This window comes from Mumia flava (assembly GCF_002797495.1).
In the GTDB taxonomy this organism is placed as follows: Bacteria; Actinomycetota; Actinomycetes; order Propionibacteriales; family Nocardioidaceae; genus Mumia; species Mumia flava.
Genome location: NZ_PGEZ01000001.1, coordinates 1924560 through 1982108, shown reverse-complemented (window position 1 = coordinate 1982108; position 57549 = coordinate 1924560). Strand labels below are relative to the sequence as shown.

53 protein-coding genes, 3 tRNA genes and 1 pseudogene (2 of these 57 running past the window's edge) are annotated in these 57549 nt (G+C 71.9%); 27 read left to right on the top strand and 30 right to left on the bottom strand.

What is annotated here, in order from left to right; genetic code table 11:
• The 5 genes from dnaA to CLV56_RS09315 form a co-directional block, all read left to right on the top strand.
• Positions 1-507 carry the 3' end of a chromosomal replication initiator protein DnaA gene (gene dnaA / locus CLV56_RS09340; protein ID WP_039363255.1) on the top strand. It extends 1026 nt beyond the left edge of the window, so the window shows 507 of its 1533 coding nt (coding positions 1027-1533); the start codon falls outside the window, past its left edge; its stop codon occupies positions 505-507.
• Positions 508-950: 443 nt separating this feature from the next.
• The gene (gene dnaN / locus CLV56_RS09330) at positions 951-2096 is read left to right on the top strand and encodes a DNA polymerase III subunit beta (protein WP_039363248.1); all 1146 of its coding nucleotides are present in this window, start codon (positions 951-953) and stop codon (positions 2094-2096) included.
• 39 nt (positions 2097-2135) lie between these two features.
• Positions 2136-3011 carry a phosphogluconate dehydrogenase (NAD(+)-dependent, decarboxylating) gene (gene gnd, locus CLV56_RS09325; protein ID WP_039363246.1) on the top strand — a complete coding sequence of 292 codons (876 nt, stop codon included), beginning with the start codon at positions 2136-2138 and terminating at the stop codon, positions 3009-3011.
• Between the two features lie 4 nt (positions 3012-3015).
• Positions 3016-4152, top strand: coding sequence for a DNA replication/repair protein RecF (gene recF / locus CLV56_RS09320; protein WP_039363244.1), 1137 nt, complete (start codon positions 3016-3018; stop codon positions 4150-4152).
• A complete protein-coding gene (locus CLV56_RS09315) occupies positions 4145-4762 on the top strand; it encodes a DciA family protein (protein ID WP_039363241.1) in 618 nt (205 codons plus the stop codon). The genes recF and CLV56_RS09315 overlap by 8 nt, the downstream gene beginning before the upstream one ends.
• A gap of 49 nt (positions 4763-4811) precedes the next feature.
• Here the strand turns inward: CLV56_RS09315 and CLV56_RS09310 are convergent, their stop codons facing one another.
• Positions 4812-5663: a phosphatase PAP2 family protein gene (locus CLV56_RS09310; RefSeq protein ID WP_157805121.1), complete on the bottom strand. Its 852-nt coding sequence runs from the start codon at positions 5661-5663 to the stop codon at positions 4812-4814.
• A gap of 317 nt (positions 5664-5980) precedes the next feature.
• Between CLV56_RS09310 and gyrB the strand changes: the two genes are divergently transcribed.
• Complete coding sequence (gene gyrB, locus CLV56_RS09305; RefSeq protein WP_281254211.1) at positions 5981-8044, top strand: DNA topoisomerase (ATP-hydrolyzing) subunit B; 2064 nt, start codon at positions 5981-5983, stop codon at positions 8042-8044.
• A gap of 146 nt (positions 8045-8190) precedes the next feature.
• On the top strand, positions 8191-10701 hold the full coding sequence (gyrA, locus tag CLV56_RS09300; protein WP_245857882.1) for a DNA gyrase subunit A: 2511 nt from the start codon (positions 8191-8193) through the stop codon (positions 10699-10701).
• Between the two features lie 148 nt (positions 10702-10849).
• On the opposite strand, the gene CLV56_RS09295 is transcribed toward gyrA, so the two are convergent.
• Positions 10850-11305, bottom strand: coding sequence for a hypothetical protein (locus CLV56_RS09295; RefSeq protein WP_157805120.1), 456 nt, complete (start codon positions 11303-11305; stop codon positions 10850-10852).
• A gap of 175 nt (positions 11306-11480) precedes the next feature.
• Between CLV56_RS09295 and CLV56_RS09290 the strand changes: the two genes are divergently transcribed.
• The 4 genes from CLV56_RS09290 (at position 11481) to CLV56_RS09280 (ending at position 12551) form a co-directional block, all read left to right on the top strand.
• Complete coding sequence (locus CLV56_RS09290; RefSeq protein ID WP_100415108.1) at positions 11481-12029, top strand: DUF3566 domain-containing protein; 549 nt, start codon at positions 11481-11483, stop codon at positions 12027-12029.
• A gap of 90 nt (positions 12030-12119) precedes the next feature.
• A tRNA-Ile gene (locus CLV56_RS09285) sits at positions 12120-12194 on the top strand.
• A gap of 136 nt (positions 12195-12330) precedes the next feature.
• The gene (locus CLV56_RS20850; RefSeq protein WP_170224780.1) at positions 12331-12444 is read left to right on the top strand and encodes a DLW-39 family protein; all 114 of its coding nucleotides are present in this window, start codon (positions 12331-12333) and stop codon (positions 12442-12444) included.
• Positions 12445-12478: 34 nt separating this feature from the next.
• Positions 12479-12551, top strand: a tRNA-Ala gene (locus CLV56_RS09280).
• Between the two features lie 29 nt (positions 12552-12580).
• Here the strand turns inward: CLV56_RS09280 and CLV56_RS09275 are convergent.
• Entirely contained in the window at positions 12581-13480 is a 900-nt protein-coding gene (locus CLV56_RS09275) for a hypothetical protein (protein WP_039363232.1), read from the bottom strand.
• Complete coding sequence (locus tag CLV56_RS09270) at positions 13477-14061, bottom strand: hypothetical protein (protein WP_170224779.1); 585 nt, start codon at positions 14059-14061, stop codon at positions 13477-13479. The genes CLV56_RS09275 and CLV56_RS09270 overlap by 4 nt, the downstream gene beginning before the upstream one ends.
• A gap of 141 nt (positions 14062-14202) precedes the next feature.
• Here CLV56_RS09270 and CLV56_RS09260 point away from each other — a divergent pair, with 141 nt between their 5' ends.
• Both CLV56_RS09260 and CLV56_RS09255 read left to right on the top strand, forming a co-directional pair.
• Positions 14203-15918: an FAD-dependent oxidoreductase gene (locus CLV56_RS09260; RefSeq protein ID WP_039363227.1), complete on the top strand. Its 1716-nt coding sequence runs from the start codon at positions 14203-14205 to the stop codon at positions 15916-15918.
• Positions 15919-15955: 37 nt separating this feature from the next.
• On the top strand, positions 15956-16231 hold the full coding sequence (locus tag CLV56_RS09255; protein WP_039363224.1) for a metal-sensitive transcriptional regulator: 276 nt from the start codon (positions 15956-15958) through the stop codon (positions 16229-16231).
• A gap of 214 nt (positions 16232-16445) precedes the next feature.
• Here the strand turns inward: CLV56_RS09255 and CLV56_RS09250 are convergent, their stop codons facing one another.
• From CLV56_RS09250 to CLV56_RS09220, 7 genes are all read right to left on the bottom strand, one after another.
• Positions 16446-17213, bottom strand: a complete 768-nt coding sequence (locus CLV56_RS09250) for an SGNH/GDSL hydrolase family protein (RefSeq protein WP_039363221.1) — start codon at positions 17211-17213, stop codon at positions 16446-16448.
• Between the two features lie 5 nt (positions 17214-17218).
• A complete protein-coding gene (locus tag CLV56_RS09245; RefSeq protein ID WP_039363219.1) occupies positions 17219-18031 on the bottom strand; it encodes an alpha/beta hydrolase in 813 nt (270 codons plus the stop codon).
• A gap of 47 nt (positions 18032-18078) precedes the next feature.
• On the bottom strand, positions 18079-18768 hold the full coding sequence (locus CLV56_RS09240; RefSeq protein ID WP_039363217.1) for an HAD family hydrolase: 690 nt from the start codon (positions 18766-18768) through the stop codon (positions 18079-18081).
• On the bottom strand, positions 18765-19544 hold the full coding sequence (locus CLV56_RS09235; protein ID WP_100414731.1) for a glutamine amidotransferase: 780 nt from the start codon (positions 19542-19544) through the stop codon (positions 18765-18767). Before CLV56_RS09235 ends, CLV56_RS09240 begins: the two co-directional genes overlap by 4 nt.
• A 37-nt stretch (positions 19545-19581) precedes the next feature.
• Positions 19582-22242 carry an ABC transporter ATP-binding protein/permease gene (locus CLV56_RS09230; protein ID WP_100414730.1) on the bottom strand — a complete coding sequence of 887 codons (2661 nt, stop codon included), beginning with the start codon at positions 22240-22242 and terminating at the stop codon, positions 19582-19584.
• Between the two features lie 10 nt (positions 22243-22252).
• Complete coding sequence (locus CLV56_RS09225; protein ID WP_039363214.1) at positions 22253-23344, bottom strand: ABC transporter permease; 1092 nt, start codon at positions 23342-23344, stop codon at positions 22253-22255.
• A gap of 143 nt (positions 23345-23487) precedes the next feature.
• On the bottom strand, positions 23488-25080 hold the full coding sequence (locus CLV56_RS09220; protein WP_039363211.1) for an ABC transporter substrate-binding protein: 1593 nt from the start codon (positions 25078-25080) through the stop codon (positions 23488-23490).
• Positions 25081-25291: 211 nt separating this feature from the next.
• On the opposite strand from CLV56_RS09220, the gene CLV56_RS09215 reads away from it, so the two are divergent.
• The 8 genes from CLV56_RS09215 to CLV56_RS09180 all read left to right on the top strand — a co-directional run bounded on the left by CLV56_RS09215 (position 25292) and on the right by CLV56_RS09180 (position 31127).
• A complete protein-coding gene (locus CLV56_RS09215; RefSeq protein WP_100414728.1) occupies positions 25292-25951 on the top strand; it encodes a hypothetical protein in 660 nt (219 codons plus the stop codon).
• Entirely contained in the window at positions 25948-26577 is a 630-nt protein-coding gene (locus tag CLV56_RS09210) for a hypothetical protein (RefSeq protein WP_039363205.1), read from the top strand. Before CLV56_RS09215 ends, CLV56_RS09210 begins: the two co-directional genes overlap by 4 nt.
• Complete coding sequence (locus CLV56_RS09205; RefSeq protein ID WP_039363203.1) at positions 26570-26863, top strand: hypothetical protein; 294 nt, start codon at positions 26570-26572, stop codon at positions 26861-26863. Before CLV56_RS09210 ends, CLV56_RS09205 begins: the two co-directional genes overlap by 8 nt.
• Complete coding sequence (locus CLV56_RS09200; protein ID WP_039363199.1) at positions 26860-28203, top strand: hypothetical protein; 1344 nt, start codon at positions 26860-26862, stop codon at positions 28201-28203. The genes CLV56_RS09205 and CLV56_RS09200 overlap by 4 nt, the downstream gene beginning before the upstream one ends.
• Positions 28196-28555: a hypothetical protein gene (locus tag CLV56_RS09195; protein WP_039363196.1), complete on the top strand. Its 360-nt coding sequence runs from the start codon at positions 28196-28198 to the stop codon at positions 28553-28555. The genes CLV56_RS09200 and CLV56_RS09195 overlap by 8 nt, the downstream gene beginning before the upstream one ends.
• Positions 28556-28650: 95 nt before the next feature.
• Entirely contained in the window at positions 28651-29943 is a 1293-nt protein-coding gene (gene glyA / locus CLV56_RS09190) for a serine hydroxymethyltransferase (protein ID WP_039363194.1), read from the top strand.
• Positions 29940-30770, top strand: coding sequence for an SURF1 family protein (locus tag CLV56_RS09185; protein WP_100414727.1), 831 nt, complete (start codon positions 29940-29942; stop codon positions 30768-30770). The genes glyA and CLV56_RS09185 overlap by 4 nt, the downstream gene beginning before the upstream one ends.
• Positions 30771-30779: 9 nt before the next feature.
• Positions 30780-31127, top strand: a complete 348-nt coding sequence (locus CLV56_RS09180; protein WP_039363186.1) for a DUF3817 domain-containing protein — start codon at positions 30780-30782, stop codon at positions 31125-31127.
• 132 nt (positions 31128-31259) lie between these two features.
• Here the strand turns inward: CLV56_RS09180 and CLV56_RS09175 are convergent, their stop codons facing one another.
• Complete coding sequence (locus CLV56_RS09175) at positions 31260-32036, bottom strand: enoyl-CoA hydratase/isomerase family protein (RefSeq protein ID WP_039363185.1); 777 nt, start codon at positions 32034-32036, stop codon at positions 31260-31262.
• Positions 32033-32620 carry a hypothetical protein gene (locus CLV56_RS09170; protein WP_039363183.1) on the bottom strand — a complete coding sequence of 196 codons (588 nt, stop codon included), beginning with the start codon at positions 32618-32620 and terminating at the stop codon, positions 32033-32035. The genes CLV56_RS09175 and CLV56_RS09170 overlap by 4 nt, the downstream gene beginning before the upstream one ends.
• Positions 32621-32771: 151 nt before the next feature.
• On the opposite strand from CLV56_RS09170, the gene CLV56_RS09165 reads away from it, so the two are divergent.
• Both CLV56_RS09165 and CLV56_RS09160 read left to right on the top strand, forming a co-directional pair.
• Positions 32772-33293, top strand: coding sequence for a peptidylprolyl isomerase (locus CLV56_RS09165; RefSeq protein ID WP_281254210.1), 522 nt, complete (start codon positions 32772-32774; stop codon positions 33291-33293).
• Between the two features lie 7 nt (positions 33294-33300).
• Complete coding sequence (locus tag CLV56_RS09160) at positions 33301-34200, top strand: rhomboid family intramembrane serine protease (RefSeq protein WP_039363181.1); 900 nt, start codon at positions 33301-33303, stop codon at positions 34198-34200.
• Between the two features lie 114 nt (positions 34201-34314).
• On the opposite strand, the gene CLV56_RS09155 is transcribed toward CLV56_RS09160, so the two are convergent.
• The gene (locus CLV56_RS09155) at positions 34315-34629 is read right to left on the bottom strand and encodes a cell division protein CrgA (protein ID WP_100414725.1); all 315 of its coding nucleotides are present in this window, start codon (positions 34627-34629) and stop codon (positions 34315-34317) included.
• Between the two features lie 108 nt (positions 34630-34737).
• Between CLV56_RS09155 and CLV56_RS09150 the strand changes: the two genes are divergently transcribed.
• Positions 34738-35475, top strand: a complete 738-nt coding sequence (locus CLV56_RS09150; protein ID WP_039363178.1) for a DUF881 domain-containing protein — start codon at positions 34738-34740, stop codon at positions 35473-35475.
• A gap of 11 nt (positions 35476-35486) precedes the next feature.
• Here CLV56_RS09150 and pknB read toward each other — a convergent pair whose 3' ends face one another.
• The 6 genes from pknB to CLV56_RS09120 form a co-directional block, all read right to left on the bottom strand.
• Entirely contained in the window at positions 35487-37301 is a 1815-nt protein-coding gene (gene pknB / locus CLV56_RS09145) for a Stk1 family PASTA domain-containing Ser/Thr kinase (RefSeq protein ID WP_100414724.1), read from the bottom strand.
• A 67-nt stretch (positions 37302-37368) separates the two neighbouring features.
• The gene (locus CLV56_RS09140) at positions 37369-38841 is read right to left on the bottom strand and encodes a peptidoglycan D,D-transpeptidase FtsI family protein (protein WP_039363176.1); all 1473 of its coding nucleotides are present in this window, start codon (positions 38839-38841) and stop codon (positions 37369-37371) included.
• Positions 38838-40226 (bottom strand): FtsW/RodA/SpoVE family cell cycle protein, encoded by a 1389-nt coding sequence (locus tag CLV56_RS09135; RefSeq protein ID WP_039363168.1) that lies wholly within the window; start codon positions 40224-40226, stop codon positions 38838-38840. Before CLV56_RS09135 ends, CLV56_RS09140 begins: the two co-directional genes overlap by 4 nt.
• On the bottom strand, positions 40223-41539 hold the full coding sequence (locus CLV56_RS09130; RefSeq protein WP_100414723.1) for a PP2C family protein-serine/threonine phosphatase: 1317 nt from the start codon (positions 41537-41539) through the stop codon (positions 40223-40225). The genes CLV56_RS09135 and CLV56_RS09130 overlap by 4 nt, the downstream gene beginning before the upstream one ends.
• A gap of 6 nt (positions 41540-41545) precedes the next feature.
• Positions 41546-42025 carry an FHA domain-containing protein FhaB/FipA gene (locus CLV56_RS09125; RefSeq protein WP_039363156.1) on the bottom strand — a complete coding sequence of 160 codons (480 nt, stop codon included), beginning with the start codon at positions 42023-42025 and terminating at the stop codon, positions 41546-41548.
• Positions 42022-42966 carry an FHA domain-containing protein gene (locus CLV56_RS09120; RefSeq protein WP_157805119.1) on the bottom strand — a complete coding sequence of 315 codons (945 nt, stop codon included), beginning with the start codon at positions 42964-42966 and terminating at the stop codon, positions 42022-42024. The genes CLV56_RS09125 and CLV56_RS09120 overlap by 4 nt, the downstream gene beginning before the upstream one ends.
• A 392-nt stretch (positions 42967-43358) precedes the next feature.
• Here CLV56_RS09120 and CLV56_RS09115 point away from each other — a divergent pair.
• Positions 43359-43441: transfer RNA gene (locus tag CLV56_RS09115), tRNA-Leu, on the top strand.
• A gap of 73 nt (positions 43442-43514) precedes the next feature.
• Here CLV56_RS09115 and arfB read toward each other — a convergent pair.
• From arfB to CLV56_RS09085, 7 genes and pseudogenes are all read right to left on the bottom strand, one after another.
• Entirely contained in the window at positions 43515-43952 is a 438-nt protein-coding gene (gene arfB / locus CLV56_RS09110; RefSeq protein ID WP_039363154.1) for an alternative ribosome rescue aminoacyl-tRNA hydrolase ArfB, read from the bottom strand.
• 54 nt (positions 43953-44006) lie between these two features.
• On the bottom strand, positions 44007-44435 hold the full coding sequence (locus CLV56_RS09105) for a pyridoxamine 5'-phosphate oxidase family protein (protein ID WP_157805118.1): 429 nt from the start codon (positions 44433-44435) through the stop codon (positions 44007-44009).
• A 108-nt stretch (positions 44436-44543) separates the two neighbouring features.
• Positions 44544-47894 (bottom strand): adenylate/guanylate cyclase domain-containing protein, encoded by a 3351-nt coding sequence (locus CLV56_RS09100; RefSeq protein ID WP_245857722.1) that lies wholly within the window; start codon positions 47892-47894, stop codon positions 44544-44546.
• 45 nt (positions 47895-47939) lie between these two features.
• A pseudogene (locus CLV56_RS21435) lies at positions 47940-48089 on the bottom strand (zinc-ribbon domain-containing protein); the annotation flags it as partial.
• A gap of 70 nt (positions 48090-48159) precedes the next feature.
• Positions 48160-48561: a VOC family protein gene (locus CLV56_RS09095; RefSeq protein ID WP_039343710.1), complete on the bottom strand. Its 402-nt coding sequence runs from the start codon at positions 48559-48561 to the stop codon at positions 48160-48162.
• Positions 48558-52106, bottom strand: a complete 3549-nt coding sequence (locus tag CLV56_RS09090) for an adenylate/guanylate cyclase domain-containing protein (protein ID WP_039343708.1) — start codon at positions 52104-52106, stop codon at positions 48558-48560. Before CLV56_RS09090 ends, CLV56_RS09095 begins: the two co-directional genes overlap by 4 nt.
• Positions 52107-52169: 63 nt before the next feature.
• Complete coding sequence (locus CLV56_RS09085) at positions 52170-53804, bottom strand: MFS transporter (RefSeq protein ID WP_039343704.1); 1635 nt, start codon at positions 53802-53804, stop codon at positions 52170-52172.
• A 96-nt stretch (positions 53805-53900) separates the two neighbouring features.
• Between CLV56_RS09085 and CLV56_RS09080 the strand changes: the two genes are divergently transcribed.
• Together CLV56_RS09080 and CLV56_RS09070 are read left to right on the top strand one after the other, a co-directional pair.
• Entirely contained in the window at positions 53901-54572 is a 672-nt protein-coding gene (locus CLV56_RS09080; RefSeq protein ID WP_170224778.1) for a Crp/Fnr family transcriptional regulator, read from the top strand.
• A 380-nt stretch (positions 54573-54952) separates the two neighbouring features.
• Positions 54953-55651 carry a DUF4396 domain-containing protein gene (locus CLV56_RS09070; protein ID WP_039343697.1) on the top strand — a complete coding sequence of 233 codons (699 nt, stop codon included), beginning with the start codon at positions 54953-54955 and terminating at the stop codon, positions 55649-55651.
• Between the two features lie 9 nt (positions 55652-55660).
• On the opposite strand, the gene CLV56_RS09065 is transcribed toward CLV56_RS09070, so the two are convergent.
• The 3 genes in view from CLV56_RS09065 to CLV56_RS09055 are tightly spaced (at most 3 nt apart) and all read right to left on the bottom strand, a layout consistent with a single transcriptional unit that may run on beyond the window.
• On the bottom strand, positions 55661-56275 hold the full coding sequence (locus CLV56_RS09065; RefSeq protein WP_039343695.1) for a DivIVA domain-containing protein: 615 nt from the start codon (positions 56273-56275) through the stop codon (positions 55661-55663).
• Positions 56272-57435, bottom strand: a complete 1164-nt coding sequence (locus CLV56_RS09060) for a globin domain-containing protein (RefSeq protein ID WP_039343692.1) — start codon at positions 57433-57435, stop codon at positions 56272-56274. The genes CLV56_RS09065 and CLV56_RS09060 overlap by 4 nt, the downstream gene beginning before the upstream one ends.
• 3 nt (positions 57436-57438) lie before the next feature.
• Positions 57439-57549, bottom strand: partial view of a group I truncated hemoglobin gene (locus CLV56_RS09055; protein WP_039343690.1) — the 3' end only. The gene runs 279 nt beyond the window's last position; the window shows 111 of its 390 coding nt (coding positions 280-390); its start codon lies beyond the right edge, outside the window; its stop codon occupies positions 57439-57441.

The following is a 57549-nucleotide window of genomic DNA, read 5'->3' as shown; positions in this document are numbered from 1 at the left end:
AGCAAGAAGGCGGAGATCGAGAAGCTGGTCGTGCCGCCCGAGGTCCTCGAATTCATCGCCAGCCGGATCCAGACGAACATCCGCGAGCTCGAGGGCGCTCTGATCCGAGCGACGGCGTTCGCGAGCCTCAACCACCAGCCCGTCGACCTCTCGCTCGCCGAGATCGTCCTGAAGGACCTCATCCCCGAGGGGGGCGAGCCGGAGATCACCGCCGGCCTCATCATCGCGCAGACCGCGAACTACCTCGAGTACTCCATCGAGGAGATCTGCGGGGCCAGCCGCTCGCGCGGCCTCGTCCAGGCGCGCCAGATCGCGATGTACCTGTGCCGTGAGCTCACCGACCTCTCGCTGCCGAAGATCGGCCAGCACTTCGGCGGTCGCGACCACACGACCGTCATGTACGCCGAGCGGAAGATCCGCACGCTGATGGGCGAGCGTCGGACGGTCTTCAACCATGTCACCGAGCTCACCAACCGGATCAAGCAGCAGGCGCGCCAGGCCGGCTGAGGTCTCGAGCCACCCGCAACCGCGGATTCTTGTGTTCCCACACTTGGGGAAACTCCTGGGGAAAACACGGGATCCGGGTGGACGACCCACCCGGTCACCGGTGGACGGGTTGGGGAGGACGCCCGCTCCGTCCACCGCCGTCCCCCACCGAGCGCCGTCCGTCCCCCAGCTCGTCCACGAGGGCAAAGAGTGCCTGACCAGCGCCGACGAAGGTTCTCCACAGTTTCGACAGTGGCGAAGACGATGATGAGAACAACAAGATCTCTCCCGTACGACGAAGTCCTCCACAGCTCCGACCTGGGGATGAAGGACCAGATGTCCCTGAGTGGTCGGGTGCCGGTCGGGCGTGGCAGGATTCCCAACAACGTGTCGTTCCGCCCGCACAGCGTCGTGGCGACCCGACCCGCTCGGCCTGTCCAGACCCAGACCCGGAGGCTCTCCGCGTGAAGTTCCGCATCGATCGCGACGCGCTGGCGGACGCCGTCGCATGGACGGCGCGCAGCCTGCCCGTCCGACCCCCGAGCGTCCCGGTGCTGGCCGGTCTCATGGTCGAGAGCACCGACGGCGGGATCGCCCTGTCGGGGTTCGACTACGAGACCTCGGCCAGGACGACCGTCGACGCCGACGTCGCCGACGAAGGTCGCGTCCTCGTGTCGGGTCGGCTGCTGGCCGACATCTGCAAGTCCCTCCCGTCCCGGCCGGTCGACGTCGTCCTGGACGGCCCGAAGGTGTCGGTCACCTGCGGGAGTGCGCGCTTCAGCCTCCAGACGATGCCCGTCGCCGACTACCCCGCCCTCCCGGCCGTCCCGAACGCCGCGGGGACGGTCAGTGCCGACGAGTTCGCGACCGCCGTCGGCCAGGCGGTCGCGGCCGCGGGACGTGACGACGTGCTCGCCCTGCTGACCGGAGTCCGGATCGAGTTCGAGGGCTCGACCATCGCCCTGCTCGCCACGGACCGGTTCCGCGCGAGCCTGCGCGAGCTCCCGTGGTTCCCGAACGACCCCGCGCTCTCGACCTCCGCGGTCGTCCCCGCCAAGGCCCTCTCCGACATCGCGAAGTCGTTCACCGCGGGCGGCGACCTGACGATCGCCGTCTCGGGTCAGGACGACGGGCAGAGCCTGATCGGGTTCGAGGGCTCGACCGCCGCCGGCACCCGGCGTACGACGACGCGGCTGCTCGAGGGCGAGTTCCCCAAGGTGCGCCAGCTGTTCTCCGCGGCCTCGGAGACCGTCGCGTACGTCGGCACCGCCGACCTCGTCGATGCCGTTCGCCGTGTCTCGCTCGTCGCGGAGCGCAACACGCCTGTGCGGATGACGTTCTCCGAGGGCCAGGTGCTGCTGGAGGCGGGCAGCGGCGACGACGCGCAGGCCCAGGAGACCCTCGAGGCGACCGTGGAGGGCGAGGGCCTGGCGATCGGCTTCAACCCGACCTTCCTCCTCGAAGGACTGCAGGTTCTCGGGAAGCCGATGGTCCACATGTCGTTCACCCAGCCCAGCCGGCCGGCGTCCCTGGCCGGGGTCCAGGAGGCGGGTGAGCAGCCCGGCTCGACGTTCCGCTACCTGATCATGCCGGTGCGACTGCCCAGCTGAGTGCTCGCGCCGCAGGACCCGACCCACGAAGGAGCACCGATGCACATCGGACTGATCGGACTCGGCAAGATGGGCGGCAACATGCGCGAGCGGATGCGTCGCGCGGGGATCACCGTCGTCGGCTTCGACCGGGACGCGTCGCTGTGCGACGTGACGTCCCTCGGCGCGCTGGTCGAGGCGCTGCCGGCGCCACGCGTGGTGTGGGTGATGGTGCCCTCCGGCGACCCGACCCACGAGACCATCGCCCAGCTGCGTGGCCTGATGGATGCCGGCGACGTGGTCGTCGACGGCGGCAACTCCCGCTGGACCGACGACAAGCGGCACGCGGACGAGCTGGCCGAGCGCGGGATCGGTTTCGTCGACTGCGGCGTGAGCGGGGGCGTGTGGGGCCTGCAGGAGGGCTACGCGCTGATGGTGGGCGGATCCGCCGACCACATCGAGCTGGTCCAGCCGGCCTTCGACGCGCTGCGGCCGAGCCCGGAGTCGGGGTTCGTCCGCGCCGGCGGCGTCGGGGCGGGCCACTTCGCGAAGATGGTCCACAACGGCATCGAGTACGGCATGATGCAGTCCTACGCCGAGGGGTACGAGCTCCTGGAGAAGGCGGACCTGGTGGAGAACGTCCCGGAGGTGTTCGACTCCTGGCGCGAGGGCACCGTGATCCGGTCGTGGCTCCTGGACCTGTTCGCCGCCGCGCTCGCGGACGACCCGGACCTGGCCCGCCTGCGCGGGTACGCCGACGACTCCGGCGAGGGACGCTGGACGCTCGAGGCCGCGATCGAGCACGCGGTCCCGATGAACGCGATCGCCGCATCGCTGTTCGCCCGCTTCGCCTCGCGTCAGGACGACTCGCCGGCGATGAAGGCGATCGCGGCGATGCGCAACCAGTTCGGCGGTCACGCGGTCCACACGCAGTAGTCCCGTGCACGTCACCCGCCTGTCGCTGCACGACTTCCGGTCGTACCCCGAGCTCGAGCTCGACCTCGCGCCGGGCGTCGGGACGTTCGTGGGGTCGAACGGCCAGGGCAAGACGAACCTCGTCGAGGCGATCGACTACCTCGCGACGCTCGGGTCGCACCGCGTCTCGTCGGACGCGCCGCTGGTCCGGGTCGGCGCCGACCGTGCGGTCGTGCGCGCGAGGGTCGTCCGGGACACCCGCGAGGCGGTGCTCGAGATCGAGATCACGCCCGGTCGGGCCAACCGTGCCCGGGTGAACCGCGCGCCGCTCCCCCGTACCCGCGACCTGCTCGGCTGGGTGCGCTCGGTCGTCTTCTCTCCCGAGGACCTGGCGCTGGTGAAGGGCGACCCCGGTGAGCGGCGCCGCTTCCTCGATGCCCTGCTGGTGCTGCGCAGCCCGCGGATGGCGGGCGTGCGCGCGGACTACGAGCGAGCGCTGCGCCAGCGCAACTCCCTGCTCAAGTCCGCACGTGCCGCCGGGCGCAACGCCGCTCTGGGGACCCTCGACGTGTGGGACGAGCAGCTCGCCGCGTTCGGCGGCGAGATCCTCGCCGCACGGATGAGGCTCGTCGACGAGCTCCAGCCCTACCTCGCGGACTCCTACGCCGCCGTCGCGGCGTCGGCCGCCGCCGATCGCGCGCAGGCCGTCGCGGCGTACCGTCCGTCGTTCGACGCACCGCCCACCCGTGACCGCGCCGAGCTCACGCAGGCCCTGGCCGAGCAGATGCGGGTCCGCCGCGGGGAGGAGATCGACCGCGGGGTGAGCCTGGTCGGGCCGCACCGCGACGAGCTGGTGCTGTCGCTCGGCGAGATGCCTGCGAAGGGGTACGCCAGCCACGGGGAGTCGTGGTCGTTCGCGCTCGCGCTGAGGCTCGGGTCGTACGACCTGGTGCGGGCCGACGGCGACGACCCGATCCTCGTGCTGGACGACGTGTTCGCCGAGCTCGACCGCGACCGGCGTGCGCACCTGGCCGAGCGCGTCGTCGGTGCCGAGCAGGTGCTGGTGACGGCTGCGGTGGCCGACGACGTCCCCGAGCAGCTGCGGGGTCGGCGGTACGTCGTCGGCGACGGGTCGGTGAAGGTCGAGGGCGACGATGGGTGAGCCGACGCCGGACGGTCCGCCCGATCAGGACCGGCCCGGCACGGCGGGTGAGCAGGGTGCGGCGGGTGAGCAAGGTGAGACGTCCGGCGACGGCCTCGACCTCGCGCGGAGCATCGCCCGCCGGTATCGCACCGTGGGCCCCGAGTCGACGGGCCGCGGTGCGGCGGCGGGCGGATCGTCGGCCGGCGGGGCAGGAGCGTCGCGGCGGCGCCGCCGCAGGTCCGCACCGCAGTCGAGCGGTGCCGGGCCCGACGACCGCGACCCGCAGCTGCTCGCGGCGACGCTCGGCCGCCTGGTCGACGAGCGCGGCTGGGAGACCGAGGTCGCCGTGCACGGGGTGTTCGGGCGGTGGACCCAGATCGTCGGTGCGGAGATCGCCGCGCACTGCCGGCCGGTGCGCTACGCCGACGCCGAGCTGTGGGTGGTGGCGGACTCGACGGCGTGGGCGACCCAGCTGAGGATGCTCGCGCCCCGTCTCGTCGCGCGGCTCAACGAGCAGCTCGGTGACGGCACCGTGGTGCGGATCAACGTCCGCGGTCCGCAGGCTCCGAGCTGGACGAAGGGCGGGCGGAGCGTGCGTGGACGCGGTCCGCGTGACACCTACGGCTGACGGTGCGCGAGGCGGGCCGGTGTCGCCAGGGCACCGCCGACGTCCCCGCTCAGCGCGCGAAGACGGCCGACAGCCGCTCGAAGACCGTGACGGCGACCGCCGAGGCCAGCCCGGTCAGCGCGAGGACCGCCGCCGCGGGGGCGAAGCCGGACCAGCCGCCGTCCGGGCGGACGCCGACGAGGACCAGCACGACGCCGGCGAGGGCCGCGCCGGTAACCGACCAGACGAGGGTCCCGAGGAAGGAACCGCCGGCGCTCCCCCCTCGCCGGACCGCGAGCGCCGCGACGGCGAAGGCGCCCCAGGCCAGGCAGACCGCGAGCGCCGCCACCACGTCGGCGGGGCGGTGCCAGCCGGCGACGATCGTCGAGACTCCCGTGAGCACGATCCCGGCCGAGCCGGCCGCGGCGACCATCCAGCGAAGTCCCCGGGGGCTGACCAGGAGGGCCGCGAGGACCATCGACGCGGCCGCGGTCGTGTGCCCGCTCGGCAGGCTGTTGACGTACCAGCCGTACCCGTAGTCGGGGCGGTCGAGGACCGCGTGCTTGAGGATCTGCGTGGTGACGTTCGCGGCCACCACGAGACCGACGGCGGCCAGGGCCGCGGCGAACCTCCGCCGGAGCAGCGCCATCGCCACCAGCACCGCCATCACGAGCACCATCGATGCGAGGGAGACGTACCCGAGGACCCCGAGCAGCGTCTCGAGCGTCTCGGCGCGGGCGTAGACCGCCTCCATCGCGGCCTCGTCGACCTGCTGACCGCGAGGCGTCTGGAGCATCCACACGACGTCCGCCACCAGGATCCCCACCGAGGTCACCAGCAGTGCGAGGGCAGCTGCGAACGTCCGTCCGCCGGAGCGCTCGTGCCCGGCGGACGGGGCTCGTGCCACCGTCGGAGACGCCATGCCTCCACTCTGCCGCATCTCGACAACCGGCGGGCGCCGCGCCCGCAGCCTGACACCTGCCTCACAGGCGGTCTGCGCGCCCGGAACCGCATACGGGGCATCAACGGGCGGCTGTCGGGGCGTCTCAGGTGGCATCTGAGGCCTCTGACGCACGTCTGAGGGCCGGACGGCCCTGTGTTCCGCGCCGTTGGAGGGGGCTCAGCGGCCCCCTAGCGGGTATACTCGACACCGACGTCCCGGCCGTACGCCGACACTCGGCTGCCTTGCATCGGTCGGGACGTGTCATGAGTGCACCGCGATGAGGAGGCCACCGGATCGTGAGCGAGTCGATCCCCACCCCCGAGACCGACCAGTCCGCACCGGCAGCCTCCTACGACGCCGGGGACATCCAGGTCCTCGAGGGTCTCGAGGCCGTGCGCAAGCGCCCGGGCATGTACATCGGATCGACCGGCGAGCGCGGCCTCCACCACCTCGTCTACGAGGTCGTGGACAACTCGGTCGACGAGGCCTTGGCCGGCTACTGCGACACGATCGAGGTCACGATGCTCGCCGACGGCGGCATCCGGGTCGTGGACAACGGGCGCGGCATCCCGGTGAAGGACCACCCGACCGAGAAGATCCCGACCGTGACGCTGGTGCTGACCTCGCTGCACGCCGGCGGCAAGTTCGGCGGCGGCGGTTACAAGGTGTCCGGCGGGCTCCACGGTGTCGGTGTCTCGGTCGTGAACGCCCTGTCGACGAAGCTGCACGTCGAGGTCGCCCGCGACGGGTACGTCTGGCGGCAGTCGTTCACCTACGGCGCACCCGACGGACCGCTGGAGCGCGGCGAGCCGACCGACCGGACGGGCACGACCACGACGTTCTACGCCAGCGACGAGATCTTCGAGACGACGACGTACTCGTTCGAGACCCTCGCGAACCGTTTCCGCGAGATGGCCTTCCTCAACAAGGGTCTGTCCATCGCGATCCGCGACGAGCGCCCGTCCGCCGGCGAGGTCGCCGACGCCGTGCAGAGCACCGAGACCGCAGAGTCGGCCGCGACCGAGGACAGCGTCTCGGGCGGGTCGGCCGAGGGCGCGATGGAGCGGCGCTTCCGCTACGACGACGGCCTGATCGACTACGTGCACCACATCAACACGGGCAGCCGGTCGCCGATGACCCGTGACGTGATCGCGTTCGAGGCGGAGAACGAGGAGTCCGGGCTCAGCCTGGAGCTCGCGATGCAGTGGAACACCTCGTTCTCCGAGTCCGTGCACACGTTCGCGAACACGATCAACACCCACGAGGGCGGCACCCACGAGGAGGGCTTCCGCGCTGCGCTGACCTACACGGTGAACAAGTTCGCCGAGGACCAGGGCCTGATCAAGAAGCGCGAGGACCGGCTCTCCGGCGACGACATCCGCGAGGGTCTCACCGCGATCATCTCGATCAAGCTCGCGGAGCCGCAGTTCGAGGGCCAGACGAAGACGAAGCTCGGCAACACCGAGGCGCGCTCGTACGTCCAGACGGTGGTCAACGACCACCTCGGCGCGTGGTTCGAGCAGAACCCGGCCGAGGGCAAGGCGATCGTGCGCAAGGGCATCGACGCCGCCGCCGTACGGATGGCCGCGCGCAAGGCGCGCGACCTGGCCCGCAACCGCAAGAGCCTGCTCGGCGGTGCCGGTCTGCCCGGCAAGCTCGCCGACTGCTCGTCGCGCAACCCCGAGGAGTGCGAGCTCTTCGTGGTCGAGGGCAACTCCGCCGGAGGCTCGGCGAAGGGTGGCCGTGACCCGCGGATCCAGGCGATCCTCCCGCTGCGCGGCAAGATCCTGAACGTCGAGAAGGCCCGGATCGACAAGATCCTCCAGAACGCCGAGGTGCAGGCGATCATCTCCGCGCTCGGCACCGGGGTCACCGACGACTTCGACATCGCCAAGCTGCGCTATCACAAGATCGTGCTGATGGCCGACGCCGACGTCGACGGCCAGCACATCTCGACCCTGCTGCTGACCCTGCTGTTCCGGTTCATGAAGCCGCTGATCGACGGCGGGTACGTCTACCTCGCCCAGCCACCGCTCTACCGCATCAAGTGGACGAACTCCTCCCACGAGCTGGCGTACTCCGACCGCGAGCGCGACGGGCTGCTCGAGTCCGGCCGCGCTGCCGGCAAGCGTCTCCCGAAGGAGGCGCCGGTCCAGCGGTACAAGGGTCTGGGCGAGATGAACGACCACGAGCTGTGGGAGACCACGATGGACCCGGAGCAGCGGATCCTGCGCCAGGTCACGCTCGACGACGCGGCGAACGCCGACGAGATCTTCACCGTGCTGATGGGCGAGGACGTCGAGCAGCGGCGTGCGTTCATCCAGCGCAACGCCAAGGACGTCCGCTTCCTGGACATCTGACCCAGCCTCGACCTCGGGCGGAGCCCGGCACCTGATCCCAGGCCTCCCGTGACGCGTCAGCCGACCACCCCGTACGAAGGAACCACCACGTGACCGAGACACCCGCACCGCAGGGCCGCATCGAGCGGGTCGAGCTGCAGACGGAGATGCAGCGGTCGTACATCGACTACGCGATGAGCGTCATCGTCGCCCGCGCGCTGCCGGACGTCCGTGACGGGCTCAAGCCCGTGCACCGCCGCGTCCTCTACGCGATGTACGACGGCGGCTACCGCCCCGACCGCGGCTACAGCAAGTGCTCGCGTGTCGTCGGCGACGTGATGGGCCAGTACCACCCGCACGGCGACACCGCGATCTACGACACCCTCGTCCGTCTGGCGCAGCCGTGGGTGCTGCGCTACCCGATGGTCGACGGGCAGGGCAACTTCGGGTCGCCCGGCAACGACGACGCAGCGGCGATGCGCTACACCGAGTGCCGGATGGCGCCGATCGCGATGGAGATGGTCCGCGACATCGAGAAGGAGACCGTCGACTTCACCCCGAACTACGACGGTCGCTCGCTCGAGCCGACGGTCCTTCCGGCACGGATCCCGAACCTGCTGGTGAACGGCTCGGCCGGGATCGCGGTCGGGATGGCGACGAACATCCCGCCGCACAACCTCCGCGAGGTGGCCGCCGGCGCGATCTGGGCGCTGGAGCACCCCGACGCGACCCGCGAGGACCTGCTCGAGGCGTTGATGGAGCGGATCAAGGGTCCCGACTTCCCGACCCACGGCCTGATCGTCGGGACGAAGGGCATCGAGGACGTCTACCGCACCGGTCGCGGCTCGGTCACGATGCGTGCCGTCGTCGACATCGAGGAGGACGGCAAGGGCAAGATCTCCTTGGTCGTCAAGGAGCTCCCGTACCAGGTCAACCCGGACAACCTCCTCCAGAAGATCGCCGATCTGGTGAACTCCGGCCGGGTCCAGGGGATCGCGGACGTCCGTGACGAGTCGAGCTCGCGGGTGGGTCGCCGCCTCGTCGTGGAGCTGCGCCGCGACGCCGTCGCTCGGGTCGTCCTGAACAACCTCTACAAGCACACCGAGCTCCAGACCAACTTCTCCGCGAACATGCTCGCGCTCGTCGACGACGTGCCGCGCACCCTGACGCTCGACCAGTTCGTGACGCACTGGGTCGACCACCAGGTCGAGGTCGTCCGCCGGCGCACCGAGTACCTCCTGCGCAAGGCCGAGGAGCGTGCGCACATCCTGCGCGGCCTGGTCAAGGCGCTCGACATGCTCGACGAGGTCATCGCGCTGATCCGGGCGAGCCAGACCACCGAGGACGCGAGCGACGGCCTGATCCGGCTGCTCGAGATCGACGAGGCGCAGGCCCGGGCGATCCTCGACATGCAGCTGAGGCGGCTGGCCGCCCTGGAGCGCCAGAAGATCATCGACGAGCTGGCCGAGCTCGAGGAGACGATCGCCGACTACCGCGACATCCTCGCCAACATCGCGCGGCAGCGCTCGATCGTGGCCGACGAGCTCGGTGAGATCGTCGAGAAGTACGGCGACGAGCGCCGCAGCCGGATCATCCCGGCGGACGGCGACCTGTCGATGGAGGACCTGATCCCCGACGAGGACGTCGTGGTGACGATCACGCGCGGCGGGTACGTCAAGCGCACGCGGACCGACCTGTACCGCGTGCAGAAGCGCGGCGGCCGGGGCGTCCGGGGCGCGACGCTGCGCGGCGACGACGTCGTCGACCACCTGTTCGCCACCACGACGCACCAGTGGATCCTGTTCTTCACCACCGCAGGCCGCGTCTACCGCGCGAAGGCGTACCAGCTCCCCGAGGCGGGTCGCGACGCCAAGGGCGGTCACGTCGCCGGGCTGCTGCAGTTCCAGCCCGACGAGCAGATCGCCCAGGTGCTCGCGATCCGTGACTACGAGCAGTCCCCGTACCTCGTGCTCGCCACCCGCAACGGCCTGGTCAAGAAGACTCCGCTGATCGAGTACAACAGCGCCCGGCAGGCCGGCGTGATCGCTCTGAACTTCCGCGATCCCGACGACGCGCTGGTGGGTGCGGAGCTGGTGAGCTCCGACGACGACCTGATCCTGTTCTCCCGCAAGGGGCAGTCGATCCGGTTCACCGCCGACGACGAGCAGCTGCGCCCGATGGGCCGGGCGACGTCCGGTGTGACCGGGATGAAGTTCCGTGACGGCGACGAGCTGCTGTCGATGCGGGTGATCCCACCGGGCACCGAGGAGGAGGCGGACTACGTCTTCACCGCGACGGACGGCGGGTACGCGAAGAAGACTCCGGTCGCCCAGTACCGCGTGCAGGGGCGTGGCGGCCTCGGGATCAAGGCCATGAAGCTCCACGACGACCGAGGTAGCCTGGTCGGCGCCGTGGTCGTCGACGACGACGACGAGATCATCGCGATCAAGGCGAGCGGCCAGGTGACGCGGTCTCGCGTGGCGGACGTCTCCGAGACCGGACGTGACACCATGGGCGTGAAGTTCGTCGGTGTGCGGGGGGACGACGAGGTGGTCGCACTCACGCGGAATGAGGAGAACTCGACACTGTTGGATACTGTCGAGGAGTCCGACGCCGAGGAGAACCCTGAGGCGACAGCGTCGCGCAGCGACGATTCCGACGCCGAGGAGGCGAGATGACGGACCGCAAGCCGAACGCGCCTGCGCCGCAGCGGCCACGCCAGAACGCACCCGAGTCCAGCTCGACCAACGGGGGCCAGCGCCCGTCGCGGCCGACCCCGGGGAGCCTGACCCCGACGCCACCGTCGCCTCCGACGACGAACGGACGTCACCAGGAGACCCGCAACGGCGCGCCGCAGGCACCGTCCCGCCCGCGTCCGGGTGAGCCGGTCTCCCCCGGACCGTCGAAGTCGGCTGCTCCGCGGTCGGACGCACCCCGGCCCGCGGCACCGGCCCCGGACGCTCCGGCGAAGGAGGCGCCCGAGGCCCCCAAGCCGGAGGCCCCGAAGTCGGCACGGCCCGCGCCTGCACCGTCGGAGGCGTCGCGGCCCGCGCCGCCGACGCCCGCACAGCCGACGCCCGCACAGCCGACGCCCGCCCAGCCCACGCCGGCCCAGCCCACGCCGGCCCAGCCCACGCCGGCCCAGCCCACGCCGGCCCAGCCCGAGGCAGCCAAGCCCGCACCACCGAGCCCGCCGAGGACGAAGCCGGACTCCCCGGCTCCGGGCCCGGCCTCCTCCGGCGCGCCGACATCGCAGCCGTCCGGGACAGCACGCAAGGACACGGGGTCCACCAAGCCCGACCCCTCGGCCCGACCGGCCGCGGGTGCCGCTGCCGGTCCGCGCGCGGAAGCGGCGGTCGCACCGACGGCCCCGACCACCGGCGCACCGGCCCAGCCGACGACCCGCCCCACGGCACCCACGGGTTCCCCGGACGCACCGCGACGCAAGGGTGTGCCGATGCCGGCGGCGACGGCGGGATCGATCGCCGCTGCCGCTGAGCGCTCGCAGGACGGTCTCGACGGACCCGGCGACGCGACCCGCGTCCAGCCTGCGGTGGCGGAGCCGGTGCCGGCCCCGGCGCGCCGACCGAAGCCGTACGACGAGCCGGCGACGTCGACGCAGCCGGCTGCGGCCTCCCCCAGCCGGAAGGCCCGCCTGCGGATCCACCGGGTCGACCCGTGGTCGGTGATGAAGATGTCGTTCGCCCTGGCGATCGCCCTCGGCATCGTGACCGTCGTCGCGGTGACGATCGTCTGGGCCGTGCTCGGCGCCGCCGGCGTGTGGGAGGCGATCAACCAGAGCGTCGCCACCGTCCTGAACGACAACGCCGACGCCTTCGACATCTCCGAGTACGTCGGGTTCGGCCGGATCATCGGGCTGACGATCGTGATCGCAGCGATCGACGTCGTCCTGATCACGGCCCTCGCAACCGTCGGCGCGTTCCTCTACAACCTGGCCGCGCACCTGCTCGGCGGGTTCGAGGTGACGCTCGCCGAGGACGACTGACCTGTGTCCGGTGAGCCCGGGCGGACCCGATTTGGGGCCGCTCGGGGTCACCGGGTAAAGTCTCCGTCGGCTCACCTGAGCAGGTGAGAGGGGCCTATAGCTCAGCTTGGTTAGAGCGCTTCCCTGATAAGGAAGAGGTCACAGGTTCAAGTCCTGTTAGGCCCACCGTTTCGTCGTGGCCGGGCACCCTACGGGTGCGGCCGGCCCGCTGGTACCGTGTCTGCGGGTGGCGGTCGTCGCCCGGCGCTGCCGCGCCGGGAGGGATCGCCGATCCCCCAGCACCCATCGTGAGGAGACCCGGATGAAGAAGATCATCGTCGCGCTCGTGGCTGCCGCGGGCGTGTTCTTCGTTGTGAAGAAGAAGAAGTCCGGCAAGACCGAGGAGCCGTGGTCGGAGGCCACCGACCAGGTCTGAGACCGGTTCCCGCGGTCTCCGGATCGCGGTGCCAGGGGCTGTGGCGCAATTGGTAGCGCACCTGCTTTGCAAGCAGGGGGTTAGGGGTTCGAGTCCCCTCAGCTCCACCCGTCGTGCTGGGTCGCCCCGCACCGGTTCAGCAGCCTGCGGGCGCTGACGCGTCGGCTCCGGCGGGTCGGACGTCGAGCCGGACCTCGTCGGAGACACCGACCAGATAGGTGCTCCCGCGCTCACGCGTCCACGAGGTCGGCAGCAGCACGTACTGGTCGCCGGCGACGATCAGCAGGGCGAGGCCCGCGTACGTCAGCCGGTAGCCCTCGTCCTCGGACGGAACCTCCGCCGTGTCCGCCTCGCACAGCCGGACGCCTTCGCCCGCCGGGATTCCCAGGTCGCGGGTGCTGTGCACGAGGACGGTCGGTCCGGTCGGGAGACCATCCACGAGGTCGGCGGCGCGCTGCCGGCCGACCGCGGCGGAGTAGTCGGCCACGGCCCAGAAGAGCGCGAGCGCGACGACGACGAACACCGCGACCGTCTCGAACGCCCGTGCCCGCCGTTGTGCCGGAGTCACCCGTGCCGCTCGCGCGCGCAGGACCGCTGCGAGCAGGAGGACGCCGGCGACCAGCGACAACGGGGCCACGACGAGACCGTCCACGGGAGCGCGCCCGAACAGACCGAGGATCCCTTCGAGGGTGAGCAACGCACCGAGGACCAGAGCGACCGCCGGTGTCGCGCGCGCGGTGAGGACACGACGGAGGGCATCGGGGGCGACCGCGACGACCCAGCTCGCTCCCACCGTCAGCAGGGCCACCACGGCGACCGGTACGAACAGGCCGTCCTGGGCGCCGAGGAGGTAGTCGGTCGTGCTCAGGTGGAGAACCGTCGTGTCGAGCCCGAAGTAGCCGAAGAGCGCCGCCGCGCGCGACCAGCCGAAGAAGAAGAGCAGCGCCGTCAGCAGGGTGACGGGGGCGACGACCTGCCCGACGATCCGCGCGAGCCGCGAGACGGTGACCGTGGTGTCCGTCTCGGCGTCGGTCACCGCGCCTCCACCGGCGCGCTGTCGCTCGGATGACCGAGGCCCTCGGTGATCTCTCCACCGTCGCCCTCGTCGACGCTCTGCTCCGCGGGTGCCTCACCGTCGTCCGTGCCGCCGTCGTCCGTGCCGCCGTCGTCGGTGCCGTCGCCGTCGTCGGTGCCGTCCCCGTCGTCCGTGCCGTCACCCTCGTCCGTGCCGCAGGAGTCGTCGGTCACGACCTGGAGGGTGGAGCCACGCTCGATCTCGGTCCCGCCGGGCGGGTCGAAGCCCTGGTAGCAGGGCCCGTCGCCCCACACGATCTCGACGCACTCGGTGCCGTCCCCGCAGGCGTCGACGACGACCCCGCGGATCGCGTCCTCGAGGCCGGCGAGCGGTTGTCCGGGGTCGGGCACGCTCGGGACGTCGATCGGGGACCCGGTGGCTCCCCCACCGCCTCCCCCACCGCCTCCTCCTCCGCCGCTCCCGCCGCCCGACCCGCCGCCGTTCCCGGACCCGCCGTCCCCGTCGTCGGTGCCGCCGTCCTCGCCGCCGCATCCCGCGAGCAGCACGACTGCCAGCAGCGCGGCCCCCAGCCTCTGTCGCATCGCGAGCACCTCCCCGGTGTGCGGGGGATATCGCGAAGGTAGTCCCGCCGAGGACTCACCGCGCGCCCGGTTGCACGCGCGGGACGGCGGGTCTCAGCCCGACGGGCTTGAAAGCGATACCCCGGGGGGTAATATCGACGCATGAGCGACTCCCCGGAGCATCGGATCGTGGTCGTCGGTGGCGTCGCCGGCGGCATGAGCTGCGCCGCCCGTGCCCGCCGGCTCGACGAGCGTGCCGAGATCACGGTGCTCGAGCGCGGCGAGCACGTCTCGTTCGCGAACTGCGGCCTGCCGTACCACGTCGGCGGTGAGATCGACGACGCGGCGGCCCTGCTGGTCCAGACTCCGCAGAGCCTGCGCGCCGCCCTCGACCTGGATGTCCGGACGGGGCACGACGTCGTGGCGCTCGACGCACGGGCGAAGACGGTCACGGTCCGGACCGCGAGCGGCACGCACGAGCTCCCGTACGACACCCTCGTCCTCTCCCCTGGTGCCCGTGCGGTGCGGCCGGCGATCCGCGGGTTGGACTCACCGCGCGTCCGCACCCTGCGGACGGTCGACGACGCGATCACGCTGCGCGAGCGCGTGGACGACGGCGCGCGTCGTGCGGTCGTGCTCGGTGCCGGGTTCATCGGGGTGGAGGCCGCCGAGGCGCTGGCCGGGCGTGGGCTCGAGGTCGAGCTGGTCGACGTCGCTCCTCACGTGCTTCCCGCGCTCGACCCGGAGCTGGCGCACCTCGTCGCCGCCGAGCTCGGCCGGATCGGCGTCCGGACCCGTCCTGGCACCGCGGCCACCGAGATCGTGCCGCGCGAGGGCGGCGACGAGGTCCTGCTCGCTGACGGGACCGTGCTGGAGGCGGACCTGATCGTGCTCTCCGCGGGCGTGCGGCCGGACACCGAGACCTTCGAGGCCGCGGGGGTCGTGTGCGAGCGCGGCGCCGTGGTGACCGACGAGCACGGACGGACGAACCTGCCCGACGTGTGGGCCGTCGGCGACGCCGTCGCGAGCACCGACGCCGTCACCGGCCTGCGCCGTCCCGTCGCGCTGGCCGGCCCGGCGAACCGTGCCGGCCGCCTCGTCGCCGACGCGATCGTGCGCGGTCCGGACGCGAGCCGACCGATCCCCGCTCCACTCGGCACGACCGTCGTGCGTGTCGGCGACCTGACCGCGGCGACGACCGGCGCGAGCCGGCGCGCCGTCGCCGAGGCCGGGATCGCCGTGCACACCCTGCACCTCCATCCGCTCCACCACGCCGGATACTTCCCCGGTGCCGAGCCCCTCCACCTGGTCGTGCACGTCCGTGCGGGCGACGGGCTGCTCCTCGGGGCCCAGGCCGTCGGTTCGTCCGGGGTCGACAAGCGCATCGACGTGCTCGCGACCGCGTTGCGCAACCACGCGACCGTCGCCGACCTCATCGACCTCGACCTCGCGTACGCCCCGCCGTACGGGCAGGCCAAGGACCCGGTGAACCTCGCCGGGCTGGTCGGCTCGAACGTTCTCGACGGGACCCTGCGGCTCTGGTACGCCGACGAGCTCGAGGACACGCTGCGGACCTCGCTGGTCCTGGACGTGCGCAGCGAGGCGGAGTTCGCCTCCGGCCACCTGCCCGGGTCGGTGAACGTCCCCCACACCGACCTGCGCGAGCGCATCTCCGAGGTGCGTTCGGCGGCGGGTGGACGCCCGGTCCGCACCCTGTGCGGATCCGGGGTCCGCTCGCACCTGGCCCATCGGATCCTGGCGCAGGCGGGACTCGACTCGGCCTCGCTGTCCGGCGGCATGCTGACCCTGCGAGCGACGCTCGCTGCGACGGCCGACCAGATCCTCACCACCGACGACCCGCTCGCCCGAGCGTCGTGACGCCGACGCCCTGCCCGCCACCGACCGAGGAGACCCCATGGCCACCGATGCCGAGACCCAGCGCAAGATCCTGAACCGGCTCAAGCGGGCCCGCGGCCAGCTGGACGCGGTGATCACCGCTGTCGAGACCGGCGGTCGGTGCCGCGACGTGGTCACCCAGCTCGCCGCCGTCTCGAGTGCGCTGGACCGCGCCGGGTTCGCGATCGTCTCCACGGCACTGAAGGACTGCATCGCCGACCCCGAGCAGGCCGCGACCGACGAGGACGGGCTCACCACCGACGAGCTCGAGAAGCTCTTCCTCATGCTGGCCTGACCGCGCGACCCCCCGACCCGTTCGACCCGAGCCGAAGGAGCACCCCATGTGCCAGCCCGCCACCTGCCGGACCTGTGGCAAGACCACCTGGACCGGATGTGGACGCCACGTCGACGACGTGATGCGCAACGTCCCTGCTGACCGCCGCTGCGCGGGGCACGACTCCGAGCAACGACCCGGCCTCCTCGGACGACTGCTCGGCCGCTGACCGACCTCAGGTCTCGACCGACGTCAGGTGCGGTCGCTTGGCGACCCGGCCGTCCCCGGACGACCGGCCGCTCAGACGTCGCCCCAGCCACGGGCCGACGTGCGTGCCGAACCACGCAGCCTCACCGAGCGCACGCTCGGCGATCCTGCGGGCCGGTGGTGGCGGGAGCGGGTGACGCCAGCGGTCGTCGGCACCGGGGACACCCACCAGGTCGGCCATCGCGTCGGCCAGCAGCAGGTGACCCTCCGGGTTGAGGTGCAGGCGGTCGTCCGCCCACACCCGGGGGTCGCCGGCGGCGGGGACGGCGGCGGCGTCGAGCAGCAGCGCCCCACGTCGGCTCGCGATCTCCCGGATCCGGTCGGAGAGGTCGTCGACCCGACCTCTCAGCAGTCGACCGACCGGCGAGACGCTCGACAGATCGGGGAAGGTCATCAGGAGGACGTCCGCACCGGCGTCGCGCAACCGCGCCGCGACCGCGTCGATGTCGGCGGCGACCGTGCCCCCGTCGAAGCGCGGCCGGATAAGGTCGTTCATCCCGACCAGGACGCTGGCGAGATCCGGCTCGAGAGCGCAGGCGGGACCGACCTGGTGGGTCCGGACCTGACGGGTCACCGTGCCGCGGACCGCCAGGTTCGCGTACCGCAGCCCGGGCCAGGCCCGTGCCATCCGGACCGCGAGACGATCAGCCCACCCGCTCGGAGTGCCGTCGCGGTACGGCTCGTCGCCGACGCCCTCGGTCGTGCTGTCGCCCAGGGCGACGAAGCGCGCGTACACCGGGCCTACACGTGCTCGAGAGCGAACGCGGTGGTGGTCGCCAGCACGTCCGCTCGGTTCGTCTCGTTGAAGATCTCGTGCCGCGCCCCGGGGTAGATCCGCTCGGTGAGGTCGGTTCCTCGGATCGCCTCGATCCCTGCTCGCGTCGCGTCGATCGGCACCAGCTCGTCCTCCGACCCGTGCATCCACAGCGTCGGCAGGTCGCCGAGGTCGCCCGCCTCGGTGATCAGCTCCAGCTCGGACCTCAGCGCGAGCAGCGTCTCCCGCCGGAACGTCCCGTGCCACACCAGCGGATCGTTGCTGTACGCCTCACCGACCGCCGGGTCGCGCGAGAGCGTCGCGACGTCGATCGGGATCTCCGGGATCTCCGGCAGGTCGGCCAGGGCGAGGGCGGCCCACGACCCGAGCACCGGACCCGAGAGGATCAACGCGGACAGGCCGTCACCGTAGCGCTGCGCGTAGCGAGCGGCGATCATCCCACCCATCGAGTGTCCGATCAGCACGACCGGCAGGCCCGGATGGTCCGCACGGGCGTCCGCGACGACGTCGTGCAGATCGTCGACCACGGGCTCGAAGTCGGCGATCGAGACACGTTCCCCGCCGGAGCGCCCGTGCCCGACGTGATCCGGTCCGACCACCAGCGCCCCGTCGTCGCCGAGGCGGCGCGCCACCTCCTCGTACCGGCCGAGGTGCTCGCCGTAGCCGTGCACGAGCACGGCGATCCAGGTCGCCTGCGGGTTCGGCCAGTGGTGCACGGCGAGATCGTCGTGACGACCCGGGCGGGTGCTGACGTGCGCGGTGCTGGGGAGGGGTGTCATGAGTCGGATGCTCGCAGCGGCGGCGCGTCGCGGCAACCGTCACGCCGTCAGGGGCGACGGGCGAGCGCTCCGACGGCGCTCGTGGTGAGCCCGTCCGCGAGGGAGGCGACGTCGTCGACGACCTCGACCGCTCCGGCGTCCCGGAGCTCGTCCGTCCCGACCCCGCCCGACCGCACGGCCACGAAGGTGACGCCTGCGCGCACCGCGGCGTGACCGTCCCACATGGCGTCGCCCACGAGCACGGCCCGCTCGGCGGGGATCCCGGCGCGCTCGAGCGCGACCTCGACGATCCCCGGTTCCGGCTTGGCCTCGTCGACGTCGTCGGCGCTCGTCACCGCATCGACCAGGTCGTCGCAGTCGAGCACGCTCCGCGCCCGCTCGAGCTCGTCGGGCGGCGCCGAGGTGGCGAGCACCACGGCCAGTCCGATCTCCTGGCACCGGGACAGCAGATCCCGTGCTCCCGTGAACGCGCGCAGCTCCCCGGCCCGCGCCGCGTACTCCGCCGCGTGCGCCTCCTTGACCGCGCGGCGTGCGTCCTCGTCGGCGTCCGGCACGAGGGTGTCGAGAAGTCGCTCCCCGTCCATCCCGATCGCCCGGTGGGTGCGCCAGTCGTCCACCGCCATGCCGTGCTGCGCGAAGGCGGTGTGCCAGGCGGAGACGTGCAGGTAGTTGGAGTCGATCAGCGTCCCGTCGACGTCGAACAGGACGGCGGCTCGTGCGCGGCTGGGTGCGGTCATCCCCCGAGCCTGCGCGACGACGCGGGCTCCTGCAACAGCGCCGACCGCGCCCGGGCGACCTGGACGAACCGCGGCAGCACGTCGGTGGGGTGCATCACGACGCTGGACCGTGCCACCGCCAGCAGGGCGTCGACCTCCGACGGGTCGAAGTACCCGGCGTGGCGGTACGTCTCGATCCGCAGGCACAGCCCGTCCACGTCGAGCTCGGGGTGGAACTGCGTGGCGTAGACGTGCCGGCCGACCCGGAACGCCTGCACGGGGCACGCAGCCGAACCGGCGAGCCGGACGGCGTGCGGCGGCAGCGACGTGATCGCCTCCTTGTGTCCGACGAACGCGTCGAACCGCCGCGGCAGCACGCCGAAGACCCCGTCGGCGCAGCCGTCCTCCGTCAGCGTGATCGGGACCGACCCGATCGGCTCGGCGTACGTGCGGTCGACCACGGCGCCCTGGTGCGTCCCCAGGGCTCCGATCCCGTAGCACGCACCGAGGAACGGGAAGTCGGCGGCGACCACGCGATCGAGGAGGAGGGCGAGATCCTCTTCGGCGCGCCGCTGCGCGGGGCTCTTCTGGTGCTCCGGGTCGCTCGCGTTGTACGGCCCGCCGCCGAGGACGATCCCGGCGAAGGCCTCGAGGTCGAACGGCGGCAGCGGGTCGCGATCGAGCCGGTGACGATGCAGGTCCGACGGCTCGAGACCGCTGAACCGCAGGAACGCTGCGTACTCGTCGTCCGCGGCGGCGTCGTCCGCCCGGATGCTGAGCAGCAGGAACGGCTTCACCCTGAGACCCTACGCGCGGTCACGCTCGTGCGCGGCCTCAGTCCACGTCGGACAGCAGCGAGCCACGCTCCGCACGCCGGCGGCGCTGCTCGGCCGGGTCCGGCACCGGGGCAGCGGCGATCAGCTGCCGGGTGTAGTCCTCGCGCGGGTTCCGCAGGACGTCGGCTCGGCTGCCCTCCTCGACGATCCGACCGCCGCGCATCACCGCGACCCGGTTCGCGACGGCATCCACGACGGCGAGGTCGTGGGTGATGAACAGGCAGGCGAACCCGAGCTCGCGCTGGAGCTCGCCGAACAGGTCGAGGACGGTCGCCTGGACCGACACGTCGAGCGCCGAGGTCGGCTCGTCGGCGATCAGGAGGTCGGGATCGAGCGCGAGGGCCCGCGCCAGACTCACCCGCTGGCGCTGTCCCCCCGAGAGCTCGTGCGGGTAGCGCCGCGCGAAGGCCGGCGGGAGCTCGACCCGCTCGAGCAGCGCGGCGACCTTCGCCCGGCGCTGCGTGTCGGAGAGCCCGCTCTGGACGCGCAGCGGCTCGGCCACGCAGTCGCTGATCGTCATGTGGGGGTTGAGCGACGCGGCCGGGTCCTGGAAGACGAACCCGAAACGTCCCCGCAGGTCCCGCAGCGCGCGGTCGGACATCCCGCCGATGTCGGTGCCGGCGACGGTGACCGTGCCGGCGGTGGGCTTCTGGAGGCCCACCGCCACCCGGCCCAGGGTCGACTTGCCGGACCCCGACTCGCCGACCAGCCCGAGCACCTCGCCGCGTCGGATCTGCAGGTCGACGTCGTCGACCGCGCGGAAGTCCGGTCGTCCCAGGCCGCCTCGGAACTCCACCACGAGACCGCTGGTGGTCAGCACCGGCGGCGCGTCCTCGGCGACGTCGGGTCCCCCGGTGCCGTGGCCGAGGTGCGGCACGGCGCCGAGCAGCCGGCGCGTGTACGGGTGCCTCGGTGCGGCGAAGAGCCGGTCGGTCGGAGCCTGCTCGATGATGCGGCCGCGATACATCACGACCGCACGGTCGGCCATGTCGGCGACGACGCCCATGTTGTGGGTGATCAGCACGATCGCCGTGCCCAGCCGCTCACGCAGGTCGAGGAGGAGCTCGATGATCGCCGCCTGGACGGTGACGTCGAGGGCGGTCGTGGGCTCGTCGGCGATGATCACGTCGGGCTCCAGCGCGATCGCCATCGCGATCATCACGCGTTGCTTCTGACCGCCCGACAGCTGGTGCGGGTAGTAGTCGACGCGGTCCTCGGGATCGGGGAGCCCGACCAGCTCGAGCAGCTCGACCGCGCGCGCCTGCGCGTCCGTGCGGGACAGCTGCGTGTGAGCGCGCAGCGTCTCCACGATCTGCCAGCCGATCGTACGGACGGGGTCGAGCGCCGTGCCCGGCTCCTGGAAGATCATGGCGATCCGCCGCCCCCGGATGGTCCGGAGCCGTCGCGGCGGGAGCCCGAGGAGCTCGGTCACCTCGCCCTCCTCGCTGCGGATCGTCGCGGACCCCGAGACCTCGGCGGTCGCAGGCAGCAGGCCCAGGACGGCCCGCGAGCTCACGGACTTGCCGGACCCGGACTCGCCCACGACCGCGACGACCTCGCCGGGCGCCACGTCGAAGCTGATCCGGTCCACGGCGCGCACCGGCTCGGCGTCGGTGCGGAAGCTCACGGCCAGGTCGGTCAGGCTGAGCGCCGCGACCCGCCGTACGTCCGGGTCGATCCGCGCCGCGTCGTCGAGCTCCGCCTCGTCCAGCCCGGACGACGTGACGGCCTGCGCGTACTCGCGCTCGACCTCCTCCTCGTCGGCCGTCGTGACAGAACCGGTCCGCGTGCGCAGCATCGGGTTGAGGACGTCGTTGAGGCTCTCGCCGACCAGCGTCACGCCGATCACCATGAGCACGATCGCCAGACCCGGGAACACACCGGTCCACCAGATGCCGTTCGTGGCGTCCGGCATGGCCTTGTTCAGGTCGTAGCCCCACTCCGCGGCCGACGAGGGCTCGATCCCGAAGCCCAGGAACCCGAGGCCGGCGAGCGTGAGGATCGCCTCGGAGGCGTTCAGGGTCGCGATCACGGGAACCGTCTGGCGGACGTTCGACAGGACGTGCCCGAACAGGATCCGCGGGGTCCGGGTCCCGATCACCCGCGCAGCGTCGACGTACGGCTCGGCCTTCACGGCGAGCGTCGCGTTGCGTACGACCCGGAAGTACTGCGGGATGAACACGACCGTGATCGAGATCGCCGCCGCGAGGATGCCGCCCACGACCCCCGACGATCCCCCGGCGAGGACGATCGACACGACGATCGCGAGCAGCAGCGACGGGAACGCGTACAGCGCGTCGGTGACGAGCACGAGCGCACGGTCGAGCGTGCCGCCGAGATAGCCCGACAGCAGCCCGAGCGGCACCCCGACCGACAGCGACAGCGTCACCGCCAGCACGATCACCGACACCGCCGTACGGGCGCCGTAGATCACGCGGGAGAAGACGTCCTGGCCGCCGACGGTCGTCCCCCACCAGTTCTGTGCCGACGGGGGTTGCTGCGTGCCGAACCGGACGCCGTCGACGCCGGTCTGGTTGAAGCCGTACGGAGCGATCCACGGCGCGAACACGGCGAGGACGACGAACAGGACGACGAGGGTGATTCCGACCAGGAGCATGGCCCGCTGGAGGCCGCGGGTCGAGACGATCAGGGAGCGCACGGGATCCTCCTCAGAACCGGACCCGGGGGTCCACGAAGGCGACGATCACGTCGATGACGAGGCTCGCGAGCGCGACGACGAGCGCGATCACCGTCACGATGCCCTGCACGGCGATGAAGTCGCGCTTGATCAGGTACTGGGCGAGCGTGTAGCCGATGCCCTGCCACTCGAAGGTGGTCTCGGTGAGGACGGCACCGCTGAGGAGCAGGGCCACCTGGAGACCCATCACCGTGACCACGGGGACGAGCGCGTTGCGGAAGGCGTGCTTGCGCTCCACCCGGCGCTCGGTCACGCCGCGGGCGCGGGCGGCGGTGACGTAGTCGGCGCGCTGCGTCTGGATCAGGTTCACCCGGACCAGCCGCAGGAACACGCCGCTGGTGAGCAGCCCGAGCGCGAGCGCCGGCAGGATCGCGTGCAGGAGGACGTCGCCGACGTACGCGGGGTCTCCCCAGAGGATCGCGTCGATGATCATGATGTGCGTCTGGGGGTCGACGTCCTGCAGCGCCAGCTCGGTCGACGTGCTCGCGCGACCGGCGACCGGGAGCCCCAGCGGGACGAACGCGAGCTTGAGCAGCAGTCCGAGGAAGAAGACGGGTGTGGCGTAGACGAGGATCGAGAACAGCCGCAGCGCGGCGTCCGGCCAGCGGTCGCGGTTGCGCGCCGCCATCCGCCCCAGCGGCACGCCGACGCCGAACGCGATGATCAACGCCCAGAACGCGAGCTCGAGCGTCGCGGCCCCGTTCACGACGAGCACGTCGGAGATCTCGCGGCCGTCGGTCATCGCGGTGCCGAAGTCGCCGTGGAGGATGCCGGTCAGGTAGTCCCAGTACTGCTGCAGCAGCGGGGCGTCGAGCCCGGCCTGCGCCTTGCGCTCCGCGATCTGCTCGGGCGAGAGCCGCCCGCCCTGGGCGGCGGTGATCGGGTCGCCGATCACCCGCATCAGGAGGAAGACGAACGTCACGAGGATGAACATCATCGGGATCACGAGGAGGACCCGGACCAGGAAGTAGCGGGCCAGCGGACTGAGCCCTCCGCGTCTGCGGGTCTGCGGCTCGGGGCTCTGGGGCCGGTCCGGCACCGAGAACGTCTCGGCGGTCGCCATGAGGCACCGCTCCCTTCTTACGACTGATGTGCGGACGACGATCCCGTACGGGGCTCGTGCGCTGGCAGGCCCGGGCGGGCCGCGACCGGTGCCGCGGCCCGCCCGGGCTCATCGGGTCCCGTCGAGCCCGACGGGACCGCTGATCACTTGGACAGCGAGGTGAGGCGGAACTTGAACGCGGCGTCGAGCGTGTTCTCCACCCCCTGCACCTCGTCGGTCGCGACCGCGACCTGAGCGCCCGACAGCAGCGGGAGGATCGGCAGCTGCTCGGCCACCATCTGCTGTGCCTGGCCCATCAGGTCCTCGCGCGTCGCCGGGTCGGACTCCGTCCGCTCGGCGTCGAGCAGCTTCGTCATCGCGGGGTCCTCGTAGTGCGACTGGAGGAAGTTGTTCGGCGCGAAGAACGGCGTGAGGTAGTTGTCGGCGTCGGGGAAGTCCGGGAACCAGCCGAGCTGGTACGCCGGGTAGGCGTCGGCGACGCGCTCCTCGGAGTAGGTGGTCCACTCGGTCGACTGGAGGTTGACCGTGAACAGCCCGGACTCCTCGAGCTGACGCTTGACCTCGTTGTACTCCTGGTCCGAGCTGGAGCCGTAGTGGTCGGGGTTGTACTGCAGGTTCAGCTCGACCGGTGTCGAGACGCCGGCGTCGGAGAGGTACTTCGCCGCCGCGTCCGCGTCCGGTGCGGAGCCGTACAGCTCCTCGAACGGGGTCGTCGCGCCCGGCAGACCCTCGGGGATGACCGAGTACGCCGGGACGTAGGTGCCCTTGTAGACCTGCTCGGAGATCGCCTGGCGGTCCACCAGCGACGCCGCCGCCTGGCGCACGGCCAGCTTCTGGGCGTCGTCCGCGCCCGGCATCGTCTTCAGGTTGAACACGATGTAGCGCAGCTCGCCGCCGGCCCCGGTGTGCACCGTGACGCCGTCGGTGTCCTCGAGGCTCTCGATGTCGGTGGGCGACAGCGAGCGCCACGCGACGTCGATGTTCTGCTTCTCGATGTCGAGCTTGAGGTTGTTCGCGTCCGCGTAGTACTTGATCGTGACCTGCGGGATCTGGGCGGCGTTGTACGCGCCGTCGTAGTCGTCGTTGGCCTCGAACTCGGCGAGCTGGTTCTTCTCGTACGAGCCGATCGTGTACGGGCCGGAGAAGCCCTGGGCCTCGACGGCCTCCTCGTCGGACAGCACCGCGTCCGCCGGGTAGACCGACTCGTCGACGATCGGGCCGGCCGAGGTGACGAGGACCTGCGGGAAGGTCTGGTCGTTCGGGGTCTTGAGGGTGAAGACGACGGTCGTGTCGTCGGTCGCCTCGACGCTCGCCATGTTGGTGAGCAGCGACGCAGGCCCGTTCGGGTCGTCGATGTCGACGATCCGCTGGAAGGAGAACGCGACCGACTCGGCCGTCAGCGGGTTGCCGTTGGCGAAGGTCAGCCCGTCCTTCAGCGTGCAGGTGTAGGTCGTCGGGGTGTCGAAGTCGCACGACTCGGCTGCGTCGGGCTGCGGTGAGTCGGCGCCCTCCGGGAAGTTCAGGAGGTACTGGTAGACCTGGGTCTGCACCATCAGCGAGCCGTTGTCGTACGCTCCCGCCGGGTCGATGGAGACCACCTTGTCGGTCGTGCCGAGGACGAGGGAGTCGGATCCTGAGTCCGGGTCCGATCCGTCGTTGCCTGCCCCGCACGCGCCCACACCGAGGGTGAGAGCAGCAGCGCCGGCGATTGCGGCCGCTGCGCGATACTTCTTCACGTCGTAACTCCTCGCGTCAAGTCGGGCCGCGCCGCGATAATTCACGGGCATTCGCGGCCAGATCGGTAGGGATTTCGGAAAGGGAAACCGGACGGCACGCTACTCCTGGAGCGGTTCGATCCCTAGGGTGCGGGCGCGGTCTTCACCCGACTGTTACCGAGAGCGAGCCGTGGGTGACCCGGTGGGCCTCGCAGGATCTAGAGTGCGCGGGGTGGAGAGTGCAGCAGGTGGTCCGAGCGACCCGGCGGACCCGCGACCCGAGGTCGAGGTCCGTCCGGACGTCGCCGTATGGCTGACCGGGCCCGGTGGCGGGTGGAGCGCCGAGGAGCGCGCCTCGTGGGTCTCGGAGGCGCAGTACGCGGTGGCGAGCGACTTCGAGCTGGAGGCGGAGCCGAACGGCGTGGCCCTGCGCGAGTACCTCCTCGCCCTGCTGACCTCCTTCTCGCAGTGGGACACGCACGCCGACCTGACGTTCTTGCGGCTCCGGACGATCGCGGACGCACCGGTCCCGGTCGGCCTCGAGCTGTACGCCGCGCAGGACGCGGCCGACATCGCGCACGACCTCGGCATCGCCCCGCCCTCGAACGACCCCGCAGCATGGCTCGTCGACCTGCACGGCGCCGTCAGCCCGGACGAGAGCGCCGGTGAGGTGTCGCGGGAGAGAGTCACCGACGCCCCCGGGTGGGAACGCATCGTCTCCTGGGTCGCCGAGCCCGAGGTGACCTCACGGGTCCGCTACGTCCGGCGCTTCGCCGGGTCCGACGTCGTCGCGGTGCTGCGGTGCGGCGGGCTCGATCCCGCGGCGACGATCGAGGCGCTGCCGGACCTGGACGACCTCGCGGCCGCCGTGGTCGTCGGAGGCGAGTCGTGAGCGCGCGGCCGGTCAGCGGCTACCGGGTCGCGCTTCCGCCGCCCTGGACGCGCATCCCGTTGCGCCGCGGCACCGAGGACGCGGTCCGCGCGATCGTCGACGACGTCGCCGAGCACCACACGCCGAAGGAGATCCCGCCGGACCAGGTCGGACCCAAGAAGCGCGAGCTGGTCGCGGCGATGATGACGCAGGCGCGCGAGTCCGCCGACAAGGGCGGCGTCGACCTGTACATCCCGCTCGACGCGATCCACGGCTACGCGGTCGAAGCGTCGTTCGTCGTGAGCGAGGTCACACCGAGCGCGTTGATGGAGGCCGACGAGGTCCCGCAGGTGATGGCCTCGTTGCTGCGGGATCCAGGCACCGAGCCGGTCACGGTCGCCGACACCGTGTGGGTGCGACGGCTCGTGGAGGTGCCCCCGCCGGACGCGGACTCGGCGCCGTCGAAGCGGGTGGAGTACGTGACGGCCTTGCCGGGAGCTCCGCGATACTGGATCCTGTCGTCGTTCGCGACGGTCGGTGATCCGATCACCGGAGCCGACGGCGAGGGCGACCTTCGCATCGAGCTGTTCGACGCGATCATGTCGACGTGGCGCTGGGAGTACGACGAGGAGGGGTCCGGTGGCTGACCTGAAGGTCGACTACTACAGGCTGGAGGACAGCGAGCGGGTGATGAGCCAGCTCAAGAGCGAGTTCGACGGCATCGAGGACGACGTCAGCGACAGCACGAGCGTGTGGAGCCATCCGAAGGTCCGCGATGCGATGGGTGACTTCGCCGGCAACATGGACTACAACCGCAAGAAGCTCTCGCAGAAGCTCCAGGACTGCGGGGAGAAGGTCAGCAACACCCTCGAGACCTTCCGCGGCGCCGACGCCGAGCTCGCCAAGCAGCTCGACGAGGAGCGTGAGGGATGAGCGCGCGCCACGGCGACTGGCACCTGCTCGGCTACGACGAGGACCCGGTCCCGGGGTCGTGGACCGACATCCAGGACGCCGGCACGCACTACACCCGGGTCGCGAACAAGATCGAGAGCCAGGTCCGGCGGCTGCGCAACCTTGCCGACGACGACGAGATCCTCAAGGGCGAGTACGCCGACGGGCTGCGGGAGTCGTGCCGCGACACCGCGGACGACCTCGAGCGTGCCCAGGGGCGGTTCGAGACCGTCGGCAGCCAGCTCGGACAGTGGTGGGAGCCCGTCCAGACCGCGAGGACCGAGACGTGGGGTGCGCTCCAGGACGCGGAGGAGGCCCAGAGGTCGCTCGACCAGAACCCGGAGCCGATGCCGCGCCCGTACGGCGGGCCGGAGCTGACCCCGGACCAGCAGGACGCACGGGACCGCCAGCAGCGCCACCACGACAACGCGGTCGGGGCGATGGAGGCCGCCCGCGGACGGGCCCGCCGCGCGCTGGAGCCGTACGACGAGAAGGCCGAGTCCGTCGCGAAGGCGATCCGCGACGCCTCCGACGACGACATGAAGGACAGCCGCTGGGACCGGTTCAAGAACTGGATCGACGACAACGCCGGGTGGCTGAAGACCGTCGCGGACATCATCGGCTGGGTCGTGACGGTGGTCGCGGTGGTGGCGCTGTTCTGCACGCCGGCCGGGTGGGTGCTGGCGCTGGTGGCGGCGATCGCACTGGTCGGGGTGGGGATCAGATTCATGCTCGCGGCGAGCGGCAACGGGTCGTGGGCCGACTTCGCGATCGACCTCGTCGGTGTGCTCACGCTCGGCACCGGCAAGATCGCTGCGAGCCTGGCCAAGGTCGGCCGGACGGCGACGTTGCGGGCGATCGCCCCGCGTGCGGCCAACCTGGCGCGCGGCCGCGCGGTCACGGCGGCGCGTGAGGCGTTCACCAACGCCCGGTGGTTCCGCAAGCCCGGGGTCTGGCTGACCAGGTCCAACCCGATCTCGCGCTGGATGGCGGGACGCACCGCGTACACCACGACCAAGCACGCGTGGCTGACCAAGGAGCTCCCGGACGTCACGCGCGTGGAGACGCTGCTGGCGGGCCTGGACGACGGGGCGGCGGCGATGCGCAAGGAGCTCGCGGCCCTGCGGACCCAGTTCCCCGACCTGGTGTCGCCGATGTACTCCCGCTCGGCGACGGCCGCGCTGCGCGCGGCGCAGGTCGGGACGGGCGTCGACGCGCTCGACAAGTCGCTCGGCGGCATCCCCGGCGTCTGGGACGGTGTCGGCCCGTACGGCGACCTGAAGGACACCACGAAGTACGCCCCGGGCGGCCACCTTGGCTGAGCCCCGCGCGCCGATCGGCGACGCGCCCCGCTGGGTCACGGTGCACGTCCTCGTGCTCGCCGCGACCATGGCCGTCGCGATCGCCGCGGGGCTGCTGCTCGGCGAGGACGCGTCCGCGTGGGTCCGCGGCTTCCTGGCCGTCGCCGGCGTCGCGAACCTCCTGAGCCTGGCCCGGCAGTACGGCCGCCGCCGGGACCGCGTCGACGGCGGAGAGCTCACCTACGTGCGGCTTGCCACCGTCTTCATGACGCTCCTGCCGACCGCAGGCTACTTCCTGACCTGGCCCGTCGGGATCGCGCTGCTCGCCTGGACGTTCCTCGGCCGTCGGCACCGGGCCCGCGCCGACGGCTGAGCGGCCGGCGGGTCGGTTCGCCCGGTTCGTTACCCTGGGAGCGGCGCGCGCGTGCCGTCGCGCACCTCGTCGGCCTGTCCCCAGGAGCTCATGCGATGACCAGCACCCAGCACTCCGCGCTCAACCAGTCGCTCGCGTCGTTCGACCCCGAGGTCGCGGCCGCCATCGACGCGGAGCTCGGCCGCCAGCGCGACACCCTCGAGATGATCGCGTCGGAGAACTTCGCCCCGCTCGGTGTGCTGCAGGCGCAGGGCTCGGTGATGACCAACAAGTACGCCGAGGGCTACCCGGGCAAGCGCTACTACGGCGGCTGCGAGTTCGTCGACGTGACCGAGACCCTCGCGATCGACCGGTTGAAGGCGCTGTTCGACGCGGAGTACGCCAACGTGCAGCCGCACTCGGGCGCGCAGGCGAACGCCGCCGCGATGCACGCGCTGATCAAGCCCGGCGACACGATCCTCGGCCTGGACCTCGCGCACGGTGGTCACCTCACGCACGGCATGCGACTGAACTTCTCCGGCAAGCTGTACGACGTCGTGGCCTACCACGTCCGCGAGGGCGACAACCTCGTCGACATGGAGGAGGTCCGGCGGCTCGCGAACGAGCACCGCCCGGCGCTGATCATCGCCGGCTGGTCCGCGTACCCCCGCCAGCTCGACTTCGCCGAGTTCCGGGCGATCGCCGACGAGGTCGGCGCGAAGCTCATGGTCGACATGGCCCACTTCGCCGGGCTGGTCGCCGCCGGTCTGCACCCGAGCCCGCTCCCGCACGCGCACGTCGTCACGTCGACGACCCACAAGACGCTCGGCGGCCCCCGCGGCGGAGTCGTGATGACGAACGATCCCGAGATCGGCAAGAAGATCCGCTCGGCGGTCTTCCCCGGACAGCAGGGCGGTCCGCTCGAGCACGTGATCGCAGCGAAGGCCGTCGCGTTCAAGATGGCGGCGCAGCCGGAGTTCGCCGACCGCCAGCAGCGCACGGTCGAGGGCGCGAAGCTCCTCGCCGAGCGGCTCACGGCCGACGACATGACCCAGGTGGGCGTCAACGTCCTCACCGGCGGCACCGACGTCCATCTCGTGCTCGTCGACCTGCGCGAGTCTTCGCTCGACGGCCAGCAGGCCGAGGACCGCCTCCACGAGGTCGGCATCACCGTCAACCGCAACGCGGTCCCGAACGACCCGCGGCCGCCGATGATCACCTCCGGCCTGCGGATCGGCACGCCGGCGCTCGCCACCCGCGGCTTCGGCGCCGACGAGTTCCGTGAGGTCGCCGACATCATCGCCGAGGCGCTGCAGCCCGAGGTCGCTGATCTCGACGGCCTCCGCAAGCGCGTCGCCGCCCTGACGGAGCGGTTCCCGCTCTACCCCTCGCTGAGCCCGCTGGCGTGACCGCACCGCACGACGACCAGCCATCCGGCCCACGGGTCGGATGGTTCTCGCGGCGCCTGTGGGGGCTGCACGCGCTGGTCGTCGTGGCGGTGGTGTTCTGCTTGTTCATGGGGCTGTGGCAGATGGGGGTGTACGACACCCGGCGCGAGCACGAGCGCGCCGACCAGCAGGCGGTCCCGGAGGTCGCCCTCACCGAGGTCCTCGGTCCCGACGACGCCTTCACGGCGACGGCCAACCATCGCCCGGTCGAGCTCACCGGCACGTACGCTCCCGCCGGCGACCAGGTGTGGGTCTCCGGACGCGACCAGGACGGCACGGACGGCTACTGGCTGGTGGCCCCGGTCCTGGTCGACGGCGTCGAGGCGGGCGCGGCCGGGCGTCCGCCGGCGCTGCTCGTCGTCCGGGGGTGGTCGGCGGAGGCGGGCGACGTTCCCGAGCCCGCCGCCGGCCAGGTCACGATCTCCGCGGTCCTGCAGGCAGGCGACGCCCGCGGGAGCGGACTCGACCCCGACTCCCGTGTGATCGACGGCGTACGGATCCCGGCGCTGGTCAACGACCTCCCCTACGACCTGTACGGCGGGTACGGGATCGTCACGGACCAGACCCCGCCCGAGAGCGCGGACCTGGCGCCGGTCGCACCGCCGGATCCCGAGGTCTCCTGGAGCGCGGGTCTGCGCAACCTCGCGTACGCGATCCAGTGGTGGATCTTCGGCGCGTTCGCGGTGTTCATGTGGTGGCGGATGTGCACCGACCTGCGCAACGGACCGGGTGGCGACCGTCCGTCCGGCGCCCGGCCCGCACCGAAGCCGCTTGCGACCGCTGAGTAACCTGGCGACGTGGAACGGCTTCTCACGACCTACCGGGTCTTCGCGCTGATCGTCAGCGTCTTCGTGATCTTCGTCGTCGGCGGGTGGATCCTGAAGATGCTGGTCGACGAAGGATCCGGGCTCTACTCCTTCGGCGAGCTCACCGCGTCGATCTCGCCGGTGCACGGACTCTTCTACATGATCCTGCTGGTCGTCACCGCGATGCTGTCGCGGCGCGCAGGGTGGCCGGTCGGCTTCACCATCGCCACGATGCTGCTGGCGACGATCCCGTTCGTGAGCTTCCTCGCCGAGCACCGCGCGACCGAGCGCACCCGCGAGGCGATGGCCGCGGAGCAGGCAGCGCTCGCCTCGGAGTAGGGGTCTCGATCCTCGCTCCGCTCGGCCTCGACCGGCGGGTACGGCTCCGCTCGGCCTCGACCGGCGGGTGCGGCTCCGCTCGGCCTCGACCGGCGGGTGCGGCTCCGCTCGGCCTCGACCGGCGGGAGGCGTTCAGCGACCGGTGTACGTCGCCTTGCCGGGCCCGTCGGTGAGGAACGAGCGGATCGCGTTGCGCATGTCCTCGGTGTCGTACAGCGCCGCCGCGATCGAGGTGATCGCCTCGTCGGCCGCTGCCACGCCACCGGCCTCGACCCGCCGCAGCACCTCCTTGGTCGCGGCGTGGGCGCGTGTCGGGCCGGCGGCGAGGGACGCGACCAGCGCACCGACGGCGTCGTCCAGCTCGTCGGCGGGGTGCACGCGGTTCACCACGCCCCAACGCTCGAGGGTCGCCGCGTCGTAGAGGTCGCCGGTCATCACGAACTCCTTCGCCCGACCGATGCCGGCGCGGGAGGCGAATCGCTGTGTCCCGCCCATCGTCGGGGTCAGGCCGACGACCTTCTCGACGAGCCCGAACCGCGCACGGTCGGACGCGACGATCAGGTCGCAGGCGAGCGCGACCTCGAGAGCCCAGGTCAGGCACAGGCCGTGGGCCGCGAACACGACCGGCAGATCGAGCGCAGCGATCCGCAGCGGGAGCTCGAGCATCCGGTCGAAGAGCACCTTGCCCTCCGCAGCCGAGGACTGCGCGTCGAAGAGCCCGACGTCGACGCCTCCGGAGACGACCCTGCCCTCGGCCCTGATCAGCAACGCCCGGGGCGGTTCGGCCTCGATCGCGTCCAACGCTGCCTCGAAGGCGTCGTGCAGGTCGGTGGTGTACAAGTTGACCGGCGGCGCCGCGATCGTGAGGATCGCGACGCCGCCGTTGTCACGGGAGAGCTCGACAGTCACCCGTCGTTCTTATCGGATGACGGCTCCGCCGGCGTCGACGGGTCCGTCTCCTTGCCCTCGTCCGCCAGCGGGTCGTCGCTGGCCGCGGTGCCGCTCGATGAGTCCGTCGGCGTCCCGACCGGGCGTACGGGTGCGGGCGGCGGAGGCGGCGGCGTGTAGGACCCGCCGGACGAGTCGCCGCTGAGCTTCTTCGCCACGAACGCGATGGCGCCGCCGATGGCGGCCACGAAGACCAGCTTGCGCAGCCGGTGCTTCTTCTTCTTGGGCTCCTCGGCGGCCTCCGCGGTCGACTCCGCGTACTTGTCGGCCTTCTCCGACGCAGCGGCCGCAGCCACGGCCGCGAGGGCGGCGGCCTCCTTGCGGGCCTTCTTCGCCTTCTTCTTGGACACCTCGCCGGCCTCCTTCGCCCGGGCGGTGGCGTCGGCGACGGTCGGTGCTGCCGCTTCCTTGGCGCGGTCGATCGTCGGGCCCACGCTCTCGCTCAGGCTGCCGGCAGCGTCGGACAGCGTCGACGACGCCTCGTTCCACAGCTCGCCGGCCTTCTCGGTGGCGGCCTCGCGCTTCGACTTCTTCTTGCGCAGCATGCCTCGCCCTTCCACTGATCGACATCTGGGACCTCCCACGCTACCGAGCCGACGGCGTGAGCGCCGATGGAGTGCAGTCGAGGCGATCCGCTGGCGGGCTGGTGCGGCATGGGAGGATCGGGGCGAGACAGCTCCGAACGAGAGGGACATCGTGGCGAACCAGCCCACCGTGACGCTGAAGACGAACCGCGGCGACATCGTGATCACCATGTTCGGCGACCACGCGCCGAAGACCGTCGACAACTTCGTCGGCCTGGCGACCGGCAGCAAGACGTGGCGTGACCCGGAGACGGGCGCCGATCGCAACGACCCGTTCTACGACGGCCTGACGTTCCACCGCGTCATCGACTCGTTCATGATCCAGGGCGGCGACCCGGTCGGGAACGGCACCGGCGGCCCCGGCTTCGAGTTCGAGGACGAGTTCCACCCCGACCTGCAGTTCGACAAGCCGTACCTCCTCGCGATGGCCAACGCCGGGCCGGGGACGAACGGCTCCCAGTTCTTCATCACGACCGTCGCGACGCCGCACCTGAACCGTCGCCACACGATCTTCGGCGAGGTCGCCGACGACGACAGCAAGCGCGTCGTCGACGCGATCGGGACCACCGCCACCGGTCGGATGGACCGCCCGGTCGATCCGGTCGTGATCGAGACCGTCGTCGTCGAGAGCTGACCCGGTAGTGACCCAGCCGCCCGAGGGGCCGGCGCCCGGCGCGCCTGCCCCGCCGCACTGCTACCTGCACCCCGACCGGGAGACGTACATCTCCTGCCAGCGCTGCGGCAAGCCGATCTGCCCGGACTGCATGCGCGAGGCCTCGGTCGGCTACCAGTGCCCGACCTGCCTGCGGGTCGGGCAGGCCCAGGTCCGGCAGCCGCGCACGGCGGCGGGTGGCCTGGTGCCCGGGCGGCCCGGGACGGTGTCGATGACCCTGATCGGGATCAACGTCGTCGTCTTCGTGATCGCCACCGTGACCGGGGGTGGGGTCAGCGCCTTGATGGAGTGGGGCGCCATGCTTGCCCGGTCGGTCGTGGCGCACCCCAGGACTCCGGACGAGCAGCTTCTCACCGGCGTCGCCGATGGCGCCTACTGGCGCATGCTGACTTCGGCGTTCCTGCACTGGAACTGGCTGCACATCCTGCTGAACATGTACGCCTTGTACCTGTTCGGCCCGCTGCTCGAACGCTATCTCGGTTCGGCTCGCTTCCTCGCGGCGTACCTCACAGCAGCGGTCGGGTCTTCGGTGTTCGTGTACTGGCTCTCGCCCGTCTACGGGCTGACGGCCGGCGCCTCCGGGGCGATCTTCGGACTCTTCGCGATGGCGCTCGTGGTGATGTACAAGCAGGGCGCTGACTTGCGGCCCCTGCTCGTGCTGCTGGGTCTCAACGTCGCCTTCACGCTCTTTGGATCCAGCATCAGCTGGCAGGGTCACCTCGGGGGTTTTCTCACCGGTCTCCTCCTCGGCGCCGCCTTCGCCTACGCGCCCCGGGAGCGGCGAGCGCTCGTCCAGTACGCCACCTTCGGGGTGCTGTGGCTCGGGATCCTCGTCGCTACCATCGCTCGGACGGCCCAGCTCACCTGACGAATGACACCGCTGTCGTTCTCCACAGAGTTGTTCACCAATGTGGAGAATGACAGCGGTGTGATTTCCCCAGGATCACTCACAGCTGGGGACGAGCACGCTCGCGCGCGAGGCTCACTCCCACTTCATCGCGAAGCCGAACGCCGCGACGATGAAGCCCATCCCGATCACGAGGTTCCAGCCCTGGAGATCCTGCATCACCGGGATGTCGTTGCCGGCTGTGTAGAACAGCACGATCCACACCAGGCCGATCACGGCGCACGCGATCATCAGCGGGGCCGCCCAGCGGTTGCCGATCTTGACCGGCTTCGTCTTCTTGGCCGTCGCAGCGGACTTCTGCTTCGCGTCGGCTTCTGCGCGCTTGGCAGGGTTGCCGGAGCGCGACGGATCCGACTCGGCGGCGGACTTGGACGACTCGGCTTCGGACACGGGGTAACACCTCGGGCAGGTCAGGCTCGCCCGCGGACGGGCGGCGTCGTGGTTGGTTCTCTCGGCTAGCGTAGTCTGCGCCCCTGGTGGCCGAGAAGGAGAGCACCCGTGAGCGACACCGAGGACCCCGACCGGCGGCGACGCACGCCCTGGTCGTTCGCGGTCCCGGTGGTCATGCTGGCCGCCGGCGGGTTGTTCGCGATGAGCGCGGTGAATGCCGACGGGACCGATCTCCGCGACGACGACGTCGACCTCCCCACCCTGGTCCAGGAGCGGCGCAGCAAGGTCGACTCCGAGCAGCAGGTGATCGACGACCTGCGCTCGCAGATCGACGACCTGACCCAGGAGGTCGACAACGAGCGGATCGACGACGTCCGCGCGGAGGCCGACGCGCTGCGGTCGGGGGCGGGCTTCACCGAGGTCACGGGCCCGGGTCTCCAGGTCGCTCTCGACGACGCCCCGCGCGAGGTCGAGGTCAGCGGACTCGACCCCAACCTCCTCGTCGTGCACCAGCAGGACATCCAGGCGTTCGTCAACGCCCTGTGGGCCGGCGGCGCGGAGGCGATCACCCTTCAGGGCCAGCGGCTGATCTCGACGACCGGCATCAAGTGCGTCGGCAACACCGTCATCCTCGACGGCGTGCCGTACTCCCCGCCGTACGTGATCGAGGCGGTCGGCAACCCCACGACGCTCTACACCGCGCTCGGACGGTCCCAGGCCGTCGACATCTACCGCGACTACGTCGAGGAGTACCAGCTCGGGCTCGACATCACGACCCGGTCGCAGGTGGTCGCGCCGGCGTACTCCACCTCGGTCGACCTGCAGTACGCCCAGCGGCTGGGCTGAGAAGCGACGCCCTACGGTCCGGTCTGGACGTCGTCGGGGATGCCGTCACCGTTCTCGTCGGTGAACCCGGGGTCCTCCGGCGTCGGCTCGTCGGTCTCCTCGGGGCCGGTCGAGACGGTGATGACGATCGTCTCGCCCGGGTCGACCTTCTCACCCGAGCCCGGGATCTGCTCGAGCACCGTCCCCGCCTCCTCGTCGGAGGCGGTCTCGATCACCCGGACGTCGAAGCCCGCATCGCTCAGCGTCTGCTCGGCATCCTCGCGCGACATCCCGACCACGTCGGGGACCTCGGCCTGACCCTTCGAGATCGTCAGGGTCACCGACGTGCCGGGGTCGACCTCGGCGCCGAACGACGGGGACGTGTTGATCACCTCGTTGCGGGGACGGTCGGAGTCGGTCTCGACGACCTCGGCGCTGAGCCCGAGACTCTCGAGCTCCTCACGGGCCGCCTTGAGCTTCTTGCCCACGAGGTACGGGACCGTCACCTTCTCGGGACCGGTGCTGACCACGATGTCGACCATGGTGTCCGCCCCGACCTCGACCTCGGTCTCGGCGGGCGGATCGGTCGAGATGACGTTGCCCTCCTCGACGTCAGCGCTCGGCTGCGGGATGACCTCGCCGATCGTGAACTCGTAGTCCGGCCCGGTGAGCTGACGCTCGGCGGCACGCTGGGTCTTGCCGCTGACATCGGGCATGGCGACCGTGTCGACCGGCGGCGGGTCGTCTCCGATGAGCTTGGGCACCCCCCAGGCCGCGAGGCCGATCAGGAGCACGGCTGCCAGCGCGGAGAGGACCCAGATCCAGGTCTTCTTCTTGCCCTCCTCCTCCTCGGCCGGAGGGAGGTTCGCGGGGGGCAGCGTGTCGGTCGGCGGCGCCGGCGGCACGGCAGCGTACGCCGCGGTGGGCGCCGCCATCGCGGCCGTGGGCTGACCGGCGAGCACGCGCTCGATGTCGGCACGCATGTCGGCGGCGCTCTGGTAGCGGTCCTCGGTGCGCTTCGCCAGCGCGCGCGCGACGACGCGGTCGACCTGCGGCGAGACCTCAGGGTTGAACGTCGACGGCGGCGGTGCCTCCTCGCGGACGTGCTGGTACGCGACGGAGACGGGGCTGTCGCCCTGGAACGGCGGTCGGCCGGTCAGCAGCTCGTAGAGCAGGCATCCGGTCGAGTAGATGTCGGAGCGTGCGTCGACGGTCTCGCCGCGCGCCTGCTCCGGGGAGAGGTACTGGGCGGTGCCGACGACCGCGGCCGTCTGGGTCATGGCCGACGAGGAGTCGGCGACGGCGCGGGCGATCCCGAAGTCCATCACCTTGACCTGGCCGCCCGGCGTCAGCATGACGTTCGCCGGCTTGATGTCGCGGTGGATGATGCCCGCCCGGTGGCTGTAGTCGAGGGCCGCCAGGATGTCGGCGGTGACCTCGAGGGAGCGCTCCGGGAGGATCTTGCGGCCGTCCCGCTCCATCTCGCGCAGCAGGTCGCGCAGGGTGCGCCCCTCGACGTACTCCATCACGATGAACGGCACCGTGTGGCCGTCAGGGCCGGTCGCCTCGCCGGTGTCGTAGACGGCGACGATCGACGGGTGGTTCAGGGCGGCGGCCGACTGCGCCTCGCGCCGGAACCGGGCGAGGAAGGTCGGGTCGCTGGCCAGGTCGGTGCGCAGCCGCTTGATCGCGACCGTCCGGCCGAGCCGCAGGTCGCGACCGATCCGCACGTCCGCCATGCCACCACGTCCGAGCAGCCCGCCGATCTCGTACCGGTCGCCCAGGCGGCCGTACTCGGTCGGGGGGCCCGCGAAGCCCTGTCCGGGTCCGGGAGGCGTTTCCGTCATCGTCTCCTGCTTCCTTCACACAACTGCTCAAAAATAGCGGGCCGCGCGAAGGGCCCGTGCACCGCGCTCACTGTCCCAGCACCGCTTCCATCACCGAACGGGCGATCGGACCGGCGAGCCGGCCGCCCGAGATGTCCCCGCGCCCGGTGCTCGAGGACTCCACCACCACCGCCACCGCGACCTTCGGGTCGTCGGCCGGTGCGAACGACACGAACCACGCGTAGGGCGGGCGCGACGCGGTGGACTGGGCGGTCCCGGTCTTGCCCCCGACGTCGATCCCGGGGATCGCGGCCGAGGTGCCCGTCCCGTTGTCGACCACGTCGACCATCATCTGGCTGACCCCGGCGGCGGTCCGCGACGACGTGGCGTCGCGGATCTTCTCCGGGTCGGCCGTCTCCAGCACCTTCAGGTCCGGAGAGCGCACGGTGGAGACGAGGTACGGCTTCATCAGGGCGCCGCCGTTGGCGATCGCGCCGGTCACCATCGCCATCTGCAGCGGCGTGGCCGCGACCTCGAACTGGCCGATGCCGCTCTGGGCGAGCTGGGGATCGTTCAGCTCGGTGTCGGACTCGGCCGTGAACTGGCTGGCGTTCGAGGCGAGCTGGTCGAAGTCGTTCTCACCGAACCCGAACGCCGCGGCCTGGTCGGCGAGCGCATCCTGACCCATCTCGAGCGCGAGGTTGCCGAAGGCGACGTTGCAGGAGACCTCGAGCGCCTGCGTCAGCGTGATCCGGTCGCCGCCGCAGTTGCTGCCGCCCTCGTTCACCAGCGCGTAGTCCATCCCGGGGAAGGTCAGCGCGGAGCCCGCCTTCACCTGGCTGTCGGGATTGAGGTCGAGGCTCTCCATCGCGGCGGCCGCGGTCACGAGCTTGAAGGTCGAGCCCGGAGGCAGGATCTGCTGCGTGCCGCGGTTGAGCATCGGCTCGTCAGGGTTCGAGGTGAGCTCGTCCCACGCCTTCTGGACGTCGTCGAGGTCGTGGCTGGCCAGGCGGTTCGGGTTGTAGGTCGGGCTGCCGGTCATCGCGAGGATCGCCCCGGTGGACGGGTCGAGGGCCACGACGGCGCCCTGCGCGTCGCCGGGGAGGGCGTCGAGCCCGTCGGCGGCGGCGCGCTGCGCCTTGCGGTTGATCGTGACCGAGACGGAGCCGCCGCGCGGCTGGTTGGACCCGATCAGGTCGACGACGCGGTTGACGAACAGCCTGCTGTCGCTGCCGGACAGGATGTCGTCCTGGGACTGCTCCAGGCCGCTGCGGCCGTAGGTGTAGGAGAAGTACCCGGTGATGTCGGCGAACAGCCGGCCGTTCGGGTACGTCCGTTGGAACTCCCAGCGGTCGTCGCTCGCGACCGACTCGGCGATCGGCTTGCCGGCGACCAGGATCGGCCCGCGGTCGCGGGAGAACTCCTCGTCGATCACCCGGCGGTTGCCGTTCTTGGCGTTCAGGGTGTCGGCGTTGAAGAACTGGATGTAGTTCGTCGAGATCAGCAGCGAGAGGAAGAGCCCCAGGCAGATGATCGACATCACGCGGACGGGGCGGTTCACAGCTTCACCACCTGCGTCGAGTCGTCGAACTGGACCGGCGCGGTCTCCGGCGGAGGCCGTCGGCTCTGGTCGCTGATCCGCAGCAGCAGCGCGACGATCATCCAGTTCGCGAGGATCGACGAGCCGCCGTACGACATGAACGGGGTGGTCAGACCGGTCAGCGGGATCACCCGCGTCACGCCGCCGACGACGACGAACACCTGGAGCGCGATCGAGACGGCGAGCCCGGTGGCGAGCAGCTTGCCGAATCCGTCGCGGCACAGCAGGGCGATCCGCAGTCCGCGCTCGACCAGCAGGCCGTACATCAGCAGGATCGCCATCGCGCCGGCCAGACCCAGCTCCTCGCCCATCGAGGCGAAGATGAAGTCGGAGTAGGAGAACGGTGTGAGGTACGGGCTTCCCTGACCCAGACCTCGCCCGAGGAGTCCGCCCCACGCCATCCCGAACAGGCCCTGCACGAGCTGGTCGCTGCCGGCGGTCACGGGGAACGGGTGCAGCCACGCGTCGATCCGGCTCTGGACGTGCGAGATCGTCGTGGCGGCGAAGGCGGCGCCACCCACGAACAGCAGCGTGCCGACCACCAGCCAGCCCGGTCGTTCGGTCGCCACGTAGAGCATCACGACGAAGAGGCCGAAGAACAGCAGCGACGAGCCGAGGTCACGCTGGAAGACCAGGATCCCGAGGCTCGCGAGCCAGCCGACGAGGATCGGCCCGAGGTCACGCCCGCGCGGCAGGTCGACCCCCAGGATCCGCCGACCCGCCAGCGCGAGTGCGTCGCGCTTCACGACCAGGTAGCCGGCGAAGAAGATCGCCAGGCAGATCTTGGCGAACTCGCCGGGCTGGAGGCTCAGCGGGCCGACACCGACCCAGATCCGCGCACCGTTGATCGTCTTGCCGATCACGGGCAGCAGCGGGAGGACCAGCAGCACGAGGGCGGCGAGGCCGAAGGTGTAGGTGTAGCGCTGGAGCTTGCGGTGGTCTCGTACGACCAGGAGGACCGCGACGAAGGCCGCGAGACCGACGCCTGTCCAGATCATCTGCTTGCCGGCGAACTCCTGCGATCCGCCGCCGACACGTCCCACCCCGGCGAGGTCGAGCCTGTACAGCATCGCGATCCCGAGGCCGTTCAGGGCGACGACGAGCGGGACGAGCACCGGGTCGGCGTACGGGGCGACGAACCGGACGACGACGTGCGTCGCGACGGCGATCAGCGTGACCAGCGCCGCGAGGCCGCCCACGAACGGCGGGATCTCCCCGCGCGTCCCGAGCCCGACAGCGCAGAACGCGAAGATCACGATCACCAGGGCGAGCGCGATCAGGGCCGCCTCGGCGTTGCGCCGCTTGCGGTGGACGACGGCGGGCGTGGACGGGGCAGGTGTGCTCACTCGGCCCCCTCGCACTCGGTGCCGGGGAGGTTGGCCTGGGCCGGGTCGGCGCAACGGGCGGCGATCTCGCGCAGGCTCTGCACGGTGGCGCGGGCGTCGGCCTGGGAGCTGGACTGGATGCCCTCGTCGACCTGGTTGACGCGGAACGTCGGGAGCGAGTCCAGCGTGACGTCGGTGACCTCGTCGACGCTGTTGAGCTCGATCACGGGGATGTCGGCCTGGACGCCGCGGTAGATCACCACCACGCCGTCCTGGCTCCCGACGTAGTACTGGCTCTGGGTCCAGTCGTAGGCGAGCTTGAGCCCGGCCGCGATGATCCCGACCACGACCGCGATCACGATCAGGCGGCGCAGCCAGGCGTACCGACGCGGGGCCTGGGGTGCGTAGCGCAGCTGCTCGGGATCGACCGGCTCGTCGCGCCGTCCCCCGGTGGTGCCGCGACCCTCCTCGTCGTCGGGCACCGGCTGCATCCCGGTCGCGGTCGTCGTGGTCGACCCGGGGCCGCGCGGCTGCTCCGAGGCTGCACCGACGAGCATCTCCTGGCCGTCGTCCGACGCCACCTCGTGACCGGTGGGGGCGTCGAGGTCGACGATCTCCGCGAGCACCACCGTGACGTTGTCGGCGCCGCCGCCGTCGAGCGCCCGTTGGACCAGCTCCACAGCCGCGGCGTCGACGTTGCCGGCGTGCCCGAGCACGTCGGCGATCCCGGCGTCGTCGACCATGTCGGAGAGACCGTCGCTGCACAGCAGGAACCGGTCGCCGACCCGCGGCTCGACCAGCTGGAGGTCGGGCTCGGCGTCGTCGCGGCCGAGCAGCACCCGCAGGATCAGGGAGCGGTTCGGGTGGGAGCGCGCACCCTCCGGGGTGAGCCGGCCCTCGTCCACGAGGCTCTGCACGAGCGTGTGGTCCTTCGTGATCTGGTGCAGCGTCCCGTCGCGCAGGACGTACGCGCGCGAGTCACCGATGTGGGCGAGCCCGAACTTCTCGCCGTCCCACAGCAGCGCCGTCATCGTCGTGCCCATGCCCTCGACGCTCGGCTCGTCCTCGATCACCTCGGCGAGGCGGTCGTTCGCGCGGTGGACGGCGCCGGCGAGCGCCTCGAGGACGTCGCCGTTCGCTGGGACCTCGAGCCGCCGTACGACGTTCATCGCTTCCGCGGAGGCGAGGTCGCCGGCGGCGGCGCCGCCCATCCCGTCGGCGATCACGAGCAGGTGGCTGCTGGCGAATCCCGAGTCCTGGTTCGAGGAGCGCCGGCGGCCTACGTCCGACAGGGCGACGTACTCGTACCCGAGACGAGGATTCTGAGGGGCCACGACGCCCTACTTCCGAAGCTCGACGACGGTCTTGCCCAACCGTACGGGAGTCGACAGGTCCACCGGAACGGGCTGCGCCTTGGTCACACGCGTGCTGCCGACGTAGGTCCCGTTGGTCGAGCCCATGTCGTCGACGAACCACTGCTGGCCGTTGGTCGAGAACCGTGCGTGCCGGGTGGAGACGTAGTCGTCGTCCAGCCGGATCGCGGCATCGGTCCCGCGGCCGAGGAGCACGTCGGCGCCCGTCAGGGGGACCATCTGGCCGGCGTTGGGGCCCTCGGTCACCACGAGCTTCGAGGGCATCCCGCGCTTGGGCTTGCGGGCCTTGGGCTGCTTGGGCTGCTTCGGCTGCTTGGGCGCCTTGCCCGCACCCTCGACCTTGGCGCCGAAGACGTCGGAGCGGATCACCGACACCGCGGACAGCACGAACAGCCACAGGACGGCGAGGAACCCGAGCTTGATCAGGGTCAGCGTCAGCTCGGTCATCGATGATCACCGGGCCTGGGGTCACCGGCGAGCGGACCGGGGCGGAGCCCGGCCTGCGGCGCAGGTGGAGGCCCGCCGGCCGGGGGTCCTGCGGGCGGCCTCGGGACGGACGGCGGCGGGCCGCTCGGGACAGGGCCGCCACCGGGGCTCGGGGCGCCGCCCGGAGGGCTCGGAGGCCCGCCGGCCGGACCGGGGCCGCCGCCGGTCGAGGCTGTCGAGACCCGACCCCCCGCGTGCGGGTTGCGGACCACCACGAGGGTGTTGCCGATCTGGATCTGCGACCCGTCGGAGAGCACGGCGTGGGTCGTACGGCGGCCGTCGACGACCAGGCCGTTCGTCGAGCCGAGGTCCTCGATCGTCACCCGGACGCCTGCACCTTCGGGGATCACCCGCAGCTGAGCGTGCTTGCGCGAGACGCCCGGATCGTTGATCCGCATCTGCGCGTCGGTCCCGCGCCCGATCACGACGCCGGGCGGCTCGACCGGGTGCCGGATGCCGTTGACCTCGAGGACGACCGGGGCCTTCGCGACCGCGGTGTCGGTCATCCGCGTGCCGGCGGCGGGGACCACGGCCGCAGAGGCACGGGAGTGGATCCGGAATCGTCCGGTCGACAGGTCCATCTGCGGGACGAAGTCCAGCCGCAGCGGACCGGCCAGCGTGTAGCGCTGCTCGTTCACGTGCTCGTGGACCAGCTCGGAGAGCTCGCCGGACAGCGTCCCGCCGTACGGTGCGAGCCGGTCGAAGTCCGCCTGCGAGAGCTCGACGGTGAAGTCGTTCGGGACGAGCACACGGTCGCGCGAGAGGATCTGGGCTCCGGAGTCGATCTCACGCTGCAGCGCGGCCGCGATCTCGACCGGTTGCACAGCGCTCTGGAAGACCCGGGCGAACGCCCCGGAGACCGCGTTCTCGAGTCGCTGCTCGAAGCGCTGCAGCACGCCCATCGTCCCTTCCTCCCCGTACCCTGCGGTGCCGTGTCGTCGTCGTCGCCGCGGACCGCATCAACGGTCGCACGGCGTACGTGACCCCGATCGTATCGGTCGACGCCGCCGACCCGTCGGATCCGCCCACAGCCCCGGAGCGCCCCGTCGCGTCGGGCCCGCCGAAACCCCCGGTGGTCGAGGCGCGAGCGTAGCGAGCGAACCCCCGGTGGTCGAGGCGCGAGCGTAGCGAGCGAACCCCCGGCGGTCGAGGCGCGAGCGAAGCGAGCGAACCCCCGGCGGTCGAGGCGCGAGCGAAGCGAGCGATCGAGACCCCGACCCCACCCGCCGGCCGGTCGGCGTGGACTGCCCTGTTAGTCTGGTCCCTGCATCCGCCCCGCCGTGGTCGGACGCACGCGCGAGTGGCGGAATGGCAGACGCGCTGGCTTCAGGTGCCAGTGTCCGCAAGGACGTGGGGGTTCAAATCCCCCCTCGCGCACAAGCAGCCCCAGGTCTTCGGACCTGGGGCTTCGTCGTTCAGGGGCGCAGGCGGCGGCTCGAGGTCCTCGGCGTCAGTCCTCCCCGGACACGCGACCGCGCCGGGCCTTCGTCTCGCCGCGCCGCCGCTTCGCGTCGAGCCGCCGTCGCTGCGAACCGCGGGTCGGCTTGGTGGGGACACGTCGCCGCGGCGGAGGCGCGAGCGCGGCGCGCAGGCGTGCCCCGAGCCGCTCGCGGGCCGCGGAACGGTTGCGCAGCTGCGAGCGGTGCTCGGACGCGACCACGGTGATCGTGGACCGGCCGAGAGAACGGACGACGCGTCGCCGCTGGGCCGCCGTCAGCACCTCCGACGCGTTCACGTCGTAGGTGAGCTCGACGCGGCTGTCGGCCGTGTTCACGGACTGACCGCCCGGGCCGGGTGAGCGGGAGAAACGCTCCGAGAGCTCGGACTCCGGGATCGTGAGGCCGTCGGGGACACCAGGCCCCGGGGTCACGGCGACGCCGTCAGGCATCAGGACCCCTTCCCCCGGGTGAGCTCCCGGCCGGCGTGCTTCGAGGAGCCGTCGTCAGGATCGCACGACCCGGCCGGTCACGCGGTCCGGCCTGATCTCGATCCATACGTTGCGGATCCCCGGGGCCCACGGGTGGAGCCGCGTGGGGGTCCACAGTCGCGCGAGGGTCTCCGGGTCGTCGACCTTGCGGGCGCACCCCTGGACCTGGACCGACCACCCCGACCAGTCCTCGTCGACGATCCGGTCGACCTCGAAGGCAACGACGCTCCCGTCGACGTGCCGCGCGATCGTCCCGTACGCGCTGGTGCGGAAGTACACGGCGCCGTCCTGCACGGTGTGGTTCACCGGGAGGATCGCCACGGCGGAGTCGACGACCATCCCGAGTCGACCGACGGGTCTGCTCGCCATCAGTTCCCAGCACCGGTCGACGTCCACGTCCGTCATGGATCCGCGCGCACCCATCTGGCTCAGCTCGAACACCACGATCACCCCACCTTCGACTGTCCTCCCAGGGTGGGCGCCGTGCCGCGGCCGGTGACACGGCCGAGAGGTCCGCAGCGCCGGGACCTTGGTCCCGTACGGACGGCGGAGTCACGGAGTGCGGTCGGCCAGCCCGAACTCGTCGAGCCAGCGGGTCGCGCCGAGCTCGCGGAAGGTCCCCGCCGCCGACAGCAGCAGGGCGTCGGCCTCGTCGGCCCGCCCCCGCGACCCGAGCCACCGTCCCAGCGTCGCCTCGGCCCGCGCACGGCTCGGCGGAGCGCCGAAGTCGCTCAGCTCGGAGACGGCGGCACGGAGGTCGGCCTCGACGAGCGCCGGGTCGCTCGACGGGTCGGCTGCGGCGACGGTGCCGCTGAGCCGGAGTCGTTCGGCGTGGTGCCGCTCACGCAGCACCTGGACGTCGTCGAGCTCGGCCAGCAGCGAGCGCGCGACGTCCAGGTCGCCGGTCGCCACCGCGCGCTCGATCGCCAGCGTCCACACCAGGACCGCCTCCTCGCTGATCCCGGTGACGGTGCCGGCGAGCTCGAACGAGCGACGCAGCAGCCCGATGGCCTGCCGGTCGTCGCCGCGGGCGGCCGCGAGCGTCCCGAGATGCATGAGCAGGATCTGGCCGTGCTGGCCCCCGCTCGTGGGGTCCAGCTCCTCCCAGGTCGGCGGGGCCACCGCCTCGGACCCGCGCGCGGTCGCTACCAGGTTCTGGAGCGCGACGACCGCCCCGTAGTCGTACAGCCGCTCCTCGCTGTCCAGGCCGTCGGCAGCCGGCCTGCGGCTCGCGGTCTCGGTCAGCTCGTCCCACGCGCCGGTCACGTACTGGACGAGCATGAGGTTGGTCTGCCCGTACGCCGCGATCCCGGCCATCCCCGAGGCGAGCGCCAGGTCGAGTGCCTCGGTGGCATAGCCGAACGCCCGCTTCGGGTCGACGGAGATCAGCGCGTCCGACCGGTTCACGAGGGCCTGCACGAGCTCGCGACGCAGTCCGTGCTCGCGCGCGAACCGCAGACCCGCCTCCAGGAGTGCGTCCTGGAGCGCACGCGTACCGGCCTGCTGGGCGTTCAGCGCCATGGAGTTCAGGGCGAGGTACGTCGCACGGGCGTCGTCGGCCGCCTCCGCGCGCAACAACGCGACCTGGTCCCAGCGGGCGGACTCCTCGGCGCGGCCCTGTTCGAGCGTGACCGCGGCCCACGCACCGGCGACGAACGACGCGATCACGTCGTTCACGCCGTCGAGGGCGTCAGCGGTGGCGTACGGGGTGAGGATCCGTTCGGCGTCCTCGAGCCGGCCGAGGATGCGGGTGGCGTTCGCGGCCCACATCCGGGCCTGCGCCTCGTCGTCGGCGCCTGCGTGCCCGCTCTCGAAGACCGCCGTGGCGTGCTGGACGACGATCTCGGGGTTGCCCAGCTCGAACGCGATCTCGGCGGCGACCAGGTGCAGGCGCACCGCCTCCTCGGGGTCGTCGAGCTCGTCGATCACCCGCCCGTACAGCACGAGCGCCTCACCGAGCGCGCCGAGCGCCCGGACACGTTCCGCGGACGCGATCTGCCACCGGCGGACCCGGCGTACGAGGCCGTCCCGTCCCGGGTCGTGCGGACCGGTGAGCCGCAGCGCCTCGACCAGGTGCTCGGCGACGATCGTGGTCAGGTCGCCCGAGGTCTCGGCCAAGGGCTCGAGCGCGTCCGCGGCAGCGAGGTGGCGGATGCGACGGTCGCGACGCGCCAGCATCTGGTACGCGACCTGGCGGACCGGGGTCTGGACGAAGGCGTACTGACCGTCGTCCGCCGACAGCCGCTCGCGCACGACGGTGAGCAGGTCGCGCGCCACCAGCTCGTCGAGGATCGAGGCGACCTCCTGCTCGTCGCGGCCGGACGCTGCGGCGAGCACCTGGGCGGAGAAGGTCTGACCGATCACGGCGGCGTCCTGGAGCAGGGTCCGGCGCTCCTCGCCGAGCAGGTCGAGCCGGCTGGTGATCAGGACCTGGAGGCCGGCCGTCGTCGCCGGATCGAGGATCTGCTCGGGGTCGGCGTCCTCGCGCAGGCGGAGCCGACCGACCTCACCGAGCGTCAGGCCGCGGTCGATCAACGAGCGGACGATCTCGATCGCGTACAGCGGGACGCCCGCCGACCGTTCGACGAGGACGTCGCGCGCGGCGGGGGCGAGCCCGTCCACGAGCCCGGCGAACAGCTCGGCCATCTCGGGCTCGGACAGCCCTTCCAGGTGCACCGTCGTGGTCCGTCGACCGGTCGCCACCTCCGGGTGCTCCTCGAGGATCTCCGGACGCGCGAGCCCGATCACGAACAGCGCCACGGCGGACGCGCGGACGAGGTGGTCGACGAGCTCGAGGAACGCCCCGTCGGCGGCGTGCAGGTCGTCGACCAGCCAGACGACCGGCGCACCGTCGGCGCCGAGGCGCTCGAACCACGTCTGCCACGCGGCAAAGAGGTCGTCACGCTCGTACGACCCGCTGCTCAGCCCCAGCAGCGTCTCGAGCCGCGGCGTGATCCACGCGGCCTCCTCCGGGTCGGGCACCCACTGGGCGACCGCGCTGTGCAGCTTGGTCACGAGGGTCGGGACGTCGTCGGTGTCCTCGGCGCCGATCCGACCCCGTACCGCACCGACCAGGGCGGAGTACGCGACCCCGTCGCCGAACGCGAGGCAGCGGCCGCGGTGCCACCGCACCCGGTACGCGAGCTCGTCGGCGTACTCCTCGAACTCGCTGCCCAGTCGGGTCTTGCCCGTGCCCGGGTCGCCGACCAGCAGGAGCATCCGACCCGACGACGACGCCCGCGCGGCCTGGAACTCGCTCTTCAGCAGCCCCAGCTCGCGGGCGTACCCGACCAGCGGGACCGCGACGCCCGCCGCGCTGTCGGGGGCGATCCCGTTGACCTCCCACAGCTCCAGCGGGAGCGCCTTCCCCTTGAGTGTGTGGCTCCCGGCCGCGCGGTACGCGATCGCGTGCGTGGTCATCTCGCGCGTCTGCTCGTCGACCCAGACCTGGTTGGGGGTCGCGAGCGACTGGACCCGCGCGGCAGTGTTGACGGTGTCGCCGGCGACCATGCCCTCCTCGGTCGATCCCAGCGTCACGGCGACCTCGCCGGTGACCACCCCGACCCGCATGGCCAGGTCGGGGGCGCCGTGCTCGCTGCCGAACTCCCGCACCGCCGCGATCAGCTCCCGGCCCGCCCGGACCGCGCGCTCGGCGTCGTCGTCGGTGGCGGTCGGCACGCCCCAGACCGCCATCACCGCATCGCCGATGAACTTCTCGATCGTGCCGCCGTAACGCGCGATCACGGTGCGGCAGCGGTCGAAGTAGGTCGACAGCAGCTCCCGTACGGCGTCGGGGTCGCGCTGCTCGGACAGCGTCGTGAAGCCCACGAGGTCGCCGAACAGCACGCTCGTCACGCGCCGCTCGGCGACGCGGACCGGGCCGGTCCCGATCGTCGCCGGCACCATCGACCCCTCCGTCGCCGCCGCCGTGCTGGTGCCGCACTGGGGACAGAAGCGCGCGCCCGCGGGGACGGGTGAGGCGCAGGCGCGGCAGGGCCGTTCCACGGGCGCCCCGCATCGCGTGCAGAAGCGGGTGCCCGCGGGCAGGGTCTGACCGCAGGTCGTGCAGTCGAGGGTCCCACCGCGGAGACGCTCCATGCTCGGGAGGTTAACGCCGATCGGACCCGGAACGCCCGCGATGTTCACGGGGCGGGGCCTGCGGAGGACCTCACCCCGTCGTCGCCGCGACCTCCGCGTCGCTGCGCAGGATGCAGAACTCGTTGCCCTCCGGGTCGGCCAGCACGACCCAGCCCGTGCCGTCGGGGTTGCGCAGGTCGGCCAGCTGGGTCGCACCGAGGCCGAGCACCCGCTCGACCTCCTCGTCGCGCGAGCGGTCGGTCGGGCGCAGGTCGAGGTGCAGGCGGTTCTTCACCGTCTTTCCCTCGGGCACGACCTGGAACAGCAGCACCCCCGCGCCTGGGGGCGTGTCGTCGCGGGGCAGGATCTCCACGTCCGGCTCGTCCGGGTCGAGGTCCGGCTCGACGGTGTAGCCGAGCACCTCGGCCCACCACGCCGCCTGGGCCCGGGTGTCGTGCGCGTCGAAGGTCGTGTGCGAGATCCGGGACGTCATGGGGTCAGACCGTACTCGGCCGACCACCGGGTCGCCCGCAGCGAGGCGAACGCCTGCGTGGCCGAGTCGAGCAGCGGACCGGCCTCGTCGGCACGGCCCTGCTCCGCCAGCCAGCGCCCCAGCACCGCCTCCGCCCGGGCCCGGGTCGGGACCGAGCCGAACGACGCGAGACCGGCGATCGCCTCGCGCAGGTCGTGCTCGACCTGATCGGGCGGGACCTCCCCGGTCGCCGCGTTCACCGTCCCACGCAGCCGGAGCCGTTCGTAGCGCAGGCGCGGCCGGGCGGTCCGTGCACGCTCGTCGTCGATCCTCGCGAGCACCTCGCGTGCGACACTCGGCCGGCCGAGCGCGACCGCTCGCTCGATCGCCAGCGCCCACGTCAGGTAGGCCTCCTCCCCCAGCCCGAACAGCTCGTCGGCCACCTCCGTCGAGCGGCTGAGCAGCGCGATCGCCGCGTCGTCGTCGCCGCGATGGCACGCGAGCACCCCCAGGTGCATGAGCAGGTACTGCTCGTGCTGGCCGCCGGTCTCGACGTCCGGGCGCTCCCAGGCCTCGGGCGCCACCGGGTCGTCCCCGCGGGCGAGCGCGACCAGGTTGTGGAGGGCGACGATGCTGGCGAAGTCGAAGATCTTGTCGACCGATTCGAACCCGTCGGCTGCCGGCCGCCCCCGCCCGGTCTCGATCAGCTGGTCCCACTCGCCCGCCGCGAGCTGGACCAGCATCAGGTTCGCCTGCGCGTACGAGGTCACGCTGGGCATGCCGGAGGCGAGGCCGAGCTCGAGCGCCTCCGTCGCGCAGTCACGTGCTCGCTTGGGATCGGCCGAGAGCAGCGAGTCGGAGCGGTTCACCAGCGCCTGGACCAGCTCGCGACGCAGACTGTGCTCGCGCGCGAACCGCAGGCACGCCTCCATCAGTGCGTCCTCCAGCGTCGGCGTCTCGATCTGGAAGGCGCGCATCGCCATCGTGTTGAGCGCCAGGTAGGTGGCCTGCGCGTCCTGGGCCGCCTCTGCCCGCTGGAGTGCGACGTCGGCCCACAGGGCGGCCTCGGTGTGCCTGCCCAGGTCGCTCAGGGTGATGCTGCGCGACCCGGCGATGCGGGATGCGACGACGGTGTCGAGCCCGGCCAGGGCAGCCTCGTCGGGGTACGGGGCGAGGAACGCCTCCGAGTCCTGGGTCCGGCCGAGGCTCCGAGCAGAGTGGGAGGACCACATGCGTGCCCGGCCGACGGCGTCGGGCGTGGCGCCGTCGGCCTCGATCACCGCCCGCCCGTGGCTGATCACCCGGTCGTGGCGTCCGAGGTCGTAGGCGATCTCGGCGGCCTCCAGGCGGAGCTGCACGAGGCGGTCCGGTGCGGACACCGACGCGATGATCCGCTCGTAGGCGGCCAGCGCCTCGTCGAGCGCGCCGAGCGCACGGACACGCTCGGCCGACGTGATCTGCCATGCGTCCGAGCGCGCTCGCAGCTCGTCGTACGACGGGTCGTCGGGGTCGGTGAGCTGCAGCGCCTCGGTGAGCTGCAGCGCCTCGGTGAGGTGCTGCGCGACGACGGTGGCGAGCTCGCCCGCGGAGTCGGCCTGCGGCTCCAGCGCGTCGGCGGCCGCGAGGTGGCGTCGGCGCCGGTCGCGGCGCGACAGCATCTGGTAGGCGACCTGGCGGACCGGCGACTGGACGAAGGCGTACTGCCCGTCCTCCGACGAGAGCCGGTCGCGGATCACCGTCAGCAGGTCGCGTGCCACCAGGGTGTCGAGCATCGCGGTGACCTCGCCGACGTCGCGCCCGGAGACCGCACCGAGGACCCGCGCGGAGAACGTCTGGCCCAGCACCGCCGCGTCCTGCAGCAGCGCGCGGCGCTCGTCGCCGAGCATGTCGAGGCGGCTGGAGATCAGGACCTGGAGCCCGGCCGTGGTCGCGGGGTCGAGGATGTCGTCCGGGGCGGCGTCGCCGAGCAGCACGAGTCGGCCGTCACGCTCCTCGGTCAGTCCGCGGTCGAGCAGCGACCGTACGGTCTCGATCGCGTACAGCGGGATCCCGGCCGCCCGCGCGACGAGCCGATGACGGGTCTCGTCGTCGAGCCCACCGACCAGGGCGTCGAACAGCTGGGACATCTCGGCGTCGCTGAGCCCGTCGAGGTGCACGGTCGTGGTCCGGCGCCCGGTGGCCGACGCAGGTCGGTTCTCCACGAGCTCGGGTCGGGCGAGCCCGACGACGAACAGTGCGACCGACGAGGACCGTACGAGGTGGTCGAGCAGGTCGAGGAACGAGTCGTCGGCGGCGTGGAGGTCGTCGACCACCCACACCACCGGGGCTCCGTCGGCGCCGATCCGCTCGAACCACATCAGCCAGGCGGCGAACAGCTCGTCGCGCTCGAAGGACGCGCCCGATGTCCCGAGCAGCACCTCCAGGCGCGGTGTGAGCCACGCGGCCTCGTCCGGATCAGGCACCCACCGGCGCAGCGAGGTCCTCAGCTTCTCGCGCAGCAGCTCGGGGTCGTCTCCGTCCTCGGCGCCGATCCGGCCACGGACCGCGCCGACGAGGGCCGAGTACGCGACGCCGTCGCCGTAGGCGAGACAGCGGCCGCGGTGCCAGCGGATCGACTCGGGCAGCCCGTCGATGAACGCCTCGAACTCGTGGCCGAGGCGGGTCTTGCCGACTCCGGGCTCACCGACGAGCAGCAGCATGCGGCCCGCCGAGCTCGACTGGGCCGCCGCGAACTCGTTCTTGAGCAGTGCGAGCTCGCGGTGGTACCCGACCAGGTCCACAGCGACCCCGGCGGTGCTCTCCGAGCTGAGCGCACGGGCCTGCGCGAGCGACAGAGGCTGCGCCTTCCCCTTCACGGCGTGCTGACCGACGTCGCGGTAGGTGATCGCCTCCGACGTCAGGGCGTGCGTCTGCTCGTCGACCCAGACCGCGTTCGGCGGTGCGATCGCCTGGACCCGCGAGGCGGTGTTGACGGCGTCCCCGGCGACCATGCCCTGTCCCTGCGCCCCGAGGGTGACTGCGACCTCCCCGGTGACGACGCCGACCCGCATCGCCAGGTCGGGCGCCCCGTGCTCGCTGCCGAAGGAGCGGACGGCAGCGATCAGGTCGAGCCCGGCCCTGACCGCACGCTCGGCGTCGGAGTCGGTGGTCGTCGGCACTCCCCACACGGCCATCACAGCGTCACCGATGAACTTCTCGATCGTGCCGCCGTAGCGCGCGACCACCTCGCGGCACTGGTCGAAGTACGTCGACAACAGGTCGCGGACCTGCTCCGGGTCGCGGCCTTCCGACAGCGCGGTGAACCCGACGAGGTCGCCGAACAGCACGCTGGTGACGCGGCGCTCTGCGACGCGCCCCTGGTTCCCCCGGGTCGGGGGCGGGTCGCTGTCGGCCGAGACGGCGGTGCCGCACTGGGAGCAGAACTTCGCGCCGCCCACCAGGTCGGCACCGCAGGCTGCGCACCGCACCGTCACGGGCGCGCCGCACTCGGTGCAGAAGCGGGAACCGGCCTGGAGGACCCGACCGCAGGCGGCGCAGTCGAGACCGGGGCCGGCGACACGGTCCATGCCCGGAGACTATCCCCGCGCGGCGGGTTCAGCCGCACAAACGTGGAGATCTCTTCGGCTCCGTCAGCGTGTCCGCCGCACCCGCTCGTCGGCGAGCCGGACCAGTGAGTCGGACGGCTCCCCGGTGCCCAGGGCGCGCAGGAAGTCGACGCCGGGGACGCGGAGCAGGACCGCGGGTTCGTCGACGACCACCGTCGCGGTGCGTGGCCGCGTGTGCAGGAGGCCGATCTCGCCGACGTACCCGGGGGCGACGACCTTCGGGAAGCGCTGGTCGCGCGAGTGCGCGGCCAGGGTCCCGGACTCCAGCAGCCACAGATCGCCCGCCGGCTCCCCCTCACGGACCAGGACCGTGCCGGAGGAGGCCTCCACGCGCTCGGCGCGCCCCGCGAGCGTCTCCAGGGCCGGCGTCGCGACACCGCGGAACAGGTCGAGACGCTCCAGCAGCTCGACGCGCTGCTCGGTCTGCCCGTCACGGACCCGCGCGCCGCGGAGAAGCGGCAGGCACACCACCGCGAGGAGACTGAACGCGACCGCGATCGCGACGAGCGTCGTCTCGATCCCGGCGGCGTCCAGCACGAGCCCGGCGGCGACCCCCGAGGCGGCGATGCCGGCGAGGGTGAACGCGTCGAAGGTCGCGAGCGCCCGTCCCAGCACCCCGTCGGGGACGGAGCGCTGCACCAGGGTCAGGGCGATGACGTCGACGACCGTCATCGCCGCCCCCGAGAACGCCATCAGCAGCGCGAGCACGAGCAGGTCGTCGGTCATCGCGGCGAACGCGAACGGGATCGCCTCCGCGACGATCGCCGTGGCGACGACGATCTCGAGGCGGGGAAGGCCCGAGAGCCGGCTCGCGAGCGGCGCCCCCGCGATGCTCCCCAGCGCGGCCGCGGTGAGCAGCCAGCCGTACCCGCCCTCGCCGATCCCGATGTCGTGCGCGAGCGGCACCAGCACCACCACCGTCGCACCGTAGATCCCCGAGCACAGGGCCGTCGCGATCGCCGCCCCGGCGGCGACGCGGCTGCCGAGGAGCGCTCCGACGCCCTCGGCGACCTGGCGCAACGCGCCCTCGCCGGCCCCGGCCGCGCCGCGCGACCTCAGCGACAGGCTCCCGATCAGCAGCGCCGCCACGGCGTACGTGCACGCGTTCAGCAGGACGCCCGCCACCGGGTCGGCGACCAGGAGCAGGAGACCGCCCAGCGCGGGACCGACCGCCACGACGGCGTTCTCCAGCACGTTCATCATCGCGTTCGCTGCCGGCAGGTCGCGGTCCCCGACGATCTCGGGAACCATCGCCCCCGACGCCGGGCGGTTCGGCGACTCGAGCACGGCGTTCGTGATCGAGAGCGCGACGAGCATCCACAGCGGGAGCCCGAGCGCGACCACCCCGGCCATCGCGAGCATCGCGACGGACGACAGCGACGCGCAGGTGACCATCAGCCGCCGGCGGTCGAACCGGTCCGCGAGCACCCCGGCGTACGGGGCGATCAGGAAGCCCGTGATCCATCGGCTCGTGGCGAGCCAGGCGACGGCCGTCGCGGAGCCGTTCTGCGTGAAGACGTAGGCGGTCAGGACGATCGTGTAGGACCAGGCGCCGGTCTCCCACACCGCGATCGCGGTGAAGAGTCGGCGGAAGTCGCGGCTGGCCAGCGCGCTGCGGTACGGCCGGCGTCCGGCGGCGGTGAGGGTGGCGGTGTCCATGAGGCCGACGCTAGGGAGGGTTCGACGCCGGGTCTGTCAGCGTGGTGACACTCGGTCAGAAGGGTGGAACACGGCGCACGCGGCCGAGGACCGTGCTTGACTTCGGCCGTGGACTGGGCGGTGCTGGCGTCGCTGGCCGACGACGAGCGGCAGCGGGTGCTCGCGAGCGCTCGCCACCGCCGCTACGCCCGCGGCGAGGCGGTGGTCCGGGAGGGCGACCGGGCGGACAGCCTGCACCTCGTGGCGCGGGGCCGTTTCGCTGTCCGCGCGTCGAACTCCGAGGGCGACTCGGCGATCCTCAACGTGCTGGGCCCGGGCAGCTACTTCGGCGAGCTCGCGCTCATGCCCGGGGCCGCACAGGAGCGCACGGCGACGGTGCTGGCGCTGGAGCCCGCGGAGACGCTGGCCCTGTCGGCGTCGACGTTCGGAGGTCTGCGTCAGCGGCACCCGGGGATCGAGCGGCTGCTCACCGTTCTGCTCGCCCGCCGGGTCGAGGAGCTGAGCGTACGGCTGGTCGAGGCGATGTACGAAGGACTCGACCGGCGGGTCCACCGTCGCCTGGACGAGCTGTGCCGCCTGTACGCGGCCGGACCCGGTCCGGTGACCGTGCCGCTGACCCAGAGCGACCTCGCTCAGCTGGTCGGCGGGGCGCGTCCGTCGGTGAACCAGGTGCTGCGCCGACTGGAGGAACGCGGCGTCGTCGCCCTGCGGCGCGGCGCGATCGACGTGACCGACCCGGCGGCCCTGCGCCGGCTGGCGCACCGCTGACCCTCCGGCGCCCGAGGTGCTGTGTCAGCGATCGGACGCTGGATGTGTCAGGACGCTGACACCGCCGCCCGCACCGGTCGGCGCAGTCTGGGGTCGTCGCCGGTCACCAGGGCCGGCCGGGTCGGAGGAGCGATCACGATGGTCACCACGCACGAGGCAGCAGGGGCGACGAAGGTGCGGGCCCGGGGGCCGCGGAAGGTGCGGCTCCGCGGGGCCGACGGCGGGTACGAGGATCTGCGGAGGATCTGACCCGCGACCGGTGCGGCGCGCTCGACCACGGCCCCGGGGGCAGTCCCGGGGTCTCGTCGCGTCCGCCTGCGAGTCCCGGAGGGGTCGGTCAGGCTGGGAGGCGGACGACACGACCGAGGGGAAGGGGAGCCGTGAGCCACCCGCCGGACTGGTTGGTCGCCGTCGCCTGGGCGAGCCTCGCCGTCGCATTCGCCTGCGCGCTGCTGATCGCCGCGGACGTCTTCGTGCGCGGCTACCGCCTGCCGATGGGCGTGATGGAGGCGGTCTGGCCGATCACGGCGCTGTACGCCGGTCCGTTCGCGGTCTGGGCGTACTGGCGCCTCGGTCGCACCACGAGCCCACGGTGGCTGCGTGAGCACGACCGCGACGGACCGCCGGACAAGCCGCGCTGGGCCTCGATCGGGCTCGGCGTCACGCACTGCGGTGCCGGCTGCACGCTCGGTGACGTCCTCGCCGCGTTCCTCGTCTTCTGGCTCGGCCTGAACGTCGCCGGGCTCGCGCTCCCGTACGAGTGGGCCTTCTCGTACGCGTTCGCGCTGGCGCTGGGGATCGCGTTCCAGTACTTCGCGATCGCGCCGATGCGCGGTCTCGGCGTGCGCGACGGCCTGCGGGTGGCGGCGAAGGCGGACTTCTGGTCGCTGACCGCGTGGGAGGTCGGGATGTTCGGCTGGATGGCGGTGGTGGTGTTCGTGCTCTTCCCCGACCCGCACCTCGCGCCCGACCAGGTGACCTACTGGCTGATGATGCAGGTCGCGATGCTGGTGGGCTTCGCGACCGCGTGGCCGGCGAACGTCGTCCTGATCGGGCGGGGCATCAAGGAAGCGATGTAGCCGCTCGCCTCAGCGGTCGTCTCCGCGCCGGTCGTCGCGGCGCAGGTCCGGCATCTCGCCGAGGGCGTCGACCTGCTCGGTCAGCGCCTCGAGCACCGAGCGCAGCTGGATCTGGGCGACCTTCGCGAACGTCCGGACGTACTCGATCTCGGGGACCGGGTGGTCGTAGACCGCGCCGCCCTCGGTGCGCTCGACCGGTGCGGCGCCGTCGGTCGTGGCCGGCAGTCGCGTCGCGGCCGCCTCGGCCTTCGACGCGGCCTCCTCGGCTGCGGCGTGCGCCTCCTTCACGATGTCGCGCTGCTGGGTCCGTGCGGACATCATCAGGTCCCGGGCGTGCTGGACGGCCTCGTCGATCAGGCTGTCGGCGACCTTCTGCGCCTCGGCGAACATGATCACGGCCTGGGCGCTGATCTCGGTGCCGGCCTCGGCCTTCTCCTCGAGCTCGGCGCGTTTCGCGTCGAGCTCGCGTCGCAGGGACGCGTTGTCGTCCTCCAGGTGCTGGACGGACTCGGCGAGCTGCGCAAGGTAGTCGAGCACCTCGTCCTCGTCGAACCCGCGCCGACGGATGGTGAAGGTCGCGCGACGGATCTCGGCCGCGATCTTGCTGACGTCAGTGGAGGTCATGCCGGATCACCCGTCCTCACCAGGTCGGTTCCCGGCCGGTAGCCGGTCCCGCCGAAGTCCTCGAAGCGAATGTCGTCCTTGTCGATGCCGGCGGCTGCCAGCTGGGCGACGGTCGCCTCGACCATCGCCGGTGAACCGCACACGAGCGCGCGCCGACCGGACCAGCGTTGACGCTTCGCGGCGACCCGGCCGACCTCGCCCCGCGCTCCGGGATAGGTCGCGTCGTCGGAGACGGCCGTCTCGTAGTCCAGCCAGGGGCGATCCGCCAGCTCCTTCATCGCAGCGTCGTCGTAGAGGTTCCACGGCATCCGTGCCCCGTGGAACAGGTGGACCTTGGGCCCGCGGCCGGTTGCGCGCCAGTGCCGGTCGATCTGCTCGACGACGGCCTTGAGGGGCGCGAGGCCGGTCCCGCCGGCCACCAGCAGGAGGTCGCGGTCCATGTCGTCCACGGTCAGCGCCTCGCCGATGGGGGCGCTGAGCCGGACCGAGTCGCCGGGCCGGAGCTCCTTCACGAGCGCACTGCTGACCTGGCCGCCGTCGACGATCTGGACGTGCAGGTCGATCGTTCCGTCCTCGCGCGGGGCGTTGGCCGGGCTGAAGTAGCGCCAGAGCCGGGGGCGCTGCGGCGCCTCGAGCGCGAACGACTGACCGGGCTGGAACGGGAACGGCTGGTCGGGGCGCAGGCGGATGACGGCGACGTCGAGGGTGCGGCGGTCCATCTCGACGACCTCGGCGTCCCACCACGACGGCGCCTGCTTGGCGGCCTCCTCCGCACCGGTGACCATGGCCTTGGCGATGACGCCGTACGCAGCCGCCCAGTCCGCGGCCAGCTCGTCGGTCCACTGCTCGTCGAGGAAGTGGCGCAGCGTCGCGAGCAGCGAGGCTCCGACGGCGTTGTACTGGTCGGGCTCGACCCGGAACCGGCGGTGGTCGCTGCCGAGCTGCGCGATGAACGACTCGACCATGTCGATGCGGTCGACGTGGCTGACGATCGTGCCGAGGGCGGTGACGAGCTTGTCGCGCTGCGCCGACATCGAGACCGGGAACATCGACCGGACGTCGGGGTGGGACAGGAACAGGTGCGAGTAGAAGAACAGGGGCACGTCGTCGCCGTGCTTGGCGACGACGGCCCAGCTGTCCTTGAGCGCGGCCGGGTCCACGACCTAGGAGGTCCGGCTCACGATGTCGGGCTGGACCGCCTCGAGCGTCCCACCGAGGGACGCCAGGATGTCCTCCGGCACACCGGCCTCGACCAGCACGCTCACGAGGTGGCC

Excerpts from the sequence above, each read along its gene's own strand:
- gnd (WP_039363246.1), top strand. The coding sequence starts at position 2,136 with ATGCACATCGGACTGATCGGACTCGGCAAGATGGGCGGCAACATGCGC.
- CLV56_RS09315 (WP_039363241.1), top strand. The coding sequence starts at position 4,145 with ATGGGTGAGCCGACGCCGGACGGTCCGCCCGATCAGGACCGGCCCGGC.
- CLV56_RS09310 (WP_157805121.1), bottom strand. The coding sequence starts at position 5,663 with ATGGCGTCTCCGACGGTGGCACGAGCCCCGTCCGCCGGGCACGAGCGC.
- gyrA (WP_245857882.1), top strand. The coding sequence starts at position 8,191 with ATGCAGCGGTCGTACATCGACTACGCGATGAGCGTCATCGTCGCCCGC.
- CLV56_RS09290 (WP_100415108.1), top strand. The coding sequence starts at position 11,481 with ATGCCGGCGGCGACGGCGGGATCGATCGCCGCTGCCGCTGAGCGCTCG.
- CLV56_RS20850 (WP_170224780.1), top strand. The coding sequence starts at position 12,331 with ATGAAGAAGATCATCGTCGCGCTCGTGGCTGCCGCGGGCGTGTTCTTC.
- CLV56_RS09270 (WP_170224779.1), bottom strand. The coding sequence starts at position 14,061 with ATGCGACAGAGGCTGGGGGCCGCGCTGCTGGCAGTCGTGCTGCTCGCG.
- CLV56_RS09260 (WP_039363227.1), top strand. The coding sequence starts at position 14,203 with ATGAGCGACTCCCCGGAGCATCGGATCGTGGTCGTCGGTGGCGTCGCC.
- CLV56_RS09255 (WP_039363224.1), top strand. The coding sequence starts at position 15,956 with ATGGCCACCGATGCCGAGACCCAGCGCAAGATCCTGAACCGGCTCAAG.
- CLV56_RS09245 (WP_039363219.1), bottom strand. The coding sequence starts at position 18,031 with ATGACACCCCTCCCCAGCACCGCGCACGTCAGCACCCGCCCGGGTCGT.
- CLV56_RS09240 (WP_039363217.1), bottom strand. The coding sequence starts at position 18,768 with ATGACCGCACCCAGCCGCGCACGAGCCGCCGTCCTGTTCGACGTCGAC.
- CLV56_RS09225 (WP_039363214.1), bottom strand. The coding sequence starts at position 23,344 with ATGGCGACCGCCGAGACGTTCTCGGTGCCGGACCGGCCCCAGAGCCCC.
- CLV56_RS09200 (WP_039363199.1), top strand. The coding sequence starts at position 26,860 with ATGAGCGCGCGCCACGGCGACTGGCACCTGCTCGGCTACGACGAGGAC.
- glyA (WP_039363194.1), top strand. The coding sequence starts at position 28,651 with ATGACCAGCACCCAGCACTCCGCGCTCAACCAGTCGCTCGCGTCGTTC.
- CLV56_RS09170 (WP_039363183.1), bottom strand. The coding sequence starts at position 32,620 with ATGCTGCGCAAGAAGAAGTCGAAGCGCGAGGCCGCCACCGAGAAGGCC.
- pknB (WP_100414724.1), bottom strand. The coding sequence starts at position 37,301 with ATGACGGAAACGCCTCCCGGACCCGGACAGGGCTTCGCGGGCCCCCCG.
- CLV56_RS09125 (WP_039363156.1), bottom strand. The coding sequence starts at position 42,025 with ATGACCGAGCTGACGCTGACCCTGATCAAGCTCGGGTTCCTCGCCGTC.
- CLV56_RS09120 (WP_157805119.1), bottom strand. The coding sequence starts at position 42,966 with ATGGGCGTGCTGCAGCGCTTCGAGCAGCGACTCGAGAACGCGGTCTCC.
- arfB (WP_039363154.1), bottom strand. The coding sequence starts at position 43,952 with ATGCCTGACGGCGTCGCCGTGACCCCGGGGCCTGGTGTCCCCGACGGC.
- CLV56_RS09095 (WP_039343710.1), bottom strand. The coding sequence starts at position 48,561 with ATGACGTCCCGGATCTCGCACACGACCTTCGACGCGCACGACACCCGG.
- CLV56_RS09090 (WP_039343708.1), bottom strand. The coding sequence starts at position 52,106 with ATGGACCGTGTCGCCGGCCCCGGTCTCGACTGCGCCGCCTGCGGTCGG.
- CLV56_RS09085 (WP_039343704.1), bottom strand. The coding sequence starts at position 53,804 with ATGGACACCGCCACCCTCACCGCCGCCGGACGCCGGCCGTACCGCAGC.
- CLV56_RS09065 (WP_039343695.1), bottom strand. The coding sequence starts at position 56,275 with ATGACCTCCACTGACGTCAGCAAGATCGCGGCCGAGATCCGTCGCGCG.